Source organism: Haloglomus irregulare, assembly GCF_007421925.1.
In the GTDB taxonomy this organism is placed as follows: Archaea; Halobacteriota; Halobacteria; order Halobacteriales; family Haloarculaceae; genus Haloglomus; species Haloglomus irregulare.
The window spans coordinates 312742-367615 of the sequence record NZ_QMDX01000003.1 but is presented as its reverse complement, the minus strand read 5'-3'; the positions used below and the strand labels follow the sequence as shown (position 1 = coordinate 367615).

The following is a 54874-nucleotide window of genomic DNA, read 5'->3' as shown; positions in this document are numbered from 1 at the left end:
TCGATGTAGGACTTGGCGGGCATCTGCGTGTCGCCGCGCTGGTAGGCCGCGAAGGCCTCCTCGACGGCGGCGATCACCTCCGGCATCCGCGCGTTCTCGCGCACGTCCGAGGGGTTCAGGAGGAGCGTCTGCATACTGTCCGCTTCTCGCCTGGCACACTTACCTGTACCCCTAGCCGCCGGAACCAGTATGTCGGGCGCGCCCGAACGTAGCCCATGGATCGGGCCGGAGCCGTAGCACTGGCGTGTCTGCTGGCGCTCGCGGGCTGCAGCGCGGTCCCGGGCGGCAGCACCCCACAGGGCACGCTGACGCCGGCTCCAGTCCCCGAGTCGTCCACGGGCACGGAGCGGCTCGCCCCGGGACTCACGAGCGAGGGGGTGACCAGTCCGCTGACCCTCGCCAACGCCCACGGCGCCGCGCTGAAGCGGAGCCACCGGTTCCACTCGAACCGGACCGTCCGCTACCGGAACGGCACCGTCCACGCCCGCGCCGACCAGCGGACGACGGTGGGGCCGAACGGCTTCCGGTCGACGGTGTCGGTCGCCGGGCGGCCCGGGTTCGTCACGTCCGGGCCCCCGACCGAGGCGACGTTCTGGTCGAACGGGACCGTCCTGGTCGAGCGCATCCAGCGCGGCGGCGACACCCGGTACCGCTACCTGGACGACGAGACGTACAACCGCGGTGCCGGGTTCTACAACTCGCTGCGCCGGCCCAAACCCTGGTGGGACCACTACGCGCTGTTCACCGCAGTCGAGAGCCGCGTCGTGGGCCGGTCGGCGACCGACGGGGAGACCGGGTACACCGTGATCGGCGAGCGACTCCGCGACCCGGCGGTGTTCAGCGCGGCGGCCGACGTCCGGCGGCCCGAGAACGTCTCGCTCCGGGCGACCGTGACCGAGCGCGGCCTCGTCCAGTCGTTCGAACTCTCGTACGACGGAACGCTGCGCAACGGCGAACACGTGCACGTCACCCGGTCGGTCGTCTACGACGTGACGGCCGTCAGTCCCATCGACCGGCCGTCCTGGTTCGAGGCGGCGCGAAACGGGAGTTCGGACAGCCGCGGGAGCATCCCGAACCCACGGCTGACGGGCTGACGTGCGGCCGACTGTACGGTTCGGCGGAACGGCTATCTATCCGAGTAGCCGACGGTACAACGAACATCGGAACCATCCCCGGAGTGTCGGATACCGTCCCGGCAAGTCGTGCCGTATTCCGGAAGCTACATCCGCACGAGCGCAACGAGCGGAGGCCGGCGTCTTTCTCACCGTTTTCCGGTGAGTGGCGCCCACAGGCACGGTGACGCCGCGCCGAGGACACCCGAACCGGCAGAGAGCCCCTAGAAGAACTTGAACAGGTCGTCGCGCTTGGCCGCGTGGAGGTGGTGACGCACCGCCTGGTTCAGCGGTTCGATGGTCCCACGTTTCGCGGAGATGGGCGCGATGGTCTCTGCCTCCCACTGCTGCCAGGGCGGGTAGAGACCGAACCGGTCGGCGATGGCGTCCAGCCGCTCGTCACGGTCCTCGACCTTGTCCATCTTGTTGACCGCCAGGACGGCGGGGATGCCGACCTCCTGCAGGAAGCCGAACAGCTCCACGGTGTGTGGGATCTCGTCGGGCCCGGAGTGGCGGTCGATGATGTCGACCGCGGCTTTCCCGTCGAGCACGACCACGCCGGCGAGGATTCGTTCGGCGTACTGCTCCAGATACCGGACGATATCGGTCTTGATGGCCTCGCGGCGGCCCTCCTCGACCCCGGCCATGAAGCCGAAGCCCGGCAGGTCCGTGACGACGAAGTCCTCCGGCGCCCAGTCGTAGTGGTTGGGCTCGCGCGTGACGCCCGGCTTCCCGCCGGTGTCGAACGAATGGCCCGTGATCTCCCGCATCAGCGTGGATTTGCCCACGTTCGACCGCCCGAGGAGGGCCACCTCGGCGTCGCGGTCCGGGCGCGTCTCGAACATGTCCGGACGGAGTCGGTCGGCGCTGATAAGGGGCGCGGCCCGCGGCGTCCGGACGTGTGTCGCCGAGGCGCTCGCACGAGGGATTTATTCGCGCGCGTCCCCGACAGTACGGTGATGGAGAATCTCGACGCGCCGGCGGACGGACCGCCGGTAGCGGCGTTCTCGTCGTCGTTCCGGGTGGACGAGGTCCGGCACGACGGCGACAAGTTGGTGTACGTCGGCGAACCCCGCGTCGGCCAGCGGACCCTGGAGCGGGAGGTGTGGCCGCTGTTCCGCGACCACGGCTACGAGGTCCGGCTCACGACGGTCCAGGACAGCGAGACCGACCCCGTCTCGGGGGTCGAACTCCAGCAGAGCCGCCACGCCCTCGTCGCCGACCCGCGGAGCACCGGCATCGACGGGGTCCCGTGGACGAACGTCGTGATGCTTGTGCTGACGGTCCTGACGACGCTGTTCGCGGGGACCATCTGGTACTACGAGCCACTGAGGGGACCGCTCGACCTGTTCACCGGCGACTCCTGGAAGTTCTCGCTCGCCGTCCTCTCCGTGCTCGGCATCCACGAACTGGGCCACTACGTCCTCTCGCGCTACCACGACGTGGACGCCTCGCTGCCGTACTTCATCCCGGTCCCGACGTTCATCGGGACGCTCGGCGCGGTCATCCGGATGAAGGGGCGTATCCCCGACCGGGACGCGCTGTTCGATATCGGCGTCGCGGGGCCGCTCGCCGGGCTCGTGGCGGCCATCGTCGTCTCGACGGTGGGCCTGCTGATGGACCCCATCACGGTCCCCGCGAGCGTCCAGAACAGCCCCGACAGCATCGTCATCGACTTCGGCTACCCGCCGCTGCTGCACGGGCTGTCGATGCTGACGGGCCAGCCGCTCGCCTACAGCGACCCCTCGACCGCGGTGAACCCGGTCGTCTTCGGCGGCTGGATCGGCCTGTTCGTCACGTTCCTCAACCTCATCCCCGTCGGCCAGCTGGACGGCGGCCACCTCGTCCGGGCGATGGCGGGCGAGAACGCGGAGCGGGTCGCCTCGTTCGTCCCACTGGTGCTGTTCGCGCTCGCGGGCTACCTCTACTTCGTCCGCGGGCTCGATATCCGCGACTCGGTCGCCATCTGGACGTTCTGGGGTTTCCTCAGTCTGGGCATCGCCTACGCCGGCCACGCCGAACCCATCTACGACGAGCCGCTCGACCGGAAACGGATAGCCGTCGGCGCGCTCACCTTCCTGCTGGGGCTGCTCTGCTTCACCCCGGTTCCGTTCCAGTACGCCAGCGGCTTCTGAGCTACGCCCGCAGGTCGGTCGCCTCGTACACGCCGGGGAGATCCGTCTCGTGGACGGTGGCGGTCACCTCCGCGCCCTCGTCGACGCCCGTCTCCGCGACCAGCGTCGCGGCCTCGATGGGCTCCCGCATGACGAACGACCGCACCCGCTCGAGCCAGGAGGGCGAGCCGCCGTCACGACAGACCAGGATGTAGCGCGACTCCGCCAGCGACCGCAGCTCCTCCTCGATCTCGTAGTCGTCGAGCTCCTCCGGAGGGACGACGTGCAGCACTTCGCCGTCCAGCGTTCTCGTCATGTGCGGACGAAGATGGTCGAGGCGCATGGGTCTTTCTCGTGCGGACCGGGTCCGAACGCGGCCGCCGCTGGAGGTGTCGACGACCGGGCGCGTCGGGCGCGCCGTACTCGGGAGAACGGGCCGGCCGGTTACTCGTCGACGAGGACGGCGTTGATCTGGCCGTCCTGGCCGGGACGGGACGTGACGCGGGCGCGGCCCTCGCTCGTCTCGACGATGGCGCCCTTCGTGACGATGTTCCGTCGAACGTAGTTCGGGTTGGCGTCGTTCTCGGCGACGTTCTCCACCTCGGCGCTGACGGAGCCGTCGTCGGTGGCGACCGTCGCGCGGTCCGTCGTGATGGCCCGGACCTTCGACGTCCCGCCGCGGGCGTCGACCGTCTTCAGGCGCGGCTCGCCGACGCGGGTCTCGGTGGGCGAGGAGCCCATCTGGTGCTTGCGCTTCTTGTGCGTCCGCCGGCGTCGGCCCCCGGTTCGCTTCGTCGTGGAGCGGCCCTGGAATTTCATACGGGGAGAGAGGCCGGACGTCCACTTGAATCGCACGACTCGGCCCGCGCCAGCGCCGCTACCGGCGAACACGGGCGGAACGGTCCCGGTCCGCCGATTTCATTCCACGCCGTGTCTCGTGCAGTAAATTTACGTGCCATCGGGCGCGAGTCGGCGGCGTGCTGCTGGTGGTCACCTACTCACGGGCGGCCCGACGCGACCTCCGGAACGTCTGTCGCGGCCACGAGCGGACCGTCGTCCGGCGGTTCGGCCGCGCGGCGCTGTTCGAGGCGACCGCCCACGGCGCCTTCCTCTCGTGCCGGCTCCGGGAGCGCCACTCCGACGACGTCCAGGTCGAGCGGACCCGCCCGTTCAACGAGTTCGCGGACATCGACGCCACGGTGCGCGAGGCCGCCGCCGCGTACGAGGCCCGCGAGGAGCCGAGTACCCCGTATCGCCGGTTCGCCGCCGGAACCGACCACCCGGACCCGGAGGCACTGAAGACCCGGGACCTGTCCGAGGGCCGATGAGCCCGGCCGCCACCGTCCGGGTCCGTCTCGGCGGGGGCGGCCACGACGGGCGGGCGGTCGACCTCGCGGGAACCGAGGCGCCACCACCGGACGAACTCGTCGCCGCCGTCCGTGACGAGGACGACGGCCGGGTCCGCTGTCCGACGCCCGGACCCGTCCACGAACACGTCGGACTGGTCGGCGGGCGGGCGGGAGCGCTGGCGCGGCGGCACGCGATGGCGGCCGTCGCCCGCTCGCGGGGGCACCGGGCGCCGAACCGCGAGCAGGTGGAGACGCTGGCCGACCGCCTCGGGGCCCTCGACCCCCCGGCGGCGACCCTGACGGCTGCCCGCGAGCGGGTGGCGGAGGCCGGCGCCGACGTCACGGAGCGCCGGGAACACGTGGCCTCGCTCCGCGGGCGTGTCCGGGCGCTCCGGGAGGCGGGCGAGGAGGCGGCCGCGACGGCGGCCGGCGCCGACCTCGCGGACGCCGCGGCGGCGCTATCCGAGGCCGAGACCGAGCGGGCCGCCGCCGAGCAGGCGCTCGAGCGGGCGCGACGGCGGGCCCGCGGGGCGCGCGACGCCCGCGAGCGGCGGCTGGAACTGGAGGACCGGGTGGCGAACGAGCGACGTGAGTCCCGCGCGGCCCTCGCGGACGCCGTCAGAGAGCGGGTCGACGCGGCCGTCGTCGCGGTGCCCGGCACGAGCGCGACGAGGCTGGCGGACGCCGACCCCGTCACGGCCCGGCTGGCGCTGGCGCGCGTCGCCCGGCTGGACGCGCCGGTCGTCCTCGCCGCGCGGCGGTTCCCCGACGCTGCGGCCGCGGTCGGCTGGCTCGACGCCCCCGTACTGCGCGCCTGACCGCGCTCGGGGCCCGGTCTCGACCCGAAGCCGCAGCCGTGGGTCGTCGTGACGACGCCACCCGTCCCGTGGAGGGCCACGTCGTGGTCGTCCCTCCCCGTAGTTCGGACACTCGGGGCACGACCCGGTCTCGTCCATCCGCTTCGGCGCGCCGATCGACCGGGCTGCTGGTGCCGGCTGGTCGACATCACCGACGCGTGCCTTCGTCGTGGCCGGGATCCCGGGAGACGGCGATATGCGTGAGTCCCTCGTCACGTATCGGACGAAAGAACGATATACGGTCACATTCCCCCATAATCACGTATTTACGGCGTTATCTGCACACGTAACACCGATATCGACGGGATACCGTGATTACTCGCCGGTCACCCCCGACTGATATGCAGCGTCACCCGCCCCTCGGCGACGACACGCTCGTCCGCCCCCTTACCGGCGGTCACCGCCACGCGGACGACCCCCATCGAGCCGCCGACGCGGAGGACGGTCGCCTCGGCGGTCAGGTCGTCGTCCGCCGGGCGGAGGTAGGAGACGTTGAGGTCCGTCGACGCGTGCGGGGTCGAGAGCGGGTCCTCGAGCGTGGTGCGGAGGGCCGCGCCGGCGGCGTGGTCGAGCAGCGTCGCCACCACCCCGCCCTGTATCGAATCGGTTCCGGGGTTGGTCAGGCGGTCGCGGTGGGCGAGCGTCGCCCGGACCCGGCCCTCGTCCTGCGCCTCGAGTTCGATGCCCAGGTCCCGCAGGTGGTCGTGGCTCGCGAGGAACTCGTGGTTGGCGTCGGTCATACGAACCCCCTGTAGCGGTCGGGCGATAAGCGTCGGGGCCCGTAGGTTCACGTACCATGCCGGGGGCACCGTCCCCATGCCGACGCTCGACTGCGAGACCGACCACCGGGACGGGCTGACGCTCGTCGAGTGCGTCGTCCACAACGACACCGCTGACCGGCGCCGGGTCCGACTGACGAACCACCTCGACGGCCCGGTGCGGTCGCCGTCCGGCGGCCCGGGACCCGACTGGACCGACGGGACGGCGAGTTGCACACTCGCACCCGGGGAGCACGCCGCGGTGGGGTACGCCTCTCCCGCGCCGCCGCGGGAGCCGGCGGTCGAACTCGACCACGCCGTCCTCGAGCGCGGGGACCCCACGGCCGTCGACACGCCGGTGCCCGCGCCGTCTCCGCCGGGGGAGCCGCCGCTCCGCGGCGACGGCACCGGGGTCGCGCTGCCGCCCGCGGTCGAGGCGTGGTTGTCGGCACTGGAGGGGCGGGTCGCAGCCGTCGAGGACGAGCGCCGCGAGCGGACGGGGCATCCGACGGCCCTCGTCGACGGGGAGACGCTGGCCGCGCTGGAGCGCCGAGCCGCCGTCCTCGGCGAGCGGCTGGCGACGGCCCGGGAGGGTGCCGAGCGCGCGTGAGACGGGACGAGCTGGCGACGCCGGTGGCGGGGCCAGTGCGATGGCTCGACGCCGCGGCGCTGGCGCTCGCGGCGTCGACCGGGAGCGCGCTCATCGACACCGGTGGTCGGCTCGCCACGATGGCCGCCGGCCGGGGACCCGACGCCGGCGACGTCCTGGCCGGACGGGCCGCCGTTGTCGAGTCGTTCCGAATGCTCGGAGGAGTGCCCGTCGTGAACGCGACGCCCCTGTCGGCGTCCGGACTGGCGGCGCTGCTCCCGCCCGTCAGTCGTCGGCGGGCGCGCTCCCGGCGTGACGGGGCTCCCGGTCCTCGCCGCCGTCCCCCTCCGCCGCCACGTCGAGGTCCCGGACGTCCCGGTGTGCCGCCCGGAGCGTGACCGGCGTCACGTCGGCCACTTCGGCGGTCTCGCGCTGGGTGAGGTCGTGGCCGTGCTCGCGGGCCGCCGCGTAGAGACAGCCCCCCGCGAAGCCGCTCGGGTTCCGCCCGTTGACCAGCCCCGCGTCCGCGCCGGCGCTCGCGAGGGCCCGGGCATGCCGCTCGACCGCCCGCGGCAGGTCCAGCTTCGAGGCGAACCGGGCGAGGTACTCCGTCGGGTCGATGGGACCGGTCGGGAGCCCGAGTTCGCGGTTGAGGGCGTCGTACGCGGCGGCCAACTCGCCCGCGTCCGCCCGGGCACGGTCGACGATCTCCGACCGGGTGCGCGACACCTCGGCCGTCCGGCAGGTGGCGTACGTCGCGGCCGCGGCGAACCCCTCGATGGAGCGCCCCTGCAGTAGCCCGGCCTCCTGTGCTGACTCGAACAGGACGCAGGCTCGGTCCCGGACGCTCTCGGGCAGTTCGAGCTGTGCGACCAGCCGCCGGATTTCCGTGAACCCGTACACCTGGTTCCGCTCGGCCTTGCCGCCGATCGAGGCGCGGCGGTGGTGGGTCCGCATCCGGGCGACCCGTCGCCGTTTGCGCCCCTTCAGCCGCGTCGACCGGCCGATCTCGGTCGAGAGTCCCCGGTCATGCCGGCTCCGAGTCAACGGTGCCCCGGTCCGGCGCGGGTCGGTGTCGTCGTCATTGAAGTGGCGCCACTCCGGGCCGCGGTCGATGGCGTCCTCGTCGACGACCAGTCCGCAGTCGCCACAGACCGTCTCGGTTCCCTCGCTGTGCAGCCGACCGTCGCACTCCGGGCACGCCGTCGTCGTGCTCATATGCGAGGATTGGTCGCGATACCCCTTCAAAAGGGAGCGCGAGGGGGCCACGACGGCCGGTTCGGTGCCGATTTACCTACCGGTCACCGGTAGGTAGTTGTCCTCACGCTCGATGGTTTCCCGAGGCAGCAGCCAAAATTTAACCGTCGTGGCGGACCAACCTTTGCTCGTGACGCTCTCGGAGATCGCCGCCGGGCTGGAGGTGACCACCGAGCAGGAGACGCGGGGCGTCGCGGCCGTCGACGATACGGACGCGACCCTCGCCGACCGGTTCCGCGAGTTCGCCGACCGGCTGCCCTGCACGCCGGCGGCGGCCGCGACGCTGGTCACCGAGTACGCCGCCGGCGCCAGCGTCGGGACGGCGGCTCGCGAGGCCGGCGTCGCGCCGGTGACGGGCACCAAGGCACTCCACCGGCTCGGCGAGCCCGTCCAGCCGCTCGGCCCGACCGGCCGCGAGGTCGTCCGGGACTGGCTGGACGCTCGCCTCTCGCGAACGGAGGCCCTCGAACTCGCGGGTGGCGACGCGACCGACTTCGCGCTCGCGGTCTACGTCGAGACCCACGATCCCGTTCCGGGCGCCCGCGATGCGGTGAGCAGTGCACTCGCGGTCGAGACCAGCGACCCGCTGACCGAGACGCGGAGCGGGACCGACGAGTTCCTGTAGTCGTCAGTTGCCCCCGCGGCCGACGTGGAGGACCTCCTCGTCGTCGACCTCGTGGACCTGCTGTGCGAACAGCGCGTTCGTCGTCACCAGGTGGCCGAGGTACGTCGCCGCGTAGTCGAGCATCCCGAACGGGTGGAGGTCGCCCTGGTTGGCCGGGGGCAGCAGGCTGCCGATGATCTGGATGGTGCCGTCGCCGAGTTCGAGCGTCCCGACAGCCACGTCGCCGCCGACCGTGCCGGCGACGGTGCCGTCGAACGCCGTGCCGTCGATGCTCGTCACCGGCGCCTCGTCCTCGGCGTAGCCCAGCGGTGCGATGTACCAGAGGTGGTCCTGGATGGGGTCGCGGTCCGTGACGAGCGGGTGCTCGCCGTCGATGTCCTCGGCGAGTTCGACCACCATCACGTCGCGGGGGTCCCGGCGGTCGCTGAGGTAGTTGTACTTGCCGACGCTGGGCCCGATGCCGAACGTCCGCATCCGGTCGTGGCGTTCGGCGAGCCGGTCGAAGCCCGCGGCGACCTCCTCGATGTCGAGGTAGTCGACACACCGACCCGGGTCCGGGAAGGTTCCGAGCGGGTAGTAGCCCAGCCGCCAGAACGGGTTGCCGCCGGGGGCGAAGTGGAGATCCGCCGCGGTCGGCAGGTCCGCGACCGCGACGGCCTGCTCGGTGGTCAGGGCGGCGAACGCCGCCGGGGCCGGGTCGGTCGTCGTCCTGGCGTCCGGGTCGATGGCCCCGACCGCGGCGATGCCGGTCGCGTCGGTCAGGTCGATGGCGGTCGGCACGGCGTGGGCCGCGGGCGTGTGGCGCTGGACGTAGCGGTACCGGGTGTCGAACGCAGCCGCGTCGGCCTCGGCCGTGGCGTTGCCGGGCAGCGAGAGCGCCGCGCCGGTCGCGGCCGAGAGCTCGAGGAACTGCCGACGCGAGATACCGACATCGGTGAACGGGTGTTCGGACACGGGTGGGTCTGCACGATGGGTCGACGTATTCCCCACAAAACCTTGTGACAGCTGTATCCAAACGACCGACAGAACCGACCGGTCACGTGGTACCGCCTCTCACTCCGAGAGCCCGGGGACGTACGACCCGAGCCCGCCGCCCCCGTCGGGCTCCGGCTCGACCGCGAGCGTGCTCGCCGCGACCGACGCGACGGCGGCCGCGAACGCGCCGCCTCCGGGGTATGCCGGTGCGTCGTCGGGGGCCGTCGCGCCGCTCGCCGGGACGGTCACGGCCGCGCGCTCGACGGTACCCTCGCCCCCGACACCGGCGTTGGCCACCTCGCAGTCGGGGACGACGCCGAGGTCGCGCAGGCGATCGGCCGCCCGGGGGAGCGCGTCCGCGCCGCGGCGCGAGTCCGGCGCCACCAACGCGACGCGGTCGGCCACCGTGACGGCCGCCACGGCCTGATTGGCCGCGACCGGCGGCGTGTCCAGCAGCACGGCGTCGAACCGCCCCGCCGCCTCCGCGGCGAACGATGTCAGCTCCTCGGCCGCCCCGGACGTCTTCGCCCGCGCCACCCGCTCGAACGGGGCGTACGCCGGCAGGCACGCCACCCGCCCGGCCGCGTCCAGCGGGAGCGTCACCAGTCCGTCCGCCAGCGACCGCGGTTCGGTCACGCAGGCCGTCACGTCGGGGTCGATACGCCCGGAGACGTGGTCGGCCAGCCCCTGCGTCGCGTAGGCCGCGTCGAGCACCGCCACGTCCCGCCCCTCACGGGCCAGCGCCGTCCCGATCTCGATGGTCAGACGGGTCGCGCCCGCCCCGCCGACGGCGCCGACGACTGCCAGCGTAGTGGGGTCGTCGCGCGCCCGGTCCGGCCCCGCGTCCTCGATACCGTCCATACCGCTCGTTGCGCAGTACCACTGATAAAATCTAGTGGGTTACGAGCGGAACGACCGCGACGGTTCGCGAGCGTGACGCTGGTACACGGTTTCGAGTAAACTTTTAGTCGAAGGGTGACGTGGAACGGCGTATGACCGTCGAGGTGCAGTTCTCCGAGCGGCTCAGCGAGCGTGTCGGGACCAGCGGTGCCTACGTCTCGGTCGATGGGGAGACGACGGTGGCCGAGGTGGTGGCGTCGCTGTCCGTCGAGTTCGGCGCCGAGCAGCTCGCGGCCGGGACCACCGCCGTCCGCGAGTCGGCCGTCGGCTCCGAGTCGCTCTCGGCCCGGTCGACGGTCACGCCCGGCGACCGGCTCCGACTCGTCGAGGGCGCCTGACCGGTCAGCGGCGTAGTCGCGTCCGGTCCCCCGTCCCGCCGGTCATCGCCGAGGCCAGCGCCCCGCGCACCACCGCATCGTCGCCCAGCGACGCCAGCCGGACCTCCGGCACGTTCGTCATCACCAGCTCCGGCAGGCGCTCGCGGATGGGGTCCACCACACACCGTTCGTTGCGGAGCGCCACGGCGCCGCCGACATGGACGGCCAGTGGCGCGTACGCGTGCACCAGGTCGGCGACGCCGAGCGCGTTCCAGCGCGCGACCCGGTCGACGACGCGGTCGGCGAAGTCGTCGCTACCGGCGTGGGCGAACACGGACGCGGCGTCGAACTCCGGCTCCCCCACCGGCACCGCCGTCTCCACGCCGTCGTGGAGCCGTTCGGCGTAGCGGGGGATGCCGGTCCCCGAGCAGTAGGCCTCCCAGTGGCCCGCCCGCCCGCAACCACAGCGCATCGTTCCCGCGGGGTCGACGGTCATGTGGCCGATCTCGCCGGCGTTGCCGTCCCAGCCGGCGAGCACGTCGCCGTCGAGGCAGACGCCGGCCCCGATGCCCGAGGAGATGGTGAGGTAGACCATGTCGTCGGGGTTGCGGTCGCTGTGGAAGCGCTCACCGATGACCCCGGCGCTGGTGTCGTTGTGGAGGTGAACCCGGTCGGAGCCGATGAGGTGTTCGACCGGCCCCGTCAGCGGAACGAACCCGACGTCGTCGGCGAGGTTGGCCGGACTGGTGGCACCGCCCTCGGCGGTATCCAGCGGGCCGATGCTGGCGATGCCGACCGCCCGGAGCTCGGCCGGGTCGACCCCGGCGGCCCCACAGGCCGCCCGGAGCGTCGCCAGCACCGCCTCCGTCACCGCGATACCGGTCGGCCCGTCCGGGGTGCGCCGGCGGTCCCGGCCGACGACCGTGCTGTCGCCGTCGGCGACGACCGCCCGGACGTTCGTCGCACCCAGGTCCACGCCCGCATACATTATCTCGCACCTGAGGTCCCCGTCACTTAACTGCATATATTTACTCGTGGTCGAGTTTCGTTCACACAGCCGGGGGCCGTATCACCGGCGTCTCTGCTGTGAACAGTTGGCGCACAAGTTAATTCATGGTCGAATTAATTTTCGTTATGATTAAATAGTCGGTGTGTATTGACGGGGATAGCCGAGAGACAACCTATGTCACAGGAACGCAATACGACGCGACGACGGATACTGAAGGGAGCGGCAGGCACTGCGGTCGCGGCCGGACTGGCCGGCTGTACCGGTGACGGCGGCGACGGCGGCGACGGCGGTGGCGGCGACGACACCGGGAGCGGCGACGGGAGCGACACGATGAGCACCGAGGCCATCGAGCTCCTACACGCCTGGTCCAGCGGCGACGGGAACGCCGCCATCGCGGCGCTCATCGAGGGGTTCCAGGAGGCCCACCCCGACATCGAGTTCGCCGAGGAGCCGGTCAACGGCGCCGCGCGAGGGAACCTCGACCAGGTCGTCTCCAACCGGCTCCAGTCGAGCGACCCGCCGAGCACGTTCCAGACGTGGCCGGGCAAGACCCTGGAGAAGTTCGGCGAGGCGTACGCCGACATCGAGGGCGAGGTCTGGAACGACGACCTGAAGGACAACTACCTGCCGGGGCCGAAGCAGCAGGCCCAGCTCGACGGGACGTTCGTGACGGTTCCGCTCAACATCCACCGCATCAACAACCTGTTCTACAACACGGCGGTCGTGGAGGCGGCGGGCGTCGACCCGACCTCGCTCTCCTCGCCGGCCGACGTGGTGGACGCCTGCGCGACGATCGCAAGCGAGACCGATGCGGTCCCGTTCGCCCAGCAGACCAGCGGCGCCTGGTCGACGGTCCAGCTCTGGGAGACGGTGTTCCTCGCGGAGGCCGGCATCGACGGCTACGAGGCGTTCATCAACGGTGAGGGCGACGTCGACGCGGTCCAGTCCGCACTGGAGAACGTCGTCGCACTCCGCGAACACTACCCCGACGACGCCTCCTCCATCGGCTTCACCGAGGCCAACACGATGGTCATGGAGGGCGACGCGGCGTTCATCCACCAGGGCGACTGGGCGGCCGGCGCCTACGGCGGCGCCGACGACTTCAACTACGGCGAGGACTGGAGCCAGGTCACCTACCCGGGCACGAGCGGGAGCTACCTGCTCAACATGGACTCGTTCCCCTACTTCGCGAACAACCCCTCGCCCGAGGCGACGAAGACGTTCCTCAGCTACTGTGGGAGCGCGGAGGGACAGGTCCTCTTCAACCGCGAGAAGGGCTCCATCCCGCCCCGCAAGGACGCCGACGTCTCCTCGCTCAACGCGTTCCAGCAGGACCAGTTCGACGACTTCACGGGCGCCGACAACCAGCCCCCGTCGGTCCAGCACGGGCTGGCCGTCGCACCGGGCGTGGCGACGAACATCGGCGAGGCGTTCAGCGGGTTCCTCGAGAGCTACGACGCCGAGGCCACGGCGGAGGACCTCGTCGACGCTTTCAACTGACACCTCTCGAACAGCCCCCTCATGCGCAACCCGCTCGATAGATCCGGCCGTCGCCGGTCCGGTGAGGAGGAGACCCATCCAGCCGGCGACCGGACCACCGGCTGGCGGTCGCTGCTGCGCCGTGACTCCGTCCGGTCGGCCCCGTTCTGGCTCCCACCCTTCCTGCTGGTCGGCCTGTTCGTCTACGGTGGAATCGCCTGGAACGTCCTGCTGTCGCTGACGGACTTCAGTGGGCTCGGCACGCCGGACTACGGCTCGCTCGACCTCGAGAACTACCGCGCCGCGTTCGCCGACCCGCTCCAGGCGATGGTGAACTACCTCGCCGGCGTGAGCGGCTGGGTCACGTCCGGCTCCATCGAGCCCCAGACCCCCTCGTGGTCGGACCTCACCATCGACCCGGTCTGGAACTCGCTCGGGAACACCGTCCTCCTGATGGTCGGGTTCTCGGTCGCCTGCCTCGCGCTGGGGCTGGTGCTGGCCATCCTGGTGGACCGGGGGGTCCGCTTCGAGGACACGTTCCGGACCATCTACCTGCTGCCGATGAGCCTCTCCTTCGTCGTGACGGCGAAGTTCTGGCTGTTCATGTACAACCCGGAGACGGGGCTGGTCAACCTCGGCATCCAGGCGCTCGGCTTCGGGCCCGTCCGGATCGTCCAGAACCCGGAGTTGAAGCTGGGCGCCGTGGCCTTTGCCCTCATCTGGCAGTTCAGCGGCTACGCGATGATCGTCTACCTGGCGGCGTTGCGCTCCATCCCGACCAGCCATTTCGAGGCCGCCCGCGTCGACGGCGCGAGCACGGTGCGCATGTACTGGCGGGTCATCGTCCCGCAGTTGCGGACCGCCACCGTCAGCGCGCTGGTCGTCATCACCGTCTTCGCGCTGAAGGCGTTCGACTTCCTGTTCTCGATGTACGGCGGCTATCAGCCCGGCCCCTCGGCGGACATCCTCGCGACGCGGATGGTCCGGGAGGCCTACGCCAACCAGAACTGGGCCTACGGCTCGACCATCGCCGTCGTCCTGTTCGTGATGGCGCTGTGCATCGTCGCGCCGTACATCTACTCGCAGTACCAGCGGGGTGAGCTGTGAGCTTCCCACCCGCGACCGAGGAGGACCGCCTGGTCGGCCCCCGGGTCCGGAAGGTCGCGCTCTACATCGTGCTCTCCGGGATGGTGCTGTTCTATCTCATCCCCATCGAGACGGGGTTGATGACGGCCATCACGAGCCCCGAGTCGTACACCGGGCAGACGCCGTTCCTGCCGCCGCTGGAACCGCTCGTCCCCGGCACCGGCGAGTTCTCGCTGGAGGCCTGGGGGGGCGCCCTCGACGGGCTGTCGGGCGGGCTGGTCAACAGTCTCGTCCTCGTCGTCCCCGCGACGGTGCTGTCGGGACTGCTCGGCAGCATGGCCGCCTACGGCCTGACGACCGTCGACTGGCGGGGCCAGGTCGGCATCTACGTCCTCTTCATCGCCGGCATCTTCATCCCCTACCAGGCGGTGCTGGTGCCGCTGACGCAGTTCTGGTACAACGTGGTGCCGCTGCGGACGGCGTTCGTCCCGCTGGCCGAACTGCTCCCGCTCGTCCGGGAGTACCACTGGAAGCTCGTCGCGCTCATCATCACGCACACGGCCTACGGGCTTCCCATCTGCACGCTGCTGTTCCGGGCCCACTACAAGAAGCTCTCCGGCGAGATGATCGAGGCGGCTCGGCTCGACGGCGCGTCGGTCACCACCATCTACCGGCGCATCATCCTGCCGCTGTCGATCCCGATGTTCGCCGTCGTGTTCATCTACCAGTTCACGCAGATCTGGAACGACCTGCTGTTCGCACTGACCATCATCCAGTTCGGCGACGCGTCGGTCGTCACGATGGACCTGGTCGGCATCGGCGTCTCGCAGTCGGGGACGAACTTCCCGCTGCGGATGGCCGCGGCGCTGCTGGCGGCGCTCCCGACGCTCGTCGTCTACGTCCTGTTCGGCGATAAGTTCGCCGAGGGGGTAGCGACATGAGTGTCGAGACGGTACGCGGAGGTATCCACCGATGGCAGCATTAACCCTCGCGGACGTGACGAAGGTGTTCAGCGACGGTAGTGACGACGCGGTCATCGCCGTCGACGGCGTCGACATGGAGATCCGGGACGGGGAGTTCCTCGTCCTGGTCGGCCCCTCGGGCTGCGGGAAGTCCACCACGCTCCGGATGATCGCCGGACTGGAGTCGGTCACCCAGGGCGAGATCCGCCTCGGCGACCGCCGCATCAACGACGTGGCGCCGGCCGACCGGAACATCGCGATGGTGTTCCAGTCGTACGCGCTCTACCCCCACATGACCGTCCGGGAGAACATGAGCTTCGGCCTGGAGGAGTCGACGGGGATGGCCGACGCCGAGGTCGCCGCGACGGTCGAGGAGAGCGCGAGCATGATGGGTATCGAGGAGCTGCTGGACCGGAAACCGTCGGACCTCTCCGGCGGCCAGCAACAGCGGGTCGCGCTCGGCCGCGCCATCGTCCGGGACCCGGAGGCGTTCCTGATGGACGAGCCGCTGTCGAACCTCGACGCGAAGCTCCGGGCGACCATGCGGACCGAGCTCCAGCGCATCCAGGAGGAACTCGGCGTGACGACGGTGTACGTCACCCACGACCAGACCGAGGCGATGACGATGGGCGACCGCATCGCCGTGCTCGACGAGGGGGTGCTCCAGCAGGTCGGCACGCCGCTGGAGTGCTACCACGAGCCGGCCAACCGGTTCGTCGCGGGCTTCATCGGCGAGCCGTCGATGAACTTCTTCGACGTCGAGCGCCAGGGGACCCGGCTGGTCGCCGACCGGTTCGACTACCCGCTGAGCGAGGCCACCCACGCCGCGCTGGGCGACACGACCGAACTCGCGCTCGGCATCCGCCCGGAGGACATCGAACTCGTCGGCGAGCCCGGCGACCACGCGTTCGAGACGGTCGTCGACGTGGTCGAGCCGATGGGCGACGCCAACGCCTGCTACCTCACCTTCGACCGCTCCGGAACGGACCCGGAGACGTTCGTCGCCACCGTCGGCGGGATGCAACAGGTCGAGGCCGGCCAGCCCGCCGTCGCCCACCTCCCCGAGTCCGCCATCCACCTGTTCGACCGCGCGACCGGCGAGGCGCTGCGGAACCGCGACCTCCCCGACGACGACGGCGTCCAGCAGGCGGTCCGGAGCGACTGACTGTCGGTCGTGCTTTCTCCGTTACTGCCACGATTATCGCCGTAGTCGTGGTTCTCTCCCCGCATAAGCCGCGTTGGCGAGTGTAGCCCCGGAGAACGAGGTTACGTCGGTAGTCTGCTGGAAACGTCCGGGCGGGCGACCCGGTGTTTAGCCGCCGTCGCGGATGCGGTCGGCGATGTCGTCCAGTTCGTCCTCGCTCAGGTCCGGGCGGTCGCCGGCGACGGTGTGGATGGGGCCGCCGCCGTCGCCCTCGAAGCGCGGGACGATGTGGCCGTGGACGTGGGGCACCTCCTGGCCCGCCTCGGGGCCGTTGTTGAAGGCGACGGTGGTGGCGGGCGCGTCGACCGCGTCCTCGACGACGGGGACGAGCGCGTTCAGCGTCCCCAGCACCGACCCCGCCAGGCCGTCGTCCATGTCGTTCAGCCGCTCGTGGTGCGCCTTGGGGATGACGAGCGTGTGGCCCGGCGCCAGCGGGTTCGCGTCGAGGAAGGCCAGCACGTCCTCGTCCTCGTAGACGGTGCGCCCGGGGATGTCACCGGCCACGATGCCGCAGAAGATGCAGTCCTCGCTCATGCGCGTGGCTGGGGGCGGCCCGCCCAAGTAGGTTCGGGGCGGCTCACGCCGACGAGAGCGCCGCCAGCACGTCGTAGGTCTCGCGCATCTTCGCGGTGTCCCACGCGTCCCAGTTGTCGTCGGGCTGCCACCGGTAGCGGACCGTGCGGCTCCCGTCCACGATGACGAGCCCCCGTTTGGGCTCGGGGGCGCCGTCGGCCCCGTCCTCGGTCATGCCGCAGGCCTCGTAGACGGTCAGGTCGCCGTCGCTCAGGAGCGGATAGGTGATGTCCTCGTCCGCGATGAACTGCCGGTGGCTGTACGGGCCGTCCGTCGAGATGCCGAGGACGGTGACGTCGTCGTTGAACATCAGCCACTCGGAGTCGTTGATCTCGCAGATCTGGGTCTCGCAGACCGGGCTGTAGTCGTAGATGTAGAACACCAGCAGGGCCGGCCGGTCGCCCGCGACCGACGACAGCGTGAACTCGCGGATCTCCGTCCCCTTCGCCCCCGTGAGGGTGAAATCCGGGATGGTCTCCCCCATCGTCATCGGTTGCCGTACGTCGCCATGTGTAAAAATCGTGGCGTCGGTTCGTGCGACCAGGTGCCGGGGTCGGGTCGCCGGAAGGCTTTGGTCCCCGTCACGCCAAGAGCGGCGGTATGACCGACCGTTCAGGCGGGCCGGGAGTCCCACTCGCCCCCGCCGTCGACGGCCACGTCCACCTGATGCCCGAGCGGCTGATGGGGGCCATCCGGGAGTCGCTCAACGACGTCGCCGGCTGGGAGTTCCCCCACGGCGCGGACGTCACGGCCGTCGAGGCCGAACTCCGCCGGCACGGCGTCGCCCGCTACGTCGCGCTCCCGTACGCCCATCGTGCGGGCATCGCCCGCGAGCTGAACGACTGGCTCGTCGACGCCGCCGCGGACTCGGAGATGTGCATCCCGTTCGCGACCGTCCACCCGGAGGACGACGTCGGCGCGGTCGTCCGCGAGGCGTTCGACGCCGGCGCGCGGGGCCTGAAGTTCCAGTGCCCGGTCCAGGAGGTCGCACCCGACGACGAGCGGCTCGGCCCGGCGTACGAGCTGTGTGCCGAGTACGGTCGCCCGGTCCTGTTCCACGCCGGGACCGCGCCGATGTTCGAGGACTCCGCCCACGTCGGCATCGACCGGTTCGCGTCGTTCGTCCGGAGCTACCCGGACGTCCGGGCCTGTGCAGCACACATGGGGACGTTCGAGCACGAGGCGTTCATCGACCTCGCGCGCGAGCACGACCGGGTCTTCCTCGACACCTGTTTCGCGATGGCGACCGTCGTCGGCGACTACGTCGACTTCGACCCCGCCGCCATCCCGGACGCCGTCTTCGAGGACCTCGCCGGGCAGGTGCTCTACGGGTCGGACTTCCCGAACATGCCCCACGCCTACGAACGTGAGTACGAGGGCCTGCTGGCGCGGGACCTCTCCGAGTCGGCGTTCGACGCGCTGTTCCGAGGGGCCGCTAGCCGGTTCCTCGGCCCCGAGGTCGACCTGCCGGCCGCCGACGCGCACCCGACCGACGGGGCCGAGCCGTAACCGCGGCGGCGTTCAGGCGGCCCGGTAGCGGTCCCCGTCCCACCGTGCGAACCCGAGGACGGCGGCCCAGTCCAGCAGGTGCTCGACGCGCTCGCGCCACACCGCCTCGGTGTCCGTGTGGCGCCGGCGCTCCCAGTTCGGGATGCGGTCGCGGAACCGGTCGAAGGCCCCGGCCACGGTCAGCCCGTCGTCGGCCGCCGCCAGCGCCGCGAGCAGTTCGTCCGCGCCGAAGACGCGCTCGCGGAAGCGGTCGGCGAGCGCCGCCCGCCCCGGGTCGGCCGTCGGGTCGGGCGCGTCCCGGACGCGGTGGTAGCCCCGGTCGCTCTCGGCCACCAACTCCAGGGCCCGCGCGAAGGTGAGCCACTCGCTGGCGTCGTCGCGGGCGGCCACGACGCCGGCGTTCACGAGACGCATACAGCAGTCGTCCTCCGAGCGGGGGACCAGCGGCACGGCATCGCGCGCCCGGGCGAGCAGGTCCAGGGCCACCGCCGGCTCCTCGCGGGCCGTGTCGGGCAGCGCGGGGACTATCTTGAACCGCATGGGAGCCCGAAGCTCTCCGCCAGCAGCGACTCGTCGGTGCCCCCGACCGCGTGGGTGGGTCCGCCGAGCACGTCCACGGTGACCTGGGCCGGGGCGAACACCTCCCGCGGGATGGCCTCCAGGTTCCAGTCGGCGTCCTCGAAGAACTGCTCGAACGGGGTGCCGTACTCCGCGCTCGCGGTGGAGGGGACCTCGTCGAACCGGTCGAAGTCACGGTCCACCGTCAGGTGGACGCGGGCGCCGTAGGCGAGTGCGTCGTTCGTCCGGGCCATCGCCGTCGCCTCCCCACCCGCGACGGGCGCGACCGGCGCGCGCGCGGTGACGGTCAGCACGTCCAGCGGGTCGTAGTCCAGTTCGGCGAGCCGGTAGACCGCCAGCTCGCCGGCCCGGGCGGCGGTGGTCACGCTGCCCGCGATGGAGCCGGTGCGGTAGGTCGGGAGGAAGACGCTGCCCGTATCGACGCCCGCGAGGTCGGCGACGGACTCGGCGACCGCCTCGTCGGGGAGCGTGTCCGACTCCACGCAGAGGGTGGCGAAGTCGGCCGCGTCCTGAAACCCCGTCTGCCGGAACTCCTCCTCCTCGGCGACCAGGGCGCGGGCCGGGCCGCTCCCGAGCCCGTCGTAGCCGCCGGGGAACTCGTCCCAGCCGGCCTTCTGCGAGCAGAGCAGCGCCAGCGCCGGGTGGTCGCAGGTCAGCTCGACATGTGGTATGGTCGCGTCCGCGACCGTCCCGGAGGCGTCGGCCTGGACCGTCGCGAGCCCGCCGGTGGCGATCTCCGCCAGCAGCAGCCCCGCCTCCAGCCCGCCGTACGTCTCCACGCCGAAATCGAGCACCGTCGCCCCGTTGTCGAGCTCGTCGGTGTCGATGGCGAGTTCGTCCTGGAAATCGATGGCCTCGTCGACGAGTTCGACGGCCATCACGTTGAGACTCTCCATGCGCGGGCGTTCGGCCGGTCCGGGCAAAGAGTTGTGGTTGCTCGCCCCGGCGGGGGGACAGGACGGTTGGAGTTCCTGTCAAGCCCGGCCGTTTAGCGGGCAGAGGAAGTACCGTGGCGGACCGAACGGGGTCGTCGTCCCGTCAAGATACGGACGGCGGTCGGCGATCGTCAGTTCACCGTCCGCCTCGGCGGCCCGAACATCGGCCGCGGAGGTCAGCGGCTCGCTCAGGGTCACGCCATCGTCGAGGGTCGCGGCTTTGTGCACCCACTGGCCGCCGTTCCAGTCCCGGTCGCCGGGTGCGGACTCGGAGACGAACGGGCTAGCGTTCGCGTTGGCCGTTCCGCCGCCACCGGGAAGCGAGGCTCTCGTCCCGTCGTTGACGAAGTAGATGACGTCATTCGGCTCCGGTTCCTCGTCGAGCGTCCGCACCACGTTCGTTCGCCAGAGGATGCCGTTGGCCCAGACGCGGCCGAACTGCTTGCCGTTATCGTCGTTTCCGCGCGCTGCCACACTTCCAAGACTCCCGATACCGACACCGGCGGCGAGTGCCGCCGCGCCGGTCCGCAGGACGCGTCGTCGAGTCGGATTGTAGTCGTCTCTCATCATATCAGGAGGCTCCCGCCTCCGACTGACTGGACGGAGAGGGGGTGTAAGTCGATTTTTCGGATTTCGAGTCAACTCCGTTCGGTTGGATAGTAATTCAGTGTCAAGTTCGGTCCCCTCGAGCCCGGATCGGCACCTCGACGCGCCGTTTAAACCCGCGCCGCTCCCACTTCGACGTGTGCGCGAGTACGCCTTCGAGTTGGCCCTCTGTGCGCATCGCGAGCCGCAGGTCGACGGGCTCCTCGCGCGTCAGCTCGGCGCCTCCTGCCACGGTACCCGCGTGCTGGACGTGGTCGAACTGGCCCCCGGGCCCCGCTTCGACGACCGCGTCTCGCTCTGTCCCGGGACGATACCGGCGCCGGTCCTGGAGAGCGATGTCGGCCCCGGGACCGCACGGGACCCCCGTGAGGCGCTCGACGCCCATCCGGACCGTCTGGACGACGTCGTCGAGGCGGCGGTCACAGCGGGCTACCTCGAGCGCGAGCGCCGGGACGGCCGCGACCTGGTCCGCGCTACCGGTCGCTATCCCGAGGGCTGGGCCGGGCGGCTCCGCGGCATCGAGAACAAGCCCGACCTCGGCCGCCCCGGCGACCTCGAACGGCAGTTGCGGACGGACGTCTCGCTCGGGTTGGTCGACGAGGTGGTGCTGGCGACGGCCTCGCACGTCACCGGCGCCCACCTCAACCGCATCCCCGACGCGGTCGGCGTCTGGCGGTTCGACCCGGAGACGGGCGGGCGCGAGGTGGTCCGCGAGCCGACCCCGCTCGACGCCGACGGCCCCGGGGTCGAGCCGCTCGCCGAACACTCGGGACGGACGGATATCGCGGTCGTGACCGCGGCCGAGAAGCGCCGCGCGCGCCGCCGTCTCGCCGAGCGCGCCTTCGGCAAGGGCTGGCGCCCCGCCGCCGAGGTGTGGCCCGACTGCGCCCGGGTCACGGTCGACGAACGCGCCGGGGTCGGCCCGCTGCCGGACTGCCCGTGGAAGGGGCGCCTCGTCGACCCCGCCAGCGAGTGTGGTCCCGCCTGCGGCGGCCACGAGCGCGGGACCGCACCGGCGGTCGACCCCGAGGCCGCACGGGCCGCGGCGACCGCCTGGGACCCCGACGCCGGCGACCGGCGTCGGCAGACCGGGCTGGACAGCTTCGGCGACACCGGGTGACGCCACGAGCGACGACGATACCCCTCGCCGGTTCCGATCTCGGCCGGGGGATATCCTCACACCCGAGCCGTCATCCGGAGAGACGGTACACCGGCCGAGGGCATTCAGCGCGGCCCGAAGCCGACCGGCGGGTCGAGCGGACTCGTCGCCAGGTCGGGGGAGAGCTCGGGGTCGTTGTAGCCGCCGGGGGCGACGTCGTTCGGGCCGGAGGGGTAGCACAGCGCGGCGAGCGCCTGGATCTGGTCGCGCCCCACGCCGAGTTCGAACTGGCCGCCGCCGTAGAGCGTGATGTCGTGGGCGGCGGCGTGGTCGAGCGTGTCGAACAGCGACCGCACGGTGCCAAAGCGGGAGGGTTTGACGTTGAGCCAGTCGGGCTCCCAGGGCAGGTCCCGGACGCTCCCCACGCCGGTGATGGGGTAGTCCCAGGCGACGCGGTCCTCGCGACCGTCGAAGACGGGTCGGGTGGCGTCGGTGAGGCGCGGGTCCTCGACGACGGCGTCGGGGAGCCCCTCGACGACGAGCCGGTAGAGCTCCGGGTCCGGCGTCAGGTCGACCTGGGTGCCCTCGTAGAGGCCCTTCAGGTCGAGCACCCGGACGGCGCCGGTGTCGGCCAGCCGGTCGACGAGGGCCGCGTCCCAGTCGTCGGTCGGGTCGAGCTTGAGTTCGGCGTCGGGGGACGTCTCGAGCAGGTCGGCGACGCGGTCGAAGCCGGCGTCGCCGAGCCGGGTGCTGACGACGAACCGGACGGGGTCGTAGTCGCGGCCGAGCAGGTCGCCCAGCGTCCGGCCGGCCTGCTTGCACGCCAGGTCCAGGGCCGCCGACTCGACGGCCCAGCGCCGGTAGTGGCGGGCGGTCTCACGCCGGGGTGGCTCCGGAAAGAGCTCCACGTCGTCGAGCGCGCGGGAGAACTCGTCGAACGTCCACTCGCCCTCGAACGCCGCGAACGCGGGGTCGGCCTCGGCCAGCGCCTCGTGGTCGGGGGTGTCGTAGGCCACGTCCTCGCCGCGGCCGGTCGCCCCGCCCCCCGAGAGGGCGAACGTGGTCGTGGCGCGTGTGAAACCGCTGGAGGTGTCGCGCTCGCGGCGCGTCCGGTCGTGGCCCGCAACGGTGAGCGTGAGGTCCGCGACGGCGTCGTAGAGGCTCATGCCGGAGCGTAGGGGCGGACGGGGCATAACGGTGCGCGGGGCCGTCCCGGACTCCCGGTTTTTTCCCCTCCGGCCGCGGCCCTCCAGTATGGACGACGACGGGGAGGCGACCGACACGGCCGGCGGCCGGGAGGACGACGCCTCGGCCATCAGCTTCGGCACGGACGGCTGGCGCGCGACGCTCGACGAGTTCACCGACGCCCGGGTGCGGATGGTCGGGCAGGCCGTCGCGGACCACCTCGACGCCGAGGGCGAGCCCGGCACCGTCGCGGTGGGGTACGACGCCCGGGCGACCTCCCGCGGGTTCGCCGAGGAGCTGGCGCGGACGCTGTGCGCGAACGGGCACGACGTCCTCCTCCCGGAGCGGGACTGCCCGACGCCGGCGGTCGCCTGGACCGTCACCGACCGCGACCTGGCGGGCGCGCTGATGGTGACCGCGAGCCACAACCCGCCGGAGTACAACGGCGTGAAGTTCGTCCCCGCGGACGGCGCGCCCGCGCTACCGACCGTGACCGACCGGCTGGAGGCGACCCTGCGGGCGCCCGACCCGCTGCCGGAGGCCGAGTGGGGGACCGTCGCGGAGATCGATGTCGTCGGCCCGTACGTCGACCACCTGCTCGCGTTCCTCGGCCTCGAGAACGACGACCTCGCGGGGCTGACGGTCGCGTACGACGCGATGCACGGGAGCGGGCGCGGCGTGACCGACCGCGCCCTCGAGCGGGCGGGCGCGGAGGTCGTCGAGCTCCGGACCGACGACGACCCGACCTTCGGCGGGACGCCGCCGGAACCTGCCGCGGAGCGGCTGAGCGCGCTCGTCTCCCGGGTGACCGACGGCGACGCCGACCTCGGGGTGGCCAACGACGGTGACGCCGACCGCATCGGCGTCGTCGCACCGGCGGAGGGGTACGTCGACGCGAACATGCTGTTCACGCTGCTGTACGACCACCTGCTGGGGTCGCGCTCGGGCGGCGCCGTCCGCACCGTCTCGACGACGTTCCTCGTCGATCGGGTCGCCGAGGCCCACGGCGAGTCCGTGACGGAGACGGCGGTCGGGTTCAAATGGGTCGCCGAGGCGATGGCCGAGACGGGGGCGCTGCTGGGTGGCGAGGAGTCCGGCGGCTTCGGCGTCCGGGGCCACCTCCGCAACAAGGACGGCGTCCTGCTTGCGCTGCTGGCCGCCCGGGCCGAGGCCGCGGAGCCACTCGACGGCCGGCTCGCCCGCCTCCGCGAGGCCCACGGCGACATCCACCAGGACCGCGTGAGCGTCGACTGCCCGGACGACCGGAAGGCGGCGGTCGTCGCCGGGCTGGGCGAGGCGCTCCCCGACCGGGTCGCCGGGGCCGCCGTCGACCGGGTCAACGACGTGGACGGGTTCAAGATCCTGCTCGGCGACGGGACCTGGTTGCTGGTCCGGCCCTCCGGCACGGAGCCGAAGATGCGGGTCTACGCGGAGGCCGGCGACCCGGGGCGGGTGGCGGCACTGTTGACCGCGGGCCGGGAGCTGGTCGAGCCGCTGGTGTGAGTGGCGAGGGGTCCGGGTCGCGCCGGGCGCGACCCGGACTACGGTAACTCACCGCGATATCTGGATTCTCCGATACGCTCGGTATCGAACCCGAGGTTTCGGTAAAAACCGCGTAGTTTCGTGTCGAACTCCGCGACTAACCGGTCACGGCGGGCGGCCGCGGCCACGACCAGCGCGCTGCCGATACCCCGGCCCCGGCGCCCGGGGCGCACCGCGACCGCCTCGATGTACGCCCCATCCAGCACCAGCGCGCCGAGCACGCGGCCGTCGGTCACGGCGACCAGCACCTCGCGCTCCCCGTCCATGACGGCCTCGCGGTCGACCTCCAGGCCGGCCATGTCGACGATGCTGAGCGCCGTCGCGCGCTCGCCCTCGCGGGCCGGACCGACGGTCACGTCCGCGGGTGGGTCGGGCCTGGAGCCTCCGTCGGCGTCCTCGCCGTCCCCGTCGGCGTCGCCCGAATCGCGGCCGCCGCTCCCATCGGGTATCGCCATCGGTCTACGCCCCGATATCCGCGACGACCGCGAGCAGTTCGGCCTCGGTCGGCCGGTCGCCCGGAGCCGTCTCCGGGTCCGCGAGCAGGGCGGGCGCGTCGAGGTCCGGTGCCGGGTCGCCGACGGGGTCGTGCGTGCGGCTCGCCAGTGGCATACCCACCGGTAACCGTTCGACGGGCTTGAACGGCAGGGCGAGCGTGTCGGGCTGCGCGGAACCGGAACGGGCCGGATCTGGGACTGCCGGCGCCACCCTGGACCAGGCCCGACACCCCGACGGTCTCGGCCGTGACGGGGGCGTCGGCTGGCACCGGCGACCCGTCGACGAGGGCGGTCGCCTCGCGGGGCAAGAGCGAGCACGCCCGGAGGAGGTCGGCGTCGGTGGCGAGGGCGAGGTCGTGCTCGCCCTCGCCGACCACGTCCGCGGTGACCCGCATGGCCGCCGGTTGTGCGGGGGAGTGCGCGTGAGGTCCGTCGAGTCCTCAGTCCACCCGGACGGTCCGGGACTCCGCGACGGGAGCGAGCGGCAGGTCCGGGAAGGCGACCGTCACGCGGTAGGTCAGCTCGTCGGTCTCGCTCGTGCCGAAGAGGCCGACGGTCGTCTCGGTCTCGCCCAGATGCGTCTCCGAACTCGACATCTCGCGGCCGTTGACCGTCACGCGGACGCCGGCGCGGGCGCTCCCGGCGGTCGAGCGGACGGTGACCGGGCACATCGCGCGCTCGCCCAGCGCGATGCTGTCCGGGAAGTCCCCCCAGTCGACCGCGACGACCGGGAGGTCGCGGGCGTTCCGGAGGACCCGCTCGGCGACGCCCTCGGAGAGCCCCGCGTCGACCAGCCCCTCGACGCCGGCGGCGACGAGGTCGGCCGGGGTGGTCAGCCCCTCGGCGGCGAGCTTCCCGGCGCGGCCCCGGGCGACCCCGTCGACGGCCGTGAGGCCGACGGCATCGCCGGAGATACCGGTCTCGACGCGGGCCTCCACCCGGCGGACGAGGTTCGCGGCGCGGGCGTCGGCGAACTCGCGGGCGAACGCGTGCAGTGCCGCCAGCAGCCGGAGGACGTTCTGCCGGATGACCCAGGCGTCGCTCTGCAGTTCCCCCGGCGTCGACCCGCGCATCGCCGCCCGACAGATGGCGAGCACCTTCCGGTTGCCCGGCTCCAGGTCCTCCCCCTCGGCGTCGGTCGCGAACGACTGGCCCAGCACGGACTCGACGGCGTCGCGCTCGCTCTTCCGGGCGCTGACCGAGTCGAACTCCGCCGCGGCCGCGACCGTCCGGAGCACGTCGCCCTCGTCGATGGGCCGTTCGGCGGCCCGCTCGGCCAGGTCGGCGAACTCGCGGGCGGTGTCGAGCCGCATGTAGAACTTCGAGGCGAGCCGGCCCAGCGGCGTCGGTCGGAGCCGCAGGCCGTCCTCCTCGACGAAGCCGTCGGCGACGAGCGAGTCGAGGGTCCCCCGGGCCCGGGTGCGGAGGTTGCCGCCGAACGGGTAGTCGATGGACCCGTCGGTCGCCCCGTCGGGCGCGGACTGGGCACGGACGTAGTAGAACGTCGTCTCCAGCCACTCCATCACGTCGTCCATCTCGCGGACGTAGCCGAGCGCCACCTCCGCGTTCAGGTGGGCGTCGAGGTCCTCGGCGAGCCGGGACTCGATCTCCTTGCCCTCGCGGAGCAGGGTGCGGTACTTCTGGGCGTCCGCGCCGTCGGAGACGACGTAGGCGTAGCCGGCGTCGTCGTACCCCGGCCGGCCCGCGCGCCCCAGCATCTGGAGCACGTCGAGCGGGCTCATGTCCACCTCCCCCTCCAGCGGGTCATGGAGCTTCGTGTCCCGGATGACCACGCAGCGCGCGGGCAGGTTGACACCCCACGCCAGCGTCGAGGTCGAGAACAGGAGCTGGACCGTCCCGTCGCGGAACCACGCCTCGACGCGGTCCTTGTCCTCGCGCGAGAGGCCGGCGTGGTGGAAGGCCACCCCGTCGACGACGGACTGCCGGAGGGTGTCGTTGTTCAGGTCCTGGGCCTCGCTGTGCATGTCGTAGTCGCCGCGGGCGCCCATCTCGATGTCACGCTCGGCGACCACGTCGCGGGCCTTCTCCGCCGCGCGAACGGTGTCCTGCCGGCTGGAGACGAACACCAGGGCCTGCCCGCCGTCCTCGACGTGGGGCTGGGCGAGGTCCATCGCGCGGAACAGCCGCCGGTACTTGTCCTGGAACGGGTTCTCCCCGTGGGCGTACGTCTCGACGCCGGCGTGCAGCGGGACCGGCCGGTACTCCTCGCCGAAGGTGAAGGTGCAGTCCTCGGGGGCGTCCAGCCAGCCGGCCACGTCCTCGATGTTGGGCATCGTCGCCGAGAGCGCGACCACGCGGGGGGCACAGAGCCGCCGGAGCCGCGAGACCGTCACCTCCAGCACGGAGCCGCGCTTGTCCGAGTCCAGCAGGTGGACCTCGTCGATGATGCAGCAGTCCACGTCCGTAATGAACGAGTGCCGGGCGGTGTCGTGCTTGCGCGTGGCGGAATCGGCCTTCTCAGGTGTCATCACGAGCACGTCCGCGCGCTCGGCACGCCGCGGGTTCAGGTCGCGCTCGCCCGTGACGACGTAGACCGAATACCCGAGGTCCTCGAACCGCTCCCATTCGGACTCCTTCTCGTTGGTGAGCGCGCGCAGCGGCGCGAGGAAGAGGGCGGTGCCGTCCGACCGCAGGGTCCGGCAGATGGCGAGTTCCGCGAGCGCCGTCTTCCCCGAGGCGGTGGGCGCGCTGACGACCACGTTCTCCTCGGAGTCGAGCACCGCGGGCAGCGCCGCCCGCTGCATGCGGTTGAACTCCTCGAACGGGAACACGTCGGCGAAGTCGGGGACGGCCTCGTTGACACGCATGGTATGAGTGCCACGGACCGCGTGCCCGCGGCGGGATACCGGGAGGCAGGGGCCGCCGGACAAAGGGGTTTCCCATGCGGCACGGCGGGGGATGGAGAGTGCGGACCGTCCGGACGGGCTCGGTGAACGGTGGACCGAGGGACGGAGATCGGCCGATCCGGCGGTCGGGACAGGGCATCCCCACACCGACCGGGCCCGGGCCGGGGGCTACTGCGGCGCGATGGTGATCCGTCGGCCACGGTCGATGGCCTGCTCCAGCTCCTCGGCGATGGCCGAGCCCCGGGAGACCTGGATCTCGCCGCCGCGCGAGACCGTCGCGGTGAACAGGTACTCGTCGCCCGCCCGGATCTCGACGGTCTCGCCCTGGTAGCCCTCCGCGGGGACCATGACGTGCCGGCCGGTGACCTCGGGGGTGACGATCTCGCCGGCACCGCCCGACGCGCCGCCGGACCCGCCGCTGTTGCCGCCGCCACCGCCAGCGTGGCGCGCGCCGTCGGGGCGCTCGTCGTGCGTGCGGACGTCGATCTCCATCCCCAGCCGGTCCTCGATGTCGGAGATGCGGCCGCCGCCCTTCCCGATGACCGTGGAGATGTCGTTCTCCGAGACGTAGACGCGAGCGGAGCTCCGGCCCGTGATCTCCACGTCGACGCGGTCGCGGGCGACGGACTTGATCTCGCGCTCGATCTCCCCCTTGGCGATGCGGTCGACGCCCGTCTCGTCGTCGTTCTCCTCGTCCAGCGGGACGGTGACGACCTGGTTGTTGAACGTGTAGATCTCGTACGCGGCCTCGCCGGTCTCGAAGTCGCTGATTACCACGACCGGGCGGGTGAGGTCCTCCTCCATCAGCCCGTGGGGGACCTTCACCTCCGTCGTCACGTCGTAGACGGTGTGGACCTCGCCGGCCTCGATGTAGACGACCGTGTCGACGACCTGCGGGATCATCCCGAGTTCGACGCGGCCGACGAGCCGCTGGAGCGCGTCGATGGCCCGGGTCGCGTGGACCACACCCAGCATCCCGACGCCGGCCAGGCGCATGTCCGCGAAGACGGAGAAGTCCGACGTCTTGCGGACCTCGTCGTAGATGGTGTAGTCCGGCCGGACCATCAGCAGCGAGTCGGCGGTCTTCTCCATCGAGCCGTCCAGTTCGGTGTACTGGGTGATGTTCGGCCCGACCTGGAGGTCACGGGGTTTCTCCATCGTCTTGACGGCGAAGCCGGCGTCGGCGAGGAACTCGGCGACGGCCTGGGCGAACGTGGACTTGCCGGCGCCCGGCGCGCCGCTGATGAGGACGCCGCGCTGTTGCTCCTGCAGCCGGTCGCGGAGCTCGCCGGCCAGTTTGTAGTCGTCGAGGCCCGTCTTCGCGATGGGCCGCACCGCCGTGATCTCGTAGCCGTCGGCGAACGGCGGCTGCGCGACGGCGATCCGCATATCGCGGAACTGGACGATGCTCATCCCGGGCTCGGAGAGCTCGATGAACCCCTGGCTGGACTGGCGCGCGGACGCCTCGATCTCGGCGGCCCACTCCTTCAGCTGGGCCTCGGAGGAGGGCTCGTCGCGGATGGCGCCGTAGCGCATCTCTCCGAGCGAGCCCCGCTTGGCCATCGGCGCCACGCCCGACCGGAGGTGGACGCTCATCGTCTCCTCGTCGAAGAACGCCTCGATGGAGAGCGTGTCCACGTCGCGGGTCTCGGCCTCGACGTACTCGACTCCGATGCCCTTCGCCCGGGCGACCTCGGCCTGGACCGCGTCGCTGGTGAGCAGCGTGGCCTCGTGCCCGTCAGCGATCTCGCGGATGACCGCGTCGATGTCGCCCTCGTGGGCGCCGCCGATCTCGTCGCTGGTCGGCCGCTCGCCGACGTATTCGACCGCCAGGTCGCCGGCGTCGGCGAGGCTCGCGAGCCGCTGGAGCTCCTCGAGGCCCTCCCAGCCGGTGTCGATGCCGGCGTTGGCCTGGGACTCCAGCTCGGAGACGACCGCCTCCGGGACGTACACCGTCTCGACGGGCTCGCCCCGTTCGTGGAACTCGGACACACGGCCGTCGATGACCGCGCTCGTGTCCGGGACGACGTTCATACTCTCACTTGGGTAGTGTCCGGTTTAAGATACCGGGATGCCGGCGCTCGGCGGGGCGCCCCGCCGCCGGGCCGCGCCGATGCGACCGGTAGCGTTTATCCGGATACCGACCCCAGCCACCGACATGGACGTGAAGTCGCGCCACCATCTCCGCGGTGACGAGATCGACGACATCGTCGAACATATCGAGACCCAGCTCGGCGTGACCGTCGCGGGCGACTCGTGGGAGGACGTCGAGTTCGTCGACGACGACCGCCGTGTCGTGCTCGTCGACGGGGAGCCCGCCGTGGCGTTCTACGACGGCGAGCCGTTCCTGACGGTACAGGGCGCCAATCGGGTCCCGCCCGAGCGCCGCGTCGTCACCGTCGACGCCGGGGCCGTCTCCTTCGTCTCCGACGGCGCGAACGTGATGCGCCCGGGCATCGTCGAGGCCGACGCCGCTATCGACCCCGGCGATCTCGTGGCCATCGCCGAGGAGACCCACGGGAAGGTGCTGGCCGTCGGCCGCGCGGACGTGAGCGGCGACGAGATGGTCGGGGACAGCGGCAAGGTCGTCGACTCGCTGCACCACGTCGGCGACGACCTCTACGAGTTCTCCGTCTGACCACGGCCGCTCTCGACCCGGCGAACGGTCATCGCGCTCCCGGCCCCGAGCCCGAACGCCGCGAGCGCGAGGGTGGTCAACGAGACGACGAACGCCTCGTCCGGCGGCAGGCCGGCCGACCCCAGCAGCACCGCCGAGACGTAGGTCGTCACGCCGGCGAAGGCCCCGCTCCAGCGGTTCCCCGGGCCGAACAGTCCGAGCGCGTCGCGCTGTTCGTAGACCGCCACGGCGGCAGCGAACCAGGCGACGGCGAGGACCGACAGCAGGAGCGGGTCGGTCACGAGGAACCCGTGTGCGGGGATGGTGACCGCGACGGCGGCGAGGAGTCCGACGACCCAGCGGTTGAGCGTTGCCACACCGGCAGTTCGCCGGGGCGGGAGAAAACAGCCGCGACCGGGCCCGGGCCGAAACGTATACTTCCGCCGCTCGGCAACGGCCGGCCGTGACGGATGCGGACGACCGACTCCGGCTCGCGCTGTTGAACGCCTCGACCAGCGAGCGCGCGACGAGTCAGAACTTCCGCCGGGAGCTGGACGCCGACCTGGCGGAGTTCCAGGTGAACGACAGCCAGTTCCCGCGGGGCTTCGACTTCGACGGCGTCGTGATCACGGGCTCGGCGGTGTCGGTCTACTGGGACTCCGAGCAGGAGTGGGTGGAGCCGGTCTCGGAGTGGCTCCGGGAGGCCGTCGACCGTGGGCTCCCCGCGCTGGGCATCTGTTTCGGCCACCAGCTCCTCGCGCACGCGCTGGGCGGGCGCGTCGCGGACATGGGTGAGTACGAACTCGGCTACCGGGAGGTCCGGCGGACCGACATCGACGACGGCGAGGCGACGACCGACGGCGACCCCCTGTTCGAGGGACTGGACGAGGCGTTCCTCGTCTTCACCACCCACTCGGACACCGTCGCGGAGGTGCCGCCGGGTGCCGAGGTCATCGCCGAGAACGACTACGGCGTCCACGGCTTCCGGCTGGGCCACGTGGTCGGCGTCCAGGCCCACCCGGAGTACGACCAGGCCATGGCCGAGGCGGTGACGCTGACGAAGGACCTGCCCGACGAGCGGATCCAGCGCGTCCTCGACGGCATCACGGAGGAAAATTACGCCCGCGCGTGCGAGACGAAGCGGCTGTTCGACAACTTCACCGACTACGCCCGGCGGCTGCGCGCGGGGCGGGCTGCCGTGGACTGACTCGCCGCCGGGAGCGCCGTTGCCACAATCGCTATTCCCGTACCCGCACAACTCGTGGTATGAGCATCACGGACGCCGACTGGCGGGTCATCCGGGAGGAGGTCCTCGGCGGGGCGAGCGCGATGGCCTACGACGAGGTCGCGGCCCGGACCGCGGCCGAGGAGGGTGTGGGCACGGTCCGGCTCTACCAGTGGCTCCCGGCCTGTCTCTCGCTGGGCTACCGGCAGCCCCCCGACACGGTCGACTGGGCGTTCTGCGAGTCCCAGGGTATCGACGTGGTCCGGCGGCCGACCGGCGGCGGCGGCATCTACCACGACACGCACGGCGACATCGCGTACTCCGTCATCGCGCCGGCCGAGGCGGTGCCGGGGAGCCTGGCGGAGACGTACGAGCTGTTCTGCGAGCCCCTGTTCGACGCCTTCGAGCAGCTCGGCGTGCCGGCCGCCTTCGCCGACGAGCCCGCCGAGGCGCTGTACGAGCCCTCCTGCTACCTCCGGGATATCGACCCCGCACACGACATCGCCGTCGGCGGCCGGAAGCTGGCGGGCAACGCGCAGTACCGGACCCGCGACGCGGTGGTCCAGCACGGCTCCATCAGCTTCGAGGTCGGCGCCGAGCGCCATCTCGCCTGCTTCGCGGACCCGCCCGTCGACGCCGACCGGTTCCGCGAGCGCGTGACGGGGCTGAGCGACCACGCCGACACGGAGCGGGACGTGCCGCTGGACTCAGAGCACGTCGGGCTGACCGACAGCTACAATCTGGAGCGGGACCGTGCGGTGCGGGTCATCGAGGACAGTCTCGGGGAGTGGTGTGGCGCCATCGCGGGCGAGGAGTGGGTCACGGACGACTGGACCGAGGCGGAGCGGGCGGCCGCCGCCGAGCTGGCCGAGGCGAAATACCGGAGCGAGACGTGGACCCGGGACCGCGAGGACCCGACCGAGGACTGAACCGGGCGTCTCACCGACGGCGGCAACGTTCGCGCCCGCCCGACAGTTTATATCGGAGGATTCGAAAGGTGGAGTCCATGCCACGGGTCAACATCGAGTACTGCGCCCCCTGTCGGCTCGCCGGCGAGGCCACCGAGACCCGCCGGGTCCTCGCCGACTGGCTCGGCCAGCGACACGACCTGAACGTCAGCTGCTCGCCCTCCTCCGAGGAGCTGTTCTGCGTGAGCGTCGACGGCGACCGCGTCTGGTGTACGGACCCGGACGACCGTATCGACCCGTTCGAGGCGGTGGCGGCGGTCCGGTCGCAACTGGCCTGACCGCGACGCAGGGCCGCCCGACCGTCCCGCGTCGGCGCGCGGTTCCGGCCCGACGAGCACGCCGACGTCCACGCCCAACCGGCGAGTGAGCGACGCCCGACGCGGAGGCCAGAACGATTCAACGAGCGGTCACTATTCGGTCAGCACCAGAGTTCGATGCATATGACCGACCATCGAGTACATATCCAGCACGTATCGGAATAATTCGGGGGTCCGCCTCACTCGCGTCGCCCGTGTTGTTCGACCCCACCTCCGACGGCCGCCGTCGGCGCGGATGCGCTCGACGGCTCCCTGGGCGCGCTCCTCGTCGGCGTCGAGGACCCGGACCCGCCGCCCCTCGACATCCCGATCGTGGCCGAACTCCGCCTTCCGGAGCGTGCAGAGATGCGCGCAGGGCCCGTCGTGATGCTCGTAGCCCGGACAGTCGCACGCGCCGACGTACGCTCCGTGGTCGCGCTCGAGGCGACAGATATGCGCCTTCTCGCCGTCGGGAAGCAGCACCGACCACTCGTTCCACGAGCGCCGCTCGATGAGCGCTCGGTCCGGGTCCGCGCGCTCCCAGCTGGTCGAGCGAGCTTCGGCCTCGGCGTCGAAGTCGAGGAGGCTCACGCCGACCACCCCGAGTCGGGACAGTAGACGGCGCCGCAGTTCTGACAGTAGCGCGTCCCACGCTCGTTGACGCCCTCGACGGGGTGGGGACAGTCGCGCCTCACGCCGGCCACCCCGTTTCAGCAACGGAATCTCCGGGACGGCGGAGGGGTACGTTACGAGTCTTGTTGCGCTCCAGACTGAGACGGGGCGCTCGCGGCGCGGAATCGCAGGACGGCGTTGGAACTGTCGGGAACCGTGATACGGCCGGAAAGAGGATCCGCCCTCCCCGATTTGAACGGGGGACAAGTCGATCTACAGTCGACTGCTCTACCAGTCTGAGCTAAGGGCGGATGGTTGAGTTAGGGCCGGTCACGGCCTTAATCGTTGTCATCCGGCGAAGGTGTGGGCACGGAACACACGCGCTGTCGGACGTGTGAGACCGTCGACACCGTCGGTCAGCGTCGACAGACGGACGTCTGACGCACGCGAAGCTTGAAATGGGCTGACACACAACATCCGACAGCGTGAGCAAAATAACGTTCCGGGCAGACGACGACCTCGTGGCACAACTGGAGGAGTTCGACGCCTCCAAGAGCGAGGTCATGCGCGAGGCGCTCCGCGAGTACCTCGGGGAGCCGTCTGACACCGGAGCGTCGGCGGGGGACACCACCGAGGGGTCACTCGACGAGCTCGTCGCCGAACGCGTCGACGCTATCATCAACGACCGACTGGAGGGGTTCCGCACCCCCGCCGGGGGCCAGGATATCAACGTAAACATCGCTCTCGACGGCGAATCCGCGGGGAACGCTACTGCAGAGACGAACACCCGTAAGACGGCGTCACCCGACCCCGCAAACGAGCCCGAGGCGGGTGAGAAGCCGTGCGCCCAATGTGGCGAAGACCTGACAAAGGACCACGTTTACTGCCCGAACTGCGGTGAGAAGGCGAGCCACCGCGTGTTCTGTGAGTGCGGGGACGAACTCCGCTCCGACTGGGCGTTCTGCCCCTCCTGTGGCCGTCGGACGACCGCGGCCGACGTGTTAGACAAGCAGTAAACAGCCCGAAAACGACTTCTGACGCCGATAATCGACGTAATCACGGCCGATAATACCCACGAGCAACCGACGGACCCGGGCGAGTTTACCCCCTCAGATCGGTGTGCAGGGACCACCGGGGGACCCGTAAACGCCGTATTCGGCCGTCTCACCCCAGTTTACGGGGTCGTGCGACGAGCGTCATACGCTCGTGACAAGGTTTAAGTAATAGCCGTCTATGCATACGGCTGCGTAAGACGGTCGTCTTACAGCGCGGGTGGACGGATTACATCCGGCCGCCGTCGTGTGGTTTCGCGCTGTATGACCCATGCGGGTGTGTGCCGCAACGCCGTCTTGCCGACCAACAAGGGAGCTAACAACAATGGAGCGTGTGACACTACGGATTCCGAAGCAGCAGATCGATGAAGTCGAGCGAATGGTCGACACGGGGGAGTTCCCCAACCGGAGCGAGGCGATCCGGTCGGCCGTCCGCGAGATGCTAAACGAACACGAGGACAGCGACCGGTCGAACGACCGGCGCGGCTGGGCCAAGGTGTAGACGATGCAGGACATCGTCAACTCCGCACTGGAGAACGCCGAGGCCGAGTCCCGCCACATGGACGGCGACGACGCCGGCGACTTCGGTGACCCGCGCATCGTTATCGTCGGCGCCGGCGGTGCTGGTAACAACACCGTCAACCGACTGTACAACATCGGCGTCGAGGGCGCCGAAACCATCGCTATCAACACGGACAAGCAGCACCTGCAGATGATCGAGGCCGATACGAAGATTCTCGTCGGCAAGTCCCTCACCAACGGGCTCGGAGCTGGTGGCGACCCCTCGATGGGCGAGCGCGCCACCGAGATGGCCCAGGGGACGGTCAAGGAGGTCATCGGCGACGCCGACCTCGTCTTCGTCACCGCCGGCATGGGTGGCGGGACGGGGACCGGCGCCGCCCCGGTCGTCTCGAAGATCGCCAAGGAGCAGGGCGCCATCGTCGTCGGCATGGTGTCGACGCCGTTCAACGTCGAGCGCGCCCGCACGGTCAAGGCCGAGGAGGGTCTCGAGAAGCTGCGCAACGAGGCCGACTCGATCATCGTGCTGGACAACAACCGCCTGCTCGACTACGTGCCCAACCTCCCCATCGGGAAGGCGTTCTCCGTGATGGACCAGATCATCGCCGAGACCGTCAAGGGCATCTCCGAGACCATCACCCAGCCCTCGCTGATCAACCTGGACTACGCGGACATGACCTCAATCATGAACCAGGGCGGGGTCGCGGTGATGCTCGTCGGGGAGACCCAGGACAAGAACAAGACCGAGGAGGTGGTCAACGACGCGATGGAGCACCCGCTGCTGGACGTCGACTACCGCGGTGCCTCCGGCGGGCTCGTCCACATCACGGGCGGCCCCGACCTCACGCTGAAGGAGGCCGAGGGCATCGCCCAGCGCATCACGGAGCGGCTCGAGGCCTCCGCGAACGTCATCTGGGGTGCCCGTATCCAGGACGAGTACAAGGGCAAGGTGCGGGTCATGGCCATCATGACCGGCGTCCAGTCCGCACAGGTGCTCGGGCCGACGACCCAGAAGCAGGCCGACGCCTCCCGCGCAGCCATCGAGGGCGACGCCTCGCCAGAGTCCGGTAACACGGACACCTTCGGGGTGGGCGAAACCGATGGCGGCAAGCCCGAGACGGCCAACGAGAAGAACAACGGTCTGGACGTTATCCGATAGATACGGAAACCGATATTTCCTTTGCGGTCGTCTACACGGTTCAGAGACTCTCTCTTCGCTTGAATCGGGCCTATGCTGTCAACAGACTCGTCTGACAGATGTCGGCTCGTCGTCGGACGCGCCGGGGCTCGCACCGGGCCGGGCGCGATTGAGGATTTCGCTCCACGGGGTGGCAGGCACCGTACACACGACAGTTTAAACGGGGTGACGGCCCATCAACTCGTAATGAACGTCTCCGAGGTCGCGGGCGTGCCCGAGTGGCTCCCGGAGCACCTCCGCGCGGACGGTATCGAGGAGCTCTATCCACCCCAGGCCGAGGCGGTCGAGGCCGGCGTCACCCAGGGCGACTCGCTGGTGGCGAGCGTCCCGACGGCGTCGGGGAAGACGCTGGTCGCGGAGCTGGCGATGCTGTCGGCGGTCCAGCGCGGCGGGAAGGCGCTCTACATCGTCCCGCTGCGGGCGCTCGCCTCCGAGAAACGCGAGGAGTTCGAGGAGTTCTCCCGCTACGGCGTCGAGGTGGGTGTCTCGACGGGCAACTACGAGTCCGAGGAGCGCTGGCTCGGCGAGAAGGACGTCATCGTCGCCACCTCCGAGAAGGTGGACTCGCTGGTCCGGAACGACGCGCCCTGGCTGAGCCGGCTGGACTGCGTGGTCGCCGACGAGGTCCACCTCGTGGACGACGCCCAGCGCGGGCCCACCCTGGAGGTGACGCTGGCGAAGCTCCGGCGGATCAACCCCGGCCTGCAGGTGGTGGCGCTGTCGGCGACCATCGGCAACGCCGACGCGCTGGCCGACTGGCTCGACGCCGACCTCGTGGACTCGGAGTGGCGGCCCATCGACCTCCGGAAGGGGGTCCACTTCGGCGAGGCGCTCCACTTCGACGACGGGAGCCAGGAGCACCTCCCCAGCCAGAGCGGCGAGAAGGCGACCGAGAGCATCGTCCGGGACACCCTGGCGGCCGACGAGGAGGAAGCGGGCGGGGAGGCGGACGACGGGCGCGGCTCGTCGCTCGTCTTCGTCAACAGCCGCCGGAACGCGGAGGGCGCGGCCAAGCGGCTGGCCAACGTGACGAACGACCATCTGACCGGGGAGGAGATGGCCGAGCTCCGGGACATCGCCGCGGAGATCCGTGACGACAACGACACCGAGACGAGCGAGGACCTGGCCGACGCCGTCGAGAAGGGGGCCGCCTTCCACCACGCCGGCCTGTCGAGCACCATGCGCTCGCTGGTCGAGGACGCCTTCCGGGACCGGCTCGTCAAATGTATCGCCGCGACGCCGACGCTGGCCGCGGGCGTCAACACCCCCTCCCGGCGCGTCGTCGTCCGGGACTGGCGGCGCTACTCCGGCGAGGCCGGCGGGATGCAGCCCCTGTCCGTGCTCGAAGTCCATCAGATGATGGGCCGGGCCGGCCGGCCGGGGATGGACCCGTACGGGGAGGCACTACTGCTCGCGAAGAGCCACGACGAACTGGACGAGCTGTTCGAGCGGTACGTCTGGGCCGAGCCCGAGCCCGTGCGGTCGAAGCTGGCCGCGGAGCCGGCGATGCGGACCCACCTCCTCGCCACGGTCGCCTCGGGCTTCGCCGACTCGCGAGAGGGGCTGCTGGAGTTCCTGCAGGAGACGCTGTACGCCAGCCAGACGGACGAGGACGCCTACCTCGAGGGGGTGATGGACGACATGCTCCGGTATCTGGAGGCGAACGGGTTCATCACCGCCGAGGGGGGTCGGCTGGAGGCCACGGGGATGGGCCACACCGTCTCCCGGCTCTACCTCGACCCGATGAGCGCCGCGGAGATCATCGACGGCCTCCGGGCGGCGGACCGGTCGCCGACGGCACTGGGGCTCTACCACCTCATCGCGCGCACCCCGGACATGTACCAGCTCTACCTCCGCTCGGGCGAGCAGGACGAGTTCACCGAGCTCGCCTACGAGCGCGAGGCCGAGTTCCTGGGTCGCCTGCCCAGCGAGTTCGACGACGCGTTCGAGGACTGGCTAGCGGCGCTGAAGACCGCGACGCTGCTGGAGGACTGGGCCGACGAGGTCGACGAGGACCGCATCACCGAGCGCTACGGCGTCGGCCCCGGCGACATCCGCGGGAAGGTCGACACCACGGAGTGGCTGCTGGGCGCGGCCGAGGAGCTGGCGGCCGAACTCGACCTCGGTATCGCGCCCGCCGTCCGCGAGGCGCGGGTCCGGGTCCAGCACGGCGTCCGCGAGGAGCTGGTCGACCTCGCGGGCGTCCGGAGCGTGGGGCGCAAACGCGCCCGCCGGCTGTACGAGGCCGGCATCGAGGACCGGGCCGACCTCCGCAACGCCAACAAGCCGGTCGTGCTCGGGGCGCTCCGGGGGCGCGAGAAGACCGCCGAGAACGTGCTGGAGGCGGCCGGTCACACCGACCCCTCGATGGCGGACGTGGAGCCGGACCCGGACGCCGCGCCCGTCCTGGACGGCGGCGACGACGACCAGTCCAGCCTGGGTGACTTCTGACGTGCTGGTGGAGGGTATCGTCCACGTCGGGGACGACGCGGACGCGGCGACGGCCGACGACGTCCCGGTGTTCGAGGACGTCGACGCGCTGGTCGGCCGCCTCGGCGCCATGGCCGACACGCACGGCGTGACCGTGCAGGCGTTCGACGCCCGGCTCGTGACCGGGCGCCGGCATCTCGAACGGGCCGTCGAGCTCGCCGACCGCGAGCGGGCCCGCGGCGACGGCATCGCCCGGGACCGCGCCGTCGAGATACTGCTGTACGCTGCCGGCCGCCGGCAGATCGACCGGGCGCTGGAGCTCGGCGTCGGCCCGGGGGCGACCCCGACGGTCGTGCTGGTGGACGGGCGACCCGGTGACGGCGCCGGCGACACGGCGGCCGAGGCCGCGGCCGCGGAGGCGGTCCGGGAGCTGCTCGAGCCGGCCGAAGCGCTGGGGGACTACGACCCCGACCGGGTGCGGGCCTTCTTCGACATCGGGTCGACCGAGCTGGCGGCGACCGCCGCGGGCCTGCCGGCGGTGGTCCGGGAACGCGTCGCGCTGCTGGTGGTCGAGCGGTAGACGTCACAATCCTTGCCGCTTCTCGGGTCGCGATAACACGCCACATTACCGGTGGATTCGACCGCTTTCGGGGGCTGTAGCTCCCGAACGGCCCGTCACACGCGGCGGCAGCGGCGGCCGGTATCCTCGGACACACTACCTCGGGGGGCCGACCCGCCCGGTATGAGTGACACGGAACACAGCGCGGACGCGACGCACGACCATGACCACGACCACGAGGGGCCAGGGTACGCCACCCCGCAGGCGGCGATCGAGGAGTCCGACCCCGAGGAGCTGGCCTACGTGATGGGGCTGTACGTCGGGACGGACGTGGACGCGCCGGACTTCCTGGCGGTCGTCGACCTCGACCCGGACTCGGCGACGTACGCGGAGGTGGTCGACCGCGTCGAGATGCCCAACCGCGGCGACGAACTCCACCACTTCGGGTGGAACGCCTGCTCCTCCTCCTGTCACGTCGGCGGCCTGGAGCGGCGCCACCTCGTCATCCCCGGGCAGCGCTCCTCGCGCATCCACGTCGTCGACACGGCGGACCGGCGCGAGCCCGAACTGGAGCGGGTCATCGAGCCAGGGGAGGTGTTCGACGAGGACCTGAGCGCCCCCCACACCGTCCACTGCATCCCCGACGGGCAGATCGTCCTCTCGATGCTGGGCGACGCCGACGGGGAGCTGCCGGGCGGATTCCTCGAACTGGACGAGTCGGACTTCTCCGTCGACGGGCGCTGGGAGCCACCGGGCGAGATCGAACTCAACTACGACTTCTGGTACCAGCCCCGGCAGAACGTGATGGTGTCGACGGAGTGGGCGGCCCCGACGACCTACTACCCCGGGTTCGACCTCGACGACGTCGAGGCGGGGGAGTACGGCCGACGGCTCCACGTCTGGAACTGGGAGGGGAAGACCGTCGAGCAGACCATCGACCTGGGGGAGGAGGGGCTCATCCCGCTGGAGGTGCGCTTCCTCCATTCCCCGGTCTCGACCCACGGGTTCGTCGGCGCGGCGCTCTCCTCGAACGTCTTCAACTTCCATCAGGTCGAGACAACGCCCGGTTCGGGGCCGGGCCGCTACGCGGCCGAGAAGGTCATCGACGTCGAGGCCCGCGAGCACGAGGACTGGGACATGCCCGTCCCCGGGCTGGTGACCGACCTGCTGGTCTCGATGGACGACCGGTACCTGTTCTTCTCGAACTGGCTCCACGGGGACGTCCGGATGTACGACGTCTCGGACCCGAGGAACCCACGATACGTGGACCGGGTCTGGGCCGGCGGCCACTTCGGCCCGGACCACCCCATCGAGGGCGAGCGGAAGGTGGTCGGCGGACCACAGATGCTCCAGCTCAGCCTCGACGGCGAGCGGCTCTACTGGACCACCTCGCTGTTCTCCTCGTGGGACAATCAGACAAAGCCTTTGTTATTCTCCGGTCGCAAGCACGGCGTAAGCCATGTCGGAAAAGTACCGCGAGAAACTCGATGGCGAGGTCCGGCGCTGGACCCAAGCCGTCGAAGATGGCCTTGTCACGGAAGATACCCACAGCGCCGTGATGGATTTCAAGACCCACGACCAGGCCCGCGATATCAGCCTCGCCACCGTCGAATCTCACCTGTTCCACCTCCGGAAAGTTGCCGAAGGAATGGACACGCCCCTCGTAGACGCAGACCTGACCGACGTTCTGGAGGTTCTGAACCAGTTTCGAGAAGGACATCATCCCGAAGTCAAAGACGACGGTATCGGCGTCACCAACCACCAGAAGGCCCTCAGAGTCTTCTATCGCTATCGGGAGGACTCCGACATCAGTCCTGACGACGTAGAGATAGACGACTACGATGGGCGGGACCTCTTTCCCGACGACCTGCTGTTTCAGGAGGACGTTGACGCGCTGCTGAAAGCGTGTTACGACGACCCCCGGATGCGCGCCTACATCGCGGTCGCGCTCGCCACGGGCCTCCGCTCGGATGCTCTCCGAACCCTCCGGCTCCGACACGTCGAAGAAGACGGCCCGACCATGACAGTCCGGCTGAACAGCGAAGAAGCGGCCCTGAAGGGCGCCAGCGGGTCTAAGAGCCTCCTGTGGGCGAAACACTACCTCCGCGAGTGGCTGGACGTGCATCCCTACGCCGCCGACGACGACGAAGACCCCGCCGTGTTCTGCTCCTACCCGAACGCCCCTCACACCGACGACACCGGCGACACCATGCACGACCAGACCATCCGCGACCACATCAATCGGATTGCCGACCGTGCCGGGCTGGAAAAGAACGTCTACCCCCACCTGTTCCGACACACAGCTATCACTCGGCTGGCCCTGGAGGATCTGAACGAGCAGCAAATCAAGCAGACCGTCGACTGGGACGGCGACAGCAGTCAGTTCAGCACCTACGTCACGCTGGCCGACGAGTTGACGAACGACTCCATCCGGGAGAAGCTCGGCTACCCGACCTCCCCGGGCGGAACACCCATCATCGGACGCCCGACTCTCGACCGCTGCGACGAGTGTGGCGACGGGTTCCCGGAGGGCGCCGAACGGTGCCCCAACTGCGAGCAGCCGCTCACCCACCGCGCCGAGGAGGAAACGGACCCCAGCGTCCCGGGTGAGGGCGGTATCCCCGCCGAGGACCACGGCCGGCACGACGCCGAGTTGCTGGCCGACTTCGCCAACAACCTCGGAACCTGGATGCAACAGCAGATGGCGCGCGACGACGGAGCGGACCCCGAGGACATCGCCGAGGGCATGACCAGCCTCGGCCCGGACGAGATTGACCAGTTGATGAACGCCGACGACTGACGCGCCGCTCGCGGTCGGCATCGACCGGCGAGTCGCGTCAGCATCTCCGACGGCGTCAACCGCCGAAACGCCTTTGAGTCCGGAGAGAGAATCATAAAATAGTGTTGGACGGGGCTTCTCCCGTCCTTTCAGCACTCCTCAGCGGCGCGTAACGCCCTCACCTCCGTTCCCGAGCGACCAACACGGTGCGCTGAGCGTCGCGTCTCCACGACGGTCGTGAGCGCCCGCAGACGGCCGCTCAATCGCTCGAAAGACTACACCCATGGGGCTACTCACCTACCGCCCCCCGCTCTGTCGCTCCTCGGCTTGCACCATCGACTCCAGCCGCTTGCGCTCCGGCCGGGACATACCCACGTTCTGCGGGAACATATACGGACACCGCCGTTGGTTCGTCTCCTCGGCGCGTCCCCTCCCGCACCGGGCCTGCCCACTCTTGAAGCACTCGCGGTGCCCCTCAACACCAAAACCCGCAAGCAGCGAGTCCGGGTCCGGGTCCGGGGCGCTACCCACGGCCGAACGCTCGGACAGATACCACGCCCCCGCCGCCACCACAGCGGCGCCAAACGCAGTCGAGAGCACCGCCGAGACCGAATCGCTCACGGCGCCACCTCATTCAGATGGTCGTGCGACGCGAGCGTGATATACGTCCTCCGAGCGGGGGCGGCGCCGGCCGGGGCGACTGGACCCCCCAAATCTGGGTTAAAGGGGGTATTAAACCCCGGAGGGAGTTGCGGCCGGTCGGCGTCCGGCAGGGCGTCCGCAAAGCAGAATAATATAGGTGACTTCTGTATCTCCCACGAGGAGAACAGTTCTACCCGGAGGAGGGCGAGCGCGGCTCGGTGATGCTGAAGGCCGACGTGGACCCCCGCCGCGGGACGATGACGCTGGACCAGGAGTTCCTCGTCGACTTCGGCGAGATGCCCGCGGGCCCGGCCCGAGCCCACGAGATCCGGTGGCCGGACGGGGACTGCACCAGCGACGTCTGGCAGTGAGCACGTACCGGGTCGTGCTGGAGTGGACGGACGGTCGCCGGGTGACGATATCGGCGGCGGACGACGAGACGGTAGTGGCGGCCGCCGAGCGCGCCGACGAGCCGCTCCCCTTCGGCTGCCTGACGGGGGCCTGCGCGACCTGCACGGCGGAGTTGCTCGCGGGGAGCGTCGACCATCGGCGGGAGCCGCGGGCGCTGAAGTCGCGCCACCGCGAGGCCGGCTACGTGCTGCCCTGTATCGCCGTCCCGACGAGCGACTGCCGCCTCCGGGTCGGCAGCGCGGTGGCCGGAGAGCTGACGCAGAACCCGTGGAAGTGAGTCTCCCGTTCGTTCGTAGCGATGTTCCCGGAAAACAGGCCATCTTCGGCGGTAATCCCGCATCTCATACGGTTCTATCCTGTCCCCATCACCACCCGAAACGCGATTACCCCTCGGTCGCATCAGTCGTGTCGTGAACGAGCCGACAGGGCCACGGGGTGAGCGCCGGGCGACGACCCTGGAGACGGGAGACGGCCGCGGAAACCCCCGCGAGACGACGGTCAGCTACCGGGTCGCCGGGCCCGCCGGCGCCCCGCCGGTGGTGCTACTGCACGGCATCGGGCTGGACGCGGCCGACGTGTCATGGCGGCACCTACTGCCCGCGCTGGCCGACGAACGGCGGGTGTACGCGCCGGACCTGCCGGGGCACGGCGAGAGCGAGAAGCCCCGGCTCTCGTACACGACGGACCTCTTCGCGCGGGCGCTCCGGGCCTTCCTCGCGGACCGCGGCCTCGACGCCCCGGCGCTGGTCGGCGTCTCGATGGGCGGCGGGGTGGCGCTCGGCCACGCGCTCGACCACGACGTCGAGCGGCTGGTACTGGTCAACAGCTACGGGCTGGGCGCGGACGCGCCGTGGCGACCGGCCGCGGCGGCGATGCTCCGGACGCCGCTGGCGCATCGGGGCTGGTGGGCGGGCATCGGGAGCAGCCGGGCGACCGTCCGCGAACACCTCCGGACGATGACCGGCGGCGCCCCGCCGGAGGACCTGGTGACGGACGTGCACGAGGCGGTGGCGTCGGCGGCTGTCGGTCGGACGGTGGCGTCCTGGCAGCGCGACGAGTTCCGCCCCGGCGGGCTCCGGACGGACTACAGCGGCTGGCTCGACGCGCTCGTGCCCGAGACGCTGTTCGTCCACGGGGAACGGGACCCGTTGCTCCCGGCGTCGTGGTCCGAACGGGCGGCCGAGCGGACGGGGGCGTCGCTGGAGCTGTTCGGGGACTGTGGCCACTGGACCCCCCGCGAGGCACCCGACCGGTTCGAGCGCGTGGTCCGCGGGTTCCTGGCGGAGTGAGGAGATGTCGTCAGTTCCGCGGCGGGACGTCCTCGATGAGGACGACCGCCTCGCCATCGATGACGGTGGCGTCCTCGGACTCGACGGTGGTGCGGAGGCGGAACCGGTCGCCGCCGAGCGCCTCCACGACCTCGATGTCGGCGGTGACGCGGGCGCCGATATCGACGGGGGCTCGGAACTCCAGGTCCTGCGAGAGGTAGACGACGCCGCCCGGGAGCCGCGCGAGCGCGGCGCTGATGGTGCCCGCGACGAGCGTGCCGTGGGCGATGGTGTCGCCGAAGCGGGTGTCCGCGGCCCACTCCTCGTCGAGGTGGAGCGGGTTGGTGTCCCCCGAGGCGGCCGCGAACCGGTCGACATCGGCGGCCGTGAGCCGCTTGGTGAACCGGACCCGGTCCCCGACCGAGAGCGTCTGCCCGTCGGCCTCGAGATTCGTCTCCCACTCCGGGAGGTCCTCGTCGGCGGCGATGCGCTCCTCGGCGCGGGCGCCGCGCTCGTCGTCCTGTCCGTCGCTGCCGCCGTCGGCACTCGTGGTGTCGGCCGGCCCGACCCCGGTGAACGCGGTCGCGGCGGCGCGGTTCGCCTCGATCAGCCCCTCGAACATCGCCGTGGAGGTTCGCGACCAGTAGTCGACGAACGACGGATAGCCGGAGTCGGAACTCATTGCACAGTACGTACGCGCCCACGCACACAAAACCACACCGGTTCGGCCGAAAGGCATGGCATTCGACGGTATTCGTTGCCCTCAGGTGGTGAATCGCGCAAGTTTTAACCGTTCGCCATCGTTAGCGACGCCATCATGGCAGACGACGAGGACGACGGGCTGTTCACGCCGACGGTGCTGAAGAACCTGCAGGAGGCCGCCGAGGGGGCCACTCGCCAGCAGCAGCGCATGCTCCAGCAGGTCCTGGGCGGCGGTGGCGTGACCGGCGCGGCGGGTGCCGGCGGCGAGGGCGGCGGCGGGCTCGCCCCGCAGCTCAGTGCGATGGCACAGACGGCGACGTTCAAGACCCGGGTCCAGTCCGGGGGGCGCATCTCCATCCCGGACGCCGAGCGCGAGGCGCTCGACATCGAGGAGGGCGACATCGTCCAGACGGTCGTCATCCCGGTCAAGCGCAAGCGCGACGGGGACGACTGACGCGACGCGGCCGCAGAGACGGGGCTCTCGGGCCGTCTGACGCCGGGAATCGACAGGGCGACGCGTTCCAACCCGAGCCCGTTGCCCCCCGCCGACACGCGCCACACCCACACTTATGTCTTCATAGCTGTGATAAACGGCTAGTACATCATGAGCGATTCATACGAGTTCGGATCACAGTGGGCGGAGATGGCGGAGCGGATGAGCGAATCGATGGAGGGCAGCATGGAGGCCCAGTCGGCCTTCATGGAGTCCTGGACCGAGGCGATGGAGTCGTCGGTTCCCGACGAGGACGAGTTCGCCGACGGGATGGAGGGCTACGCCCAGGCCTACGAGGTGTGGATGGACGCCGCCGAGCAGCTCGTCGAGCGGACGGAGGACGCCGCGGCCGGCGAGGACGTCTCGTTCACCGAGCTCCGTGACATCTGGCTCCAGAGCGCCAACGAGGCGTTCAAGGAGGTCATGGACACGAGCGCCTTCGCCGCGGCCAACGGCCAGCTCGTCGAGTCGATGATGGAGATGCAGTCAGAGGTGAACGAGGCGAGCGAGGACACCCTGGAGCGGATGGGGATGCCGACCGGCACGCAGCTCGACGAGGTGGGCGAGCGGCTGGTCGAGCTGGAGCGCCGCCAGCACGCCGTCGAGTCGAAGCTCGACCGCGTGTTGAAGCAGCTCGAGGACGGGGGTGCATGAGATGGCCAGCGAGGGCGAGCGGTCCTTCGACCCGTTCCGGCTGGCGATGAACACCCAGCGCGAGGCGGCCGAGGCGATGCAGGAGTCGGTCGAGACGGGCGAGGTCCTCCCGGACCAGCTCGAGCGGCTCGACTCCGTCGAGGTCGGCACCACCCCCAGCGAGGTCGTCTACACGGAGAACAAGCTGGAGCTGCTCCACTACGAGTCCCAGACCGAGACCCAACACGACGTCCCCATCCTCATCGTCTACGCGCTCATCAACAAGCCGTTCATCCTGGACCTGCAGCCCGACCGCTCGGTCGTGCGGCGGCTGCTGGAGGCGGGTCACGACGTCTACCTCATCGACTGGAACGAGCCCTCCCGGCTCGACCGGCACCTCACGATACACGACTACGTCGAGCGCTACATCGACAACTGCGTCGACGTGGTCCGCGAGCGCTCCGGCCAGGACAGCATCAACATCCTGGGCTACTGCATGGGCGGGACCTTCACCGCGATGTACGCCGCGCTCAACCCGGAGAAGGTCCGCACACTCGGGCTGATGGCCGCCGGCCTCTGCTTCGACGGTACCGGCGGCGTCCTCGAACTGTGGGGCGATGACGAGCATTACGACCCCCGGGACGTGCCCGAGGCGTTCGGCAACATGCCCGCGGAGATGCTGGACGTCGGCTTCGCGCTGATGGACCCCGTCGCCAACTACGTCTCGAAGTACGCCCGCTTCTTCGACAACGTCGAGAACGACGACTTCGTGGAGAACTTCGCGCGGATGGAGCGGTGGCTCGACGAGGGCATCGACGTCGCCGGCGACACGTACGTCCAGTTCCTGGAGGACGTCTACCAGGGGAACAAGCTGTACAACAACGAACTGGTCCTCGACGGGAAGCACGTCGACCTCGCCGAGATCGACATGCCGGTCCTCCAGATCATGGGCGAGTACGACCACCTCATCCCGGCCGACGCCTCCAAGCCGTTCAACGAGGTCATCGGCAGCGACGACACGGAGATCATCGAGTACTCGACCGGCCACATCGGGCTGGCGGTGTCGGGCTCCTCGCACCGGGACGTCTGGCCCCGGGTGGCGGAGTGGTACCTCGAGAAGTCCGCGACCGACCCCGAACACCTCGCTGCGGTCGAGGAGGCCGTCGCGGACGCCGCTGGGATCGATATCGACATCGATCACGAGGCCGCCATAGAGGAGGGCGTCACGTCCGACGAGGCCGCCGCCGAGGTCCACGCCGAGGACGTCGACCCCGCGGGCCCGGAGGGCGGCGACTTAGAGGAGGTCGACGGCATCGGGCCGACCTACGCCGAGCGACTCCGTGACGGCGGCATCGTCACGGTCGCCGAACTCGCCGCGGCCGACGTCGAGCGGGTGGCCGAGCTGGCCGGCGTCGGCACGAGCCGCGCCGAGAGCTGGGTCGGGCAGGCGGGGGACTGACCCGAGGACGGGACACCGACCCCCGCGACCGACGATACGTATTTCCCCTGCCGCGCGTACGTGTGTCACATGCTCGACGGACAGACCTGCCTCGTGACGGGGGCGTCGCGTGGTATCGGTCGCGGTGTGGCGAAGGAGCTCGGCGATTACGGGGCGGACATCGTCATCAACTACCGGTCCTCCGAGGAGCTGGCCCACGAGGTGTGTGACCACATCGAGGACGACTGCGACGGCCGGGCCATCCCGGCCCAGGCGGACGTCTCGAAGATGGCGGAGGTAGAGGCGATGGTCGAGTTCGTCCGGGACGAGTGGGGACCCGTCGACGTGCTGGTGAACAACGCCGGCATCACGGTCGACAAGAAGTTCGCGAACATGACCCGCGAGGACTGGCAGCGCGTCATCGACGTGAACCTGGGCGGCGTGTTCAACTGCACGAAGACCTGCTTCGAGGACCTCTGCGAGGCCGAGGACGGTCGCCTCATCAACATCTCCTCCGTGGTCGGCCAGCAGGGCAACTACGGCCAGGCCAACTACGCGACGACCAAGTCCGGGCTGTTCGGGTTCACCCGGACCATCGCCCTGGAGATGGCCTCCTCCGGCTCGACGGCGAACTGCGTCGCGCCCGGGTTCGTCGCCACGGACATGCTGGAGACGGTCCCCGAGCGCGTCCAGGAGAAGATCCTCGACCGCATCCCGCTCAACCGGTTCGCCACCGTCGACGACGTGGCCGGTATCGTCCGCTTCGTCGCCAGCGAGGACGCCTCCTACATGACGGGGCAGATCCTCGCCGTCAACGGCGGGATGGAGTGGTAGAGTCGGAACGTTCGCGCGCTGTCCCCGGCGTCCCGGTTCGTTCCGGATACGCCCCGGGCACGCTCCATCACCCCCGCTCGGACGCTCCCATGGCGACGGCGACGTGACCGTCTTCGAAGCCCTCGCGGGCCCCGGGGGCAGTCCCGTCGTCGCTGCGAGCATGGTGGCAGTCCGTGGAGGCCCCGGACGCCGTTCCCCCATCGGAACCGGACCCGACTCCGGCCTCGAGCACTGAGCAAGGGATACGCTGATTACGCGCCGTACACTCACGATGAATAGCGGAATGTCGTCCTGGAAACGAGACACCGCCCGCGGGCTCATCGTCGTCTTCCCCATCCTGGTGACGGCGTACATCATCGCGTGGCTGTACACCCAGCTCGCGCGGGTGCCCTCACCGCTGCCACAGGAGGTGTACGGCAGCCCGTTCCTCGCGGAGCTGCTGGGCGTGCTCGTCCTCCTCGTAGTTGTCAGCCTCCTCGTGCTGTCGGTGGGCTACCTGATGCGCACCGCGCTGGGCGACCTCATGGAGGAGGGGATCGACGGGCTCGTCAACCGGCTCCCGGGGTTGCGGGTGGTGTACAACGCGTCGAAGATGGCGGTCGAGACGGCCGTCTCGGGGACCGAGGAACTGCAGGCGCCGGTGAAACTGGAGGTCTGGGACGGACTACGGATGACCGCCTTCAAGACCGGTAAACAGACCGAGGACGGCCGGGACGTGCTCTTCCTGCCGACCGCGCCGAACATCACCACCGGGTTCGTCATCGAGGTCCCCCCCGACCGGTACGAGGAGACGAACGAGCGCGTCGAGGACGCCCTGACGCGCATCCTCAGCGCCGGGTTCGGCGAGTCGAACGAGCAGTCGCTGGTCGACGTGGCCGAGGAGGGCCCCGCCAGCCCGGCAGACGACGACTGACGCGAGCTCCTCTGCCGGCTCGGGGGCCTCGCTCTCGCCTCCGGCGAGCGCCGCGGCATCCACTCGCCGGGAGAACGTCCAGAGAGGATGCCAGCACTCGGGCGCTCAGCCGGAGCAGAGCTCCGGGACAGCTCGCCCGCTGCGCTCGCGAGGACTCCGCGTCCTCATGCCGGTGAAACGCGCGCCGAGAGCGCGCGGTTGTAGCCACTCACTCCGTCCGTCGGACGACCACGTCCTCCTCGTGGAGGTACGCCTCCACCCGCGTCGGGAGCGAGCCGTCGCCGGGCCAGGTCGTGGGGGCGTCCAGCCGGTCGGGGTCGCCAACGTAGGTCTCGACAGTCCCTAGCGTCCCCGCGTCCGGCCCGGGGGCGAACGGGACGGAGACGCGGGCATAGAGCCCGCGGTCGACGCCCTCGTAGGCGTCGAGTCGGGCGAGTCGCGGGCGGTCGACGCGGAGCAGGCGCCCCTCGCACGAGCCGCCGGGGGCCAGCGTCGGGTACTCACCGTCGACCCGGCGACAGCCCGCGAGCGTGGCGGCGCCGACGAACTCCGGGGAGTGGCCGAGGGCCCGCTCGGCGCGGTCGGGGTCCGTCAGCGTCCCGTAGACGAAGACCAGCATACGCCATCGTGTGGTCCCGGGCGGCCTGTGGCTGTCGGTCGGGGCACCGGCTCAGACCAGCGACAGCACCGCGTTCGCGACGCCGGCGACGATGGCCAGGCGAAGGGACCGGCGAGCGCGGCAGCCGCGAAGCGGGCGCGGCGCGGCTCGACAACGCTGAACGCGTAGATGACGGCGGTGTCGGGCGCGAAGGGGAGCGCGAGCACGCCGGCGAGTCCGAGGTAGCCGTGCCGGTCGGTCACGCCGGCGAGCCGGGCGGTCAGGCTGTTATCGGGCCGGGGCCGGGGCATCCGCTCGACGAGGCGGATGACCGGGGCGGACGAGACGGCCACCTTCGCCGCGCTCGCGACGGCGACGACAGCCAGTAGTTCGCCCTGCGACCGGCCCAGGCGACGGGAAACGGCAGCACGACGGCACAGAGGACGGAGGAGAGGAACACCAGTGCGAGCCCCTCGGGGCCGGTCACGGTCCGGAGGAACGACCCGACGGCCGACTCTATCGTCGAGGCCCGCCGTCAGACCCGCCGTGGGACCAGGAGCGGCGAGCGACGTGGGGAGCGCGAGCACCGGGGCCAGCGACAGGACGGCAGGATGGGGACCGACCGTCCCAGACGTTCTGGCCGGGGGCGTCGGACACCGTGGCCCGGGAGAGAACCGGGCGAGGGGGAACGGGATGGATGCGGCCGCGGCGGCCGTGGCTCGCGAGGCGGGTGACGGGGAGAGCGGGGGGCCGGGCGGGGGTGGTTACCGCTCGTCGAGCGGGACGAACTCGCTGTCCTCGGGGCCGACGTAGCGGCCGCGCGGCCGGATGAGGCGGTTGTCCTCCTGGTACTCCAGGACGTGGCCGATCCAGCCGCCGGCTCGGCTCATCGCGAAGATGGGTGTGTACATGTCGACCGGGATGCCGAGCTGGTGGTAGACCGTCCCGGAGAAGAAGTCGACGTTGGGCGCGATGCCGCGCTCGGCCAGGCCCTTCTCCTCGGTGAAGAACCGCTCGATGGCCTTGGCGTAGTCGTAGTACGAGGTGTCGCCGGAGGCCGCGGTGAGCTCCTTGCCGCGCTGCTCCAGGATCCTCGCGCGGGGGTCCTTCACCTCGTAGACGCGGTGGCCGTAGCCGGGGACCCGCCAGCCGTCCTCGTCGCCCTGCTTCGTCGTGACGTACTCGACGGGGTCGGCGCCCTGCGCCTCGATCTCGAAGAACAGCTCCATCACGTCCTGGTTGGCGCCGCCGTGGAGCGGCCCCGAGAGCGCGCCGACGCCGGCCGTCACGGCCGAGTACATGTCGGCGAACGTGCTGGCGACGACCATCGCGGTGAACGTCGAGGCGTTGAGCCCGTGGTCGGCGTGGAGCACGAGGGCTTGGTCCATCGCCTCGGTCGCGGCGTCGTCGGGCTCCTCGCCGGTGAGCATGTAGAGGAAGTTCGCTGCGAGCGAGAGGTCCGCGTGGGGCTCGATGGTGTCCTCGCCGCGACGGAGGCGGTCGTAGGCCGCGAGCAGCGTCGGGAGCTTCGCGGTGATGCGACGCCCCTTCGCCAGCGCGGCCTCGGGGTCGCGGGGGTCGGCGTCGTCGGAATCCGAGGCCGACAGCATCGACACGCCCGACCGGAGCGCGGCCATGGGGCTCTCGTCGGCCGCGGCGAGGCCCGCCAGCGCCTCGAGGACGGTGTCGTCGACGGACTGCTCCTCGGTGATGGCGCCAGTGAACGCGTCGAACTCCCCGGCGTCGGGCAGGTGCCCGTGCCAGAGCAGATGGAGCACCTCCTCGTAGCTCGCGTTCCGGGCTAGCTCCTCGATATCGTAGCCCCGGTAGACGAGTTTGCCGACGCTCCCATCGATGTAGCTGAGCGCGGATTCGGCGACCAGCATACCCTCTAGGCCCTTGTGCAGTTCCTCGCTCTCGCTCATACGATTCTGATTCCCTGGCTGCCGGCAAAAGGGTTGCCGTTTGCCACATTACCGATGCACGGACGGGCAGTACGGCGGCCGCCCGCCGCGGGGGCGTATCGCGGAGCGAGCCGTCTCGCGGCCGCTACCGGTGTATGTGTCGCGGAGACGTGTCACCGACGGAGCGGAGTCTATCTCAGTTACCATGGATTCTCCTCATTTGTATACGGTTTTGCCCTGTAATGGGACTATCATGGCGCAATAAGGACTGCAATTAACGTTCCTCACAGATATCGGGCGGCCAGGCGGGCGGCGGTCTACAGCCCGAAGACGGGCAGAAACCGGAAGGTGAGGTAGGCGCCGACCGTCGCGATGGCGGGGACGAGGTTCTGCATCAGGACGACCCGTGCGGTGGTCGCGGGGTTGAACAGCGCCGCCGCGCGGGGGATGTCCTCGGGGGCCTCCTCGCCGATGGCCGGTATCTCCTCACCGGCCTCGTCGGCGGTCAGCGCGTCGACGCTAACCGGGGGGGCCTCGCCGCCGCCGACGGCCTCGGGGACCGTCATCGGTCGGGTCGCCCGACCCCAGCCCAGTCCGATGATGCACATCGTCGCGATGATGACGAAGCTGGCGGGGATGCCGATGGCCGAGAGGAAGACGACCAGCGTGGAGCTGACCGTGGCGACGACGATGGCGGCGGTCAGCGGCAGCTCCGTGATGTCGCTCCCCATCGTCTCCAGGGTCCGCCGGGCGATGGTAAAGGCGCCGATGGTGACCGCGACCCCGCCGATGATGATGGCGGGGTCCATCGCCAGCTCGCCGCTGCCGACCAGCGGCGCGACGGCGTTGGCGATGTTGCTGGTCCCGGAGCTGAACGCCATCAGACAGCCGATCGCGACGACGGTGGCCGTCCCGACCAGCTCCCGGCGGTTGGTGGTCCGGTGGAGCCGCGGGACCGGTATCGTCCCGGACCGGTCCACGTCCAACAGGGGTCCGGTGCTGCGCTCCATCGCGACCAGCCGGTTCAGCCGCGCGTAGAAGTACCGCCCGATGATGAGCGACACCCAGAAGCCGATGATGGGCGAGACGACCCACCAGACCGCGATCTCGCCCATCACGGCGAGGTCCAGCACGCCGCCGGCGAGCGCCAGTCCCGCGATGGCGCCGACGGCGGTCATCGAGGTGGACGCCGGGACGCCGAAGACGTTGCCGACCAGCAGCGCGATGCCGATGAAGAAGAGGACGGCGATGGAGGACTCGAGCGTGAACACGCCGGAGTCGACGACCAGCTCCGTCCCCAGTTTGGCCACGACGTTCCGGCCGATGGTCCAGGCCCCGATGAAGAAGAACACGCCCATCAGCCCCGCGGCGACCGTCTTCGAGATGGCGTCGGCCCCGACGGCCGGCCCGAACGCCGGCCCCGTCGTCGACCCGCCGATGTTGTACGCGACGAACATCGCGACGAGGACGCCGACCACGAGGAGCGGCTCGACCATCAGGCGCCTCCGCTCGTCGCCTCGGCGTCGGCCACGTCCTCCGCCTCGTCGCCCCCGGTGTCGTCCCCCGCTTCGTCGGCATCGCTCGTCCCAGCGGCGGCGTCGGCGTCCGCCGCCGAGTCCAGCTGGTCCTTCACCGTCTCCTCGATCCGCTCATCGACGGTCTCCTCGACCGTCTCGCTCACCTTCTCGTTGACCGTCTCGTCGACGGTCTCGCTCATCCTCTCTGCGACCGTCTCGTCGACCTTCTCCGCTACCGTCTCGCTGACGGTCTCCTCGACCCTCTCCTCGACCGTCTCTTCCATCGTCTCGCTAACCGTCTCCTCCATCGTCTCGCCGACGGTCTCCTCCACCGTCTCACCCACCGTCTCCTCGACGGTCTCTTCGACCCTCTCCTCCACCGTTTCGTTGACCGTCTCTTCCATCGTCTCGCTAACCGTCTCCTCCACGGACTCCCCGACGGTCGCCTCCACGGTCTCGCCGACCGCCTCCTCGACCTTCTCGTCGACCGTCACCTCCACGGTCTGTTCGACGGTGTCGTCGACCGTCTCGCCGACCTTCTGGTCGACCGTCTCCTCCACGGTCTCCTTGACCGCCGTGGTCATCCAGTCGGGGTCGAACCGGGCCATCTTCCAGCCGACGTGGAGCAGGTACGACAGCAGGACACCGAACCCGAAGGCGACCCCGACGGTGCTACCGACGAGGACGATGAGCCCGACGGAGACCGCGATGAGCAGTCCGTAGGTCAGGTCGACGATGGAATCGACCCGGCTCGGGTTCACGATACCTCCGGGGCGACCCCGGGGCAGGCGGTACGGGCAGCGGTTCGATGGCGACTATGCGGGCAGCGCATAGTATAAGCGAATCGACAGCGGCTGAAGTAGCTTCGCAACCAGCGACGGCCGTCCCGTGGCGGTCAGCCGTCGACCGTGCCGCCGGTCGCGCGGAGGTACTCCTCCAGCAGCGTCGGGAAGCGCCCCCCGCGGACGTACCGGAGGCCGAACTCGTCGGCCCAGGAGACGATACCCCGGTCCTCGGTGACGACGCCGGCGTCGAGTTCCCGCGCGAGGATGAGCAGGTCGAAGTCCTCGCGGGAGTCGAGCACGCCCTGTCGGAGCGCCTGGCGGTACTTGTCCCGGAGCCGCGAGAGGACGCGGTCGGCCTCCGTCCGGTAGCTCTCGTCGGCGCCCGGGGCGTCGGGGTCGAGCTGCTCGACCTCGCGGAGCGCCTCCTCGCTCACGCGCAGGCCGCGGTCGACCCGACATCTCGTCGATGAACTCGTAGACGATGTCTGCGGGGATCTGG

Annotated in this window: 60 protein-coding genes, 1 tRNA gene and 2 pseudogenes (2 of these 63 running past the window's edge); 33 read left to right on the top strand and 30 right to left on the bottom strand. The window is 70.5% G+C overall.

From position 1 onward, the window contains the following. Positions 1 to 134 carry the start of an ornithine cyclodeaminase family protein gene (locus tag DP107_RS07900; protein ID WP_144261588.1) on the bottom strand. The gene continues 862 nt to the left of window position 1, outside the view, so 134 of the gene's 996 nt are visible here — the first part of the coding sequence; it begins with the start codon at positions 132 to 134; its stop codon lies off the left edge, out of view. 81 nt (positions 135 to 215) lie between these two features. Here DP107_RS07900 and DP107_RS07895 point away from each other — a divergent pair, with 81 nt between their 5' ends. Beyond that, positions 216 to 1094: a hypothetical protein gene (locus DP107_RS07895; protein ID WP_144261587.1), complete on the top strand. Its 879-nt coding sequence runs from the start codon at positions 216 to 218 to the stop codon at positions 1092 to 1094. Positions 1095 to 1336: 242 nt separating this feature from the next. Here the strand turns inward: DP107_RS07895 and engB are convergent, their stop codons facing one another. Next, positions 1337 to 1957: a GTP-binding protein EngB gene (gene engB / locus DP107_RS07890; protein ID WP_144261586.1), complete on the bottom strand. Its 621-nt coding sequence runs from the start codon at positions 1955 to 1957 to the stop codon at positions 1337 to 1339. A 114-nt stretch (positions 1958 to 2071) separates the two neighbouring features. Between engB and DP107_RS07885 the strand changes: the two genes are divergently transcribed. After that, positions 2072 to 3247, top strand: coding sequence for a site-2 protease family protein (locus DP107_RS07885; RefSeq protein ID WP_144261585.1), 1176 nt, complete (start codon positions 2072 to 2074; stop codon positions 3245 to 3247). Position 3248: 1 nt separating this feature from the next. Here DP107_RS07885 and DP107_RS07880 read toward each other — a convergent pair whose 3' ends face one another. Both DP107_RS07880 and DP107_RS07875 read right to left on the bottom strand, forming a co-directional pair. Next, positions 3249 to 3542: a DUF7526 family protein gene (locus DP107_RS07880; RefSeq protein WP_144261584.1), complete on the bottom strand. Its 294-nt coding sequence runs from the start codon at positions 3540 to 3542 to the stop codon at positions 3249 to 3251. 128 nt (positions 3543 to 3670) lie between these two features. Then, positions 3671 to 4045 (bottom strand): 30S ribosomal protein S8e, encoded by a 375-nt coding sequence (locus DP107_RS07875; protein WP_144261583.1) that lies wholly within the window; start codon positions 4043 to 4045, stop codon positions 3671 to 3673. Between the two features lie 158 nt (positions 4046 to 4203). On the opposite strand from DP107_RS07875, the gene DP107_RS07870 reads away from it, so the two are divergent. Together DP107_RS07870 and DP107_RS07865 are read left to right on the top strand one after the other, a co-directional pair. After that, on the top strand, positions 4204 to 4554 hold the full coding sequence (locus DP107_RS07870; protein WP_144261582.1) for a DUF7855 family protein: 351 nt from the start codon (positions 4204 to 4206) through the stop codon (positions 4552 to 4554). Then, a complete protein-coding gene (locus tag DP107_RS07865) occupies positions 4551 to 5393 on the top strand; it encodes a DUF7856 family protein (RefSeq protein ID WP_144261581.1) in 843 nt (280 codons plus the stop codon). Before DP107_RS07870 ends, DP107_RS07865 begins: the two co-directional genes overlap by 4 nt. A gap of 365 nt (positions 5394 to 5758) precedes the next feature. Here DP107_RS07865 and DP107_RS07860 read toward each other — a convergent pair whose 3' ends face one another. Further along, entirely contained in the window at positions 5759 to 6172 is a 414-nt protein-coding gene (locus DP107_RS07860) for a PaaI family thioesterase (RefSeq protein ID WP_144261580.1), read from the bottom strand. A 76-nt stretch (positions 6173 to 6248) separates the two neighbouring features. Here DP107_RS07860 and DP107_RS07855 point away from each other — a divergent pair, with 76 nt between their 5' ends. Further along, positions 6249 to 6800, top strand: a complete 552-nt coding sequence (locus tag DP107_RS07855; protein ID WP_144261579.1) for a DUF7857 domain-containing protein — start codon at positions 6249 to 6251, stop codon at positions 6798 to 6800. A gap of 264 nt (positions 6801 to 7064) precedes the next feature. On the opposite strand, the gene DP107_RS07850 is transcribed toward DP107_RS07855, so the two are convergent. Further along, a complete protein-coding gene (locus tag DP107_RS07850) occupies positions 7065 to 7997 on the bottom strand; it encodes a transcription initiation factor IIB (protein ID WP_144261578.1) in 933 nt (310 codons plus the stop codon). A gap of 169 nt (positions 7998 to 8166) precedes the next feature. On the opposite strand from DP107_RS07850, the gene DP107_RS07845 reads away from it, so the two are divergent. Then, positions 8167 to 8661, top strand: coding sequence for a DUF7858 family protein (locus DP107_RS07845; protein ID WP_144261577.1), 495 nt, complete (start codon positions 8167 to 8169; stop codon positions 8659 to 8661). 3 nt (positions 8662 to 8664) lie between these two features. Here the strand turns inward: DP107_RS07845 and DP107_RS07840 are convergent, their stop codons facing one another. After that, the gene (locus DP107_RS07840) at positions 8665 to 9615 is read right to left on the bottom strand and encodes a twin-arginine translocation signal domain-containing protein (RefSeq protein WP_144261576.1); all 951 of its coding nucleotides are present in this window, start codon (positions 9613 to 9615) and stop codon (positions 8665 to 8667) included. A gap of 99 nt (positions 9616 to 9714) precedes the next feature. Beyond that, positions 9715 to 10497, bottom strand: coding sequence for a ParA family protein (locus DP107_RS07835; RefSeq protein ID WP_144261575.1), 783 nt, complete (start codon positions 10495 to 10497; stop codon positions 9715 to 9717). A gap of 131 nt (positions 10498 to 10628) precedes the next feature. Here DP107_RS07835 and DP107_RS07830 point away from each other — a divergent pair, with 131 nt between their 5' ends. Further along, complete coding sequence (locus tag DP107_RS07830) at positions 10629 to 10874, top strand: hypothetical protein (protein ID WP_144261574.1); 246 nt, start codon at positions 10629 to 10631, stop codon at positions 10872 to 10874. A gap of 4 nt (positions 10875 to 10878) precedes the next feature. Here DP107_RS07830 and DP107_RS07825 read toward each other — a convergent pair whose 3' ends face one another. Continuing rightward, entirely contained in the window at positions 10879 to 11877 is a 999-nt protein-coding gene (locus DP107_RS07825) for an ROK family protein (RefSeq protein ID WP_238330819.1), read from the bottom strand. Between the two features lie 159 nt (positions 11878 to 12036). Here DP107_RS07825 and DP107_RS07820 point away from each other — a divergent pair, with 159 nt between their 5' ends. Genes DP107_RS07820 through DP107_RS07805 form a run of 4 tightly spaced genes read left to right on the top strand, consistent with a single transcriptional unit; the run spans position 12037 to position 16554 of the window. Next, on the top strand, positions 12037 to 13362 hold the full coding sequence (locus DP107_RS07820; protein ID WP_144261573.1) for an ABC transporter substrate-binding protein: 1326 nt from the start codon (positions 12037 to 12039) through the stop codon (positions 13360 to 13362). 21 nt (positions 13363 to 13383) lie between these two features. Further along, entirely contained in the window at positions 13384 to 14448 is a 1065-nt protein-coding gene (locus DP107_RS07815) for a carbohydrate ABC transporter permease (protein WP_144261572.1), read from the top strand. Next, positions 14445 to 15368, top strand: a complete 924-nt coding sequence (locus tag DP107_RS07810; RefSeq protein ID WP_238330818.1) for a carbohydrate ABC transporter permease — start codon at positions 14445 to 14447, stop codon at positions 15366 to 15368. Before DP107_RS07815 ends, DP107_RS07810 begins: the two co-directional genes overlap by 4 nt. A gap of 31 nt (positions 15369 to 15399) precedes the next feature. Continuing rightward, a complete protein-coding gene (locus DP107_RS07805; protein ID WP_144261571.1) occupies positions 15400 to 16554 on the top strand; it encodes an ABC transporter ATP-binding protein in 1155 nt (384 codons plus the stop codon). 147 nt (positions 16555 to 16701) lie between these two features. Here the strand turns inward: DP107_RS07805 and DP107_RS07800 are convergent, their stop codons facing one another. Both DP107_RS07800 and DP107_RS07795 read right to left on the bottom strand, forming a co-directional pair. Beyond that, a complete protein-coding gene (locus DP107_RS07800; protein WP_144261570.1) occupies positions 16702 to 17127 on the bottom strand; it encodes an HIT family protein in 426 nt (141 codons plus the stop codon). A 43-nt stretch (positions 17128 to 17170) separates the two neighbouring features. After that, positions 17171 to 17656, bottom strand: a complete 486-nt coding sequence (locus tag DP107_RS07795; protein ID WP_144261569.1) for a redoxin domain-containing protein — start codon at positions 17654 to 17656, stop codon at positions 17171 to 17173. Between the two features lie 110 nt (positions 17657 to 17766). Between DP107_RS07795 and DP107_RS07790 the strand changes: the two genes are divergently transcribed. After that, positions 17767 to 18675 carry an amidohydrolase family protein gene (locus DP107_RS07790; protein WP_144261568.1) on the top strand — a complete coding sequence of 303 codons (909 nt, stop codon included), beginning with the start codon at positions 17767 to 17769 and terminating at the stop codon, positions 18673 to 18675. 12 nt (positions 18676 to 18687) lie between these two features. Here DP107_RS07790 and DP107_RS07785 read toward each other — a convergent pair whose 3' ends face one another. The 3 genes from DP107_RS07785 to DP107_RS07775 all read right to left on the bottom strand — a co-directional run bounded on the left by DP107_RS07785 (position 18688) and on the right by DP107_RS07775 (position 20756). Continuing rightward, entirely contained in the window at positions 18688 to 19215 is a 528-nt protein-coding gene (locus DP107_RS07785) for a hypothetical protein (protein WP_238330817.1), read from the bottom strand. After that, the gene (gene mch, locus DP107_RS07780) at positions 19200 to 20150 is read right to left on the bottom strand and encodes a methenyltetrahydromethanopterin cyclohydrolase (RefSeq protein WP_144261567.1); all 951 of its coding nucleotides are present in this window, start codon (positions 20148 to 20150) and stop codon (positions 19200 to 19202) included. The genes DP107_RS07785 and mch overlap by 16 nt, the downstream gene beginning before the upstream one ends. A 78-nt stretch (positions 20151 to 20228) precedes the next feature. Then, on the bottom strand, positions 20229 to 20756 hold the full coding sequence (locus DP107_RS07775; protein ID WP_144261629.1) for a hypothetical protein: 528 nt from the start codon (positions 20754 to 20756) through the stop codon (positions 20229 to 20231). 178 nt (positions 20757 to 20934) lie between these two features. Between DP107_RS07775 and DP107_RS07770 the strand changes: the two genes are divergently transcribed. Continuing rightward, positions 20935 to 21915, top strand: coding sequence for a DUF5787 family protein (locus tag DP107_RS07770; RefSeq protein ID WP_144261566.1), 981 nt, complete (start codon positions 20935 to 20937; stop codon positions 21913 to 21915). Between the two features lie 104 nt (positions 21916 to 22019). Here DP107_RS07770 and DP107_RS07765 read toward each other — a convergent pair whose 3' ends face one another. Next, a complete protein-coding gene (locus DP107_RS07765; protein ID WP_144261565.1) occupies positions 22020 to 23060 on the bottom strand; it encodes an enolase-like domain-containing protein in 1041 nt (346 codons plus the stop codon). Between the two features lie 88 nt (positions 23061 to 23148). On the opposite strand from DP107_RS07765, the gene DP107_RS07760 reads away from it, so the two are divergent. Beyond that, a complete protein-coding gene (locus tag DP107_RS07760; protein ID WP_144261564.1) occupies positions 23149 to 24582 on the top strand; it encodes a phosphoglucomutase/phosphomannomutase family protein in 1434 nt (477 codons plus the stop codon). A 38-nt stretch (positions 24583 to 24620) separates the two neighbouring features. Here DP107_RS07760 and DP107_RS07755 read toward each other — a convergent pair whose 3' ends face one another. The 5 genes and pseudogenes from DP107_RS07755 to DP107_RS07740 form a co-directional block, all read right to left on the bottom strand. Next, on the bottom strand, positions 24621 to 25076 hold the full coding sequence (locus DP107_RS07755; RefSeq protein WP_338072726.1) for a GNAT family N-acetyltransferase: 456 nt from the start codon (positions 25074 to 25076) through the stop codon (positions 24621 to 24623). 4 nt (positions 25077 to 25080) lie between these two features. Beyond that, the gene (locus DP107_RS19925) at positions 25081 to 25230 is read right to left on the bottom strand and encodes a hypothetical protein (RefSeq protein ID WP_185977223.1); all 150 of its coding nucleotides are present in this window, start codon (positions 25228 to 25230) and stop codon (positions 25081 to 25083) included. A 124-nt stretch (positions 25231 to 25354) separates the two neighbouring features. After that, positions 25355 to 25510 (bottom strand): annotated as a pseudogene (locus tag DP107_RS21410) (ubiquitin-like small modifier protein SAMP2); the annotation flags it as partial. 45 nt (positions 25511 to 25555) lie between these two features. Continuing rightward, complete coding sequence (locus tag DP107_RS07745) at positions 25556 to 27943, bottom strand: DEAD/DEAH box helicase (RefSeq protein WP_144261563.1); 2388 nt, start codon at positions 27941 to 27943, stop codon at positions 25556 to 25558. 207 nt (positions 27944 to 28150) lie between these two features. Then, a complete protein-coding gene (locus tag DP107_RS07740; protein ID WP_144261562.1) occupies positions 28151 to 30016 on the bottom strand; it encodes a PINc/VapC family ATPase in 1866 nt (621 codons plus the stop codon). Between the two features lie 124 nt (positions 30017 to 30140). Between DP107_RS07740 and DP107_RS07735 the strand changes: the two genes are divergently transcribed. Further along, positions 30141 to 30620, top strand: coding sequence for an RNA-binding protein (locus tag DP107_RS07735; RefSeq protein WP_144261561.1), 480 nt, complete (start codon positions 30141 to 30143; stop codon positions 30618 to 30620). Here the strand turns inward: DP107_RS07735 and DP107_RS07730 are convergent. Next, positions 30602 to 30976 carry a hypothetical protein gene (locus DP107_RS07730; protein WP_144261560.1) on the bottom strand — a complete coding sequence of 125 codons (375 nt, stop codon included), beginning with the start codon at positions 30974 to 30976 and terminating at the stop codon, positions 30602 to 30604. The genes DP107_RS07735 and DP107_RS07730 overlap by 19 nt on opposite strands. A gap of 86 nt (positions 30977 to 31062) precedes the next feature. Here DP107_RS07730 and DP107_RS07725 point away from each other — a divergent pair, with 86 nt between their 5' ends. The 3 genes from DP107_RS07725 to DP107_RS07715 all read left to right on the top strand — a co-directional run bounded on the left by DP107_RS07725 (position 31063) and on the right by DP107_RS07715 (position 33070). Further along, on the top strand, positions 31063 to 31806 hold the full coding sequence (locus tag DP107_RS07725) for a type 1 glutamine amidotransferase (protein WP_144261559.1): 744 nt from the start codon (positions 31063 to 31065) through the stop codon (positions 31804 to 31806). Positions 31807 to 31865: 59 nt separating this feature from the next. Beyond that, positions 31866 to 32753, top strand: coding sequence for a lipoate--protein ligase family protein (locus DP107_RS07720; protein ID WP_144261558.1), 888 nt, complete (start codon positions 31866 to 31868; stop codon positions 32751 to 32753). A 77-nt stretch (positions 32754 to 32830) separates the two neighbouring features. Further along, positions 32831 to 33070: an Rdx family protein gene (locus DP107_RS07715; RefSeq protein WP_144261557.1), complete on the top strand. Its 240-nt coding sequence runs from the start codon at positions 32831 to 32833 to the stop codon at positions 33068 to 33070. Positions 33071 to 33202: 132 nt separating this feature from the next. On the opposite strand, the gene DP107_RS07710 is transcribed toward DP107_RS07715, so the two are convergent. Continuing rightward, positions 33203 to 33679 carry a hypothetical protein gene (locus DP107_RS07710; RefSeq protein WP_144261556.1) on the bottom strand — a complete coding sequence of 159 codons (477 nt, stop codon included), beginning with the start codon at positions 33677 to 33679 and terminating at the stop codon, positions 33203 to 33205. Positions 33680 to 33937: 258 nt separating this feature from the next. Further along, a tRNA-Tyr gene (locus DP107_RS07705) sits at positions 33938 to 34011 on the bottom strand. A gap of 174 nt (positions 34012 to 34185) precedes the next feature. Between DP107_RS07705 and DP107_RS07700 the strand changes: the two genes are divergently transcribed. From DP107_RS07700 to DP107_RS07670, 7 genes are all read left to right on the top strand, one after another. After that, the gene (locus tag DP107_RS07700; RefSeq protein ID WP_144261555.1) at positions 34186 to 34716 is read left to right on the top strand and encodes a double zinc ribbon domain-containing protein; all 531 of its coding nucleotides are present in this window, start codon (positions 34186 to 34188) and stop codon (positions 34714 to 34716) included. Between the two features lie 361 nt (positions 34717 to 35077). Further along, entirely contained in the window at positions 35078 to 35254 is a 177-nt protein-coding gene (locus DP107_RS07695) for a ribbon-helix-helix domain-containing protein (RefSeq protein ID WP_144261554.1), read from the top strand. Between the two features lie 3 nt (positions 35255 to 35257). Further along, positions 35258 to 36430 (top strand): cell division protein FtsZ, encoded by a 1173-nt coding sequence (gene ftsZ / locus DP107_RS07690; protein WP_144261553.1) that lies wholly within the window; start codon positions 35258 to 35260, stop codon positions 36428 to 36430. 225 nt (positions 36431 to 36655) lie between these two features. Next, positions 36656 to 38920, top strand: coding sequence for an ATP-dependent DNA helicase (locus DP107_RS07685; protein ID WP_144261552.1), 2265 nt, complete (start codon positions 36656 to 36658; stop codon positions 38918 to 38920). 16 nt (positions 38921 to 38936) lie between these two features. After that, complete coding sequence (cgi121, locus tag DP107_RS07680; protein WP_394348533.1) at positions 38937 to 39479, top strand: KEOPS complex subunit Cgi121; 543 nt, start codon at positions 38937 to 38939, stop codon at positions 39477 to 39479. 162 nt (positions 39480 to 39641) lie between these two features. Beyond that, positions 39642 to 41276, top strand: coding sequence for a selenium-binding family protein (locus DP107_RS07675; RefSeq protein ID WP_238330816.1), 1635 nt, complete (start codon positions 39642 to 39644; stop codon positions 41274 to 41276). Next, entirely contained in the window at positions 41203 to 42258 is a 1056-nt protein-coding gene (locus DP107_RS07670) for a tyrosine-type recombinase/integrase (protein ID WP_272949834.1), read from the top strand. The genes DP107_RS07675 and DP107_RS07670 overlap by 74 nt, the downstream gene beginning before the upstream one ends. A 276-nt stretch (positions 42259 to 42534) precedes the next feature. On the opposite strand, the gene DP107_RS07665 is transcribed toward DP107_RS07670, so the two are convergent. Beyond that, the gene (locus tag DP107_RS07665; protein WP_144261550.1) at positions 42535 to 42858 is read right to left on the bottom strand and encodes a hypothetical protein; all 324 of its coding nucleotides are present in this window, start codon (positions 42856 to 42858) and stop codon (positions 42535 to 42537) included. A 185-nt stretch (positions 42859 to 43043) separates the two neighbouring features. Here DP107_RS07665 and DP107_RS07660 point away from each other — a divergent pair, with 185 nt between their 5' ends. The 3 genes from DP107_RS07660 to DP107_RS07650 all read left to right on the top strand — a co-directional run bounded on the left by DP107_RS07660 (position 43044) and on the right by DP107_RS07650 (position 44579). Then, positions 43044 to 43250, top strand: a complete 207-nt coding sequence (locus tag DP107_RS07660; RefSeq protein ID WP_272949833.1) for a selenium-binding protein SBP56-related protein — start codon at positions 43044 to 43046, stop codon at positions 43248 to 43250. Continuing rightward, positions 43247 to 43567, top strand: a complete 321-nt coding sequence (locus DP107_RS07655; RefSeq protein ID WP_144261549.1) for a 2Fe-2S iron-sulfur cluster-binding protein — start codon at positions 43247 to 43249, stop codon at positions 43565 to 43567. Before DP107_RS07660 ends, DP107_RS07655 begins: the two co-directional genes overlap by 4 nt. Before the next feature lie 133 nt (positions 43568 to 43700). Beyond that, positions 43701 to 44579 carry an alpha/beta fold hydrolase gene (locus tag DP107_RS07650; protein ID WP_185977221.1) on the top strand — a complete coding sequence of 293 codons (879 nt, stop codon included), beginning with the start codon at positions 43701 to 43703 and terminating at the stop codon, positions 44577 to 44579. 10 nt (positions 44580 to 44589) lie between these two features. Here the strand turns inward: DP107_RS07650 and DP107_RS07645 are convergent, their stop codons facing one another. Next, a complete protein-coding gene (locus tag DP107_RS07645) occupies positions 44590 to 45240 on the bottom strand; it encodes a MaoC family dehydratase (RefSeq protein ID WP_144261547.1) in 651 nt (216 codons plus the stop codon). A gap of 135 nt (positions 45241 to 45375) precedes the next feature. On the opposite strand from DP107_RS07645, the gene DP107_RS07640 reads away from it, so the two are divergent. The 5 genes from DP107_RS07640 to DP107_RS07620 all read left to right on the top strand — a co-directional run bounded on the left by DP107_RS07640 (position 45376) and on the right by DP107_RS07620 (position 49571). Further along, positions 45376 to 45714 (top strand): AbrB/MazE/SpoVT family DNA-binding domain-containing protein, encoded by a 339-nt coding sequence (locus tag DP107_RS07640; protein ID WP_144261546.1) that lies wholly within the window; start codon positions 45376 to 45378, stop codon positions 45712 to 45714. Between the two features lie 150 nt (positions 45715 to 45864). After that, positions 45865 to 46407 (top strand): poly(R)-hydroxyalkanoic acid synthase subunit PhaE, encoded by a 543-nt coding sequence (locus DP107_RS07635; protein ID WP_144261545.1) that lies wholly within the window; start codon positions 45865 to 45867, stop codon positions 46405 to 46407. Position 46408: 1 nt separating this feature from the next. Next, positions 46409 to 47845: a class III poly(R)-hydroxyalkanoic acid synthase subunit PhaC gene (phaC, locus tag DP107_RS07630; protein ID WP_144261544.1), complete on the top strand. Its 1437-nt coding sequence runs from the start codon at positions 46409 to 46411 to the stop codon at positions 47843 to 47845. 69 nt (positions 47846 to 47914) lie between these two features. Continuing rightward, positions 47915 to 48658 (top strand): beta-ketoacyl-ACP reductase, encoded by a 744-nt coding sequence (locus DP107_RS07625; RefSeq protein ID WP_144261543.1) that lies wholly within the window; start codon positions 47915 to 47917, stop codon positions 48656 to 48658. A gap of 283 nt (positions 48659 to 48941) precedes the next feature. Then, the gene (locus DP107_RS07620; RefSeq protein WP_144261626.1) at positions 48942 to 49571 is read left to right on the top strand and encodes a DUF502 domain-containing protein; all 630 of its coding nucleotides are present in this window, start codon (positions 48942 to 48944) and stop codon (positions 49569 to 49571) included. A 208-nt stretch (positions 49572 to 49779) separates the two neighbouring features. Here the strand turns inward: DP107_RS07620 and DP107_RS07615 are convergent, their stop codons facing one another. From DP107_RS07615 to DP107_RS07595, 5 genes and pseudogenes are all read right to left on the bottom strand, one after another. Next, a complete protein-coding gene (locus tag DP107_RS07615; RefSeq protein WP_144261542.1) occupies positions 49780 to 50190 on the bottom strand; it encodes a gamma-glutamylcyclotransferase family protein in 411 nt (136 codons plus the stop codon). A 743-nt stretch (positions 50191 to 50933) separates the two neighbouring features. Then, the gene (gene citZ / locus DP107_RS07610) at positions 50934 to 52094 is read right to left on the bottom strand and encodes a citrate synthase (RefSeq protein ID WP_144261541.1); all 1161 of its coding nucleotides are present in this window, start codon (positions 52092 to 52094) and stop codon (positions 50934 to 50936) included. Positions 52095 to 52390: 296 nt separating this feature from the next. Continuing rightward, positions 52391 to 53569: an inorganic phosphate transporter gene (locus tag DP107_RS07605; protein ID WP_144261540.1), complete on the bottom strand. Its 1179-nt coding sequence runs from the start codon at positions 53567 to 53569 to the stop codon at positions 52391 to 52393. Then, complete coding sequence (locus DP107_RS07600) at positions 53569 to 54351, bottom strand: hypothetical protein (protein ID WP_144261539.1); 783 nt, start codon at positions 54349 to 54351, stop codon at positions 53569 to 53571. The genes DP107_RS07605 and DP107_RS07600 overlap by 1 nt, the downstream gene beginning before the upstream one ends. Before the next feature lie 134 nt (positions 54352 to 54485). Continuing rightward, a pseudogene (locus DP107_RS07595) lies at positions 54486 to 54874 on the bottom strand (RNA ligase partner protein); it runs 275 nt beyond the window's last position.

Bases quoted from the DNA above. Each gene is read 5' to 3' on its own strand.
- DP107_RS07775 (WP_144261629.1), bottom strand. From the start codon at position 20,756: ATGAGAGACGACTACAATCCGACTCGACGACGCGTCCTGCGGACCGGC.
- DP107_RS07685 (WP_144261552.1), top strand. From the start codon at position 36,656: ATGAACGTCTCCGAGGTCGCGGGCGTGCCCGAGTGGCTCCCGGAGCAC.
- DP107_RS07835 (WP_144261575.1), bottom strand. From the start codon at position 10,497: ATGGACGGTATCGAGGACGCGGGGCCGGACCGGGCGCGCGACGACCCC.
- DP107_RS07790 (WP_144261568.1), top strand. From the start codon at position 17,767: ATGACCGACCGTTCAGGCGGGCCGGGAGTCCCACTCGCCCCCGCCGTC.
- DP107_RS07735 (WP_144261561.1), top strand. From the start codon at position 30,141: ATGGACGTGAAGTCGCGCCACCATCTCCGCGGTGACGAGATCGACGAC.
- DP107_RS07805 (WP_144261571.1), top strand. From the start codon at position 15,400: ATGGCAGCATTAACCCTCGCGGACGTGACGAAGGTGTTCAGCGACGGT.
- DP107_RS07885 (WP_144261585.1), top strand. From the start codon at position 2,072: ATGGAGAATCTCGACGCGCCGGCGGACGGACCGCCGGTAGCGGCGTTC.
- DP107_RS07635 (WP_144261545.1), top strand. From the start codon at position 45,865: ATGAGCGATTCATACGAGTTCGGATCACAGTGGGCGGAGATGGCGGAG.
- DP107_RS07860 (WP_144261580.1), bottom strand. From the start codon at position 6,172: ATGACCGACGCCAACCACGAGTTCCTCGCGAGCCACGACCACCTGCGG.
- DP107_RS07760 (WP_144261564.1), top strand. From the start codon at position 23,149: ATGGACGACGACGGGGAGGCGACCGACACGGCCGGCGGCCGGGAGGAC.
- DP107_RS07645 (WP_144261547.1), bottom strand. From the start codon at position 45,240: ATGAGTTCCGACTCCGGCTATCCGTCGTTCGTCGACTACTGGTCGCGA.
- DP107_RS07745 (WP_144261563.1), bottom strand. From the start codon at position 27,943: ATGCGTGTCAACGAGGCCGTCCCCGACTTCGCCGACGTGTTCCCGTTC.
- mch (WP_144261567.1), bottom strand. From the start codon at position 20,150: ATGGAGAGTCTCAACGTGATGGCCGTCGAACTCGTCGACGAGGCCATC.
- DP107_RS07615 (WP_144261542.1), bottom strand. From the start codon at position 50,190: ATGCTGGTCTTCGTCTACGGGACGCTGACGGACCCCGACCGCGCCGAG.
- DP107_RS07755 (WP_338072726.1), bottom strand. From the start codon at position 25,076: ATGGCGATACCCGATGGGAGCGGCGGCCGCGATTCGGGCGACGCCGAC.
- DP107_RS07675 (WP_238330816.1), top strand. From the start codon at position 39,642: ATGAGTGACACGGAACACAGCGCGGACGCGACGCACGACCATGACCAC.
- DP107_RS07640 (WP_144261546.1), top strand. From the start codon at position 45,376: ATGGCAGACGACGAGGACGACGGGCTGTTCACGCCGACGGTGCTGAAG.
- DP107_RS07880 (WP_144261584.1), bottom strand. From the start codon at position 3,542: ATGACGAGAACGCTGGACGGCGAAGTGCTGCACGTCGTCCCTCCGGAG.
- engB (WP_144261586.1), bottom strand. From the start codon at position 1,957: ATGTTCGAGACGCGCCCGGACCGCGACGCCGAGGTGGCCCTCCTCGGG.
- DP107_RS19925 (WP_185977223.1), bottom strand. From the start codon at position 25,230: ATGCCACTGGCGAGCCGCACGCACGACCCCGTCGGCGACCCGGCACCG.
- DP107_RS07830 (WP_144261574.1), top strand. From the start codon at position 10,629: ATGACCGTCGAGGTGCAGTTCTCCGAGCGGCTCAGCGAGCGTGTCGGG.
- DP107_RS07865 (WP_144261581.1), top strand. From the start codon at position 4,551: ATGAGCCCGGCCGCCACCGTCCGGGTCCGTCTCGGCGGGGGCGGCCAC.
- phaC (WP_144261544.1), top strand. From the start codon at position 46,409: ATGGCCAGCGAGGGCGAGCGGTCCTTCGACCCGTTCCGGCTGGCGATG.
- DP107_RS07825 (WP_238330819.1), bottom strand. From the start codon at position 11,877: ATGCAGTTAAGTGACGGGGACCTCAGGTGCGAGATAATGTATGCGGGC.
- DP107_RS07605 (WP_144261540.1), bottom strand. From the start codon at position 53,569: ATGGTCGAGCCGCTCCTCGTGGTCGGCGTCCTCGTCGCGATGTTCGTC.
- DP107_RS07800 (WP_144261570.1), bottom strand. From the start codon at position 17,127: ATGAGCGAGGACTGCATCTTCTGCGGCATCGTGGCCGGTGACATCCCC.
- DP107_RS07695 (WP_144261554.1), top strand. From the start codon at position 35,078: ATGGAGCGTGTGACACTACGGATTCCGAAGCAGCAGATCGATGAAGTC.
- DP107_RS07740 (WP_144261562.1), bottom strand. From the start codon at position 30,016: ATGAACGTCGTCCCGGACACGAGCGCGGTCATCGACGGCCGTGTGTCC.
- DP107_RS07715 (WP_144261557.1), top strand. From the start codon at position 32,831: ATGCCACGGGTCAACATCGAGTACTGCGCCCCCTGTCGGCTCGCCGGC.
- DP107_RS07795 (WP_144261569.1), bottom strand. From the start codon at position 17,656: ATGACGATGGGGGAGACCATCCCGGATTTCACCCTCACGGGGGCGAAG.
- DP107_RS07620 (WP_144261626.1), top strand. From the start codon at position 48,942: ATGTCGTCCTGGAAACGAGACACCGCCCGCGGGCTCATCGTCGTCTTC.
- DP107_RS07850 (WP_144261578.1), bottom strand. From the start codon at position 7,997: ATGAGCACGACGACGGCGTGCCCGGAGTGCGACGGTCGGCTGCACAGC.
- DP107_RS07820 (WP_144261573.1), top strand. From the start codon at position 12,037: ATGTCACAGGAACGCAATACGACGCGACGACGGATACTGAAGGGAGCG.
- DP107_RS07855 (WP_144261579.1), top strand. From the start codon at position 6,249: ATGCCGACGCTCGACTGCGAGACCGACCACCGGGACGGGCTGACGCTC.
- DP107_RS07625 (WP_144261543.1), top strand. From the start codon at position 47,915: ATGCTCGACGGACAGACCTGCCTCGTGACGGGGGCGTCGCGTGGTATC.
- ftsZ (WP_144261553.1), top strand. From the start codon at position 35,258: ATGCAGGACATCGTCAACTCCGCACTGGAGAACGCCGAGGCCGAGTCC.
- DP107_RS07875 (WP_144261583.1), bottom strand. From the start codon at position 4,045: ATGAAATTCCAGGGCCGCTCCACGACGAAGCGAACCGGGGGCCGACGC.
- DP107_RS07765 (WP_144261565.1), bottom strand. From the start codon at position 23,060: ATGAGCCTCTACGACGCCGTCGCGGACCTCACGCTCACCGTTGCGGGC.
- DP107_RS07785 (WP_238330817.1), bottom strand. From the start codon at position 19,215: ATGCGGTTCAAGATAGTCCCCGCGCTGCCCGACACGGCCCGCGAGGAG.
- citZ (WP_144261541.1), bottom strand. From the start codon at position 52,094: ATGAGCGAGAGCGAGGAACTGCACAAGGGCCTAGAGGGTATGCTGGTC.
- DP107_RS07895 (WP_144261587.1), top strand. From the start codon at position 216: ATGGATCGGGCCGGAGCCGTAGCACTGGCGTGTCTGCTGGCGCTCGCG.
- DP107_RS07815 (WP_144261572.1), top strand. From the start codon at position 13,384: ATGCGCAACCCGCTCGATAGATCCGGCCGTCGCCGGTCCGGTGAGGAG.
- DP107_RS07720 (WP_144261558.1), top strand. From the start codon at position 31,866: ATGAGCATCACGGACGCCGACTGGCGGGTCATCCGGGAGGAGGTCCTC.